This window comes from Martelella alba (assembly GCF_006516955.1).
GTDB classification, from domain to species: Bacteria; Pseudomonadota; Alphaproteobacteria; order Rhizobiales; family Rhizobiaceae; genus Martelella; species Martelella alba.
In genome coordinates, this window is record NZ_VHLG01000003.1 from 455,337 (window position 1) to 513,007 (window position 57,671).

At 58.1% G+C, this 57,671-nt stretch carries 46 protein-coding genes, 1 tRNA gene and 1 pseudogene (2 of these 48 cut by a window edge); 32 read left to right on the forward strand and 16 right to left on the reverse strand.

Annotation, left to right across the window (positions count from 1 at the left end):
* Positions 1-118, reverse strand: the 5' end (the start) of a protein-coding gene (gene greA / locus FJU08_RS08470) for a transcription elongation factor GreA (RefSeq protein WP_141148536.1). Its footprint begins 359 nt before the window's first position; 118 of the gene's 477 nt are visible here — the first part of the coding sequence; it begins with the start codon at positions 116-118; the stop codon falls past the left edge of the window.
* A gap of 555 nt (positions 119-673) precedes the next feature.
* Here greA and FJU08_RS08475 point away from each other — a divergent pair.
* A complete protein-coding gene (locus FJU08_RS08475; RefSeq protein WP_141148537.1) occupies positions 674-1,894 on the forward strand; it encodes an aminopeptidase P family protein in 1,221 nt (406 codons plus the stop codon).
* A 20-nt stretch (positions 1,895-1,914) separates the two neighbouring features.
* Here the strand turns inward: FJU08_RS08475 and FJU08_RS08480 are convergent, their stop codons facing one another.
* Positions 1,915-2,355: an SRPBCC domain-containing protein gene (locus FJU08_RS08480; RefSeq protein WP_141148538.1), complete on the reverse strand. Its 441-nt coding sequence runs from the start codon at positions 2,353-2,355 to the stop codon at positions 1,915-1,917.
* A gap of 90 nt (positions 2,356-2,445) precedes the next feature.
* Entirely contained in the window at positions 2,446-5,928 is a 3,483-nt protein-coding gene (gene carB, locus FJU08_RS08485; RefSeq protein WP_141148539.1) for a carbamoyl-phosphate synthase large subunit, read from the reverse strand.
* 347 nt (positions 5,929-6,275) lie between these two features.
* Between carB and FJU08_RS23195 the strand changes: the two genes are divergently transcribed.
* The 4 genes from FJU08_RS23195 to FJU08_RS08500 all read left to right on the forward strand — a co-directional run bounded on the left by FJU08_RS23195 (position 6,276) and on the right by FJU08_RS08500 (position 9,311).
* Positions 6,276-6,398: a hypothetical protein gene (locus FJU08_RS23195; protein WP_268932127.1), complete on the forward strand. Its 123-nt coding sequence runs from the start codon at positions 6,276-6,278 to the stop codon at positions 6,396-6,398.
* A gap of 113 nt (positions 6,399-6,511) precedes the next feature.
* Complete coding sequence (locus tag FJU08_RS08490; RefSeq protein WP_141148540.1) at positions 6,512-7,189, forward strand: glutathione S-transferase; 678 nt, start codon at positions 6,512-6,514, stop codon at positions 7,187-7,189.
* 85 nt (positions 7,190-7,274) lie between these two features.
* Positions 7,275-8,669 carry an MATE family efflux transporter gene (locus FJU08_RS08495; RefSeq protein ID WP_141148541.1) on the forward strand — a complete coding sequence of 465 codons (1,395 nt, stop codon included), beginning with the start codon at positions 7,275-7,277 and terminating at the stop codon, positions 8,667-8,669.
* 45 nt (positions 8,670-8,714) lie between these two features.
* Positions 8,715-9,311 carry a VC0807 family protein gene (locus tag FJU08_RS08500; protein ID WP_141148542.1) on the forward strand — a complete coding sequence of 199 codons (597 nt, stop codon included), beginning with the start codon at positions 8,715-8,717 and terminating at the stop codon, positions 9,309-9,311.
* A 49-nt stretch (positions 9,312-9,360) separates the two neighbouring features.
* Here FJU08_RS08500 and carA read toward each other — a convergent pair whose 3' ends face one another.
* The gene (carA, locus tag FJU08_RS08505) at positions 9,361-10,569 is read right to left on the reverse strand and encodes a glutamine-hydrolyzing carbamoyl-phosphate synthase small subunit (RefSeq protein WP_141148625.1); all 1,209 of its coding nucleotides are present in this window, start codon (positions 10,567-10,569) and stop codon (positions 9,361-9,363) included.
* A 323-nt stretch (positions 10,570-10,892) separates the two neighbouring features.
* Here carA and FJU08_RS08510 point away from each other — a divergent pair, with 323 nt between their 5' ends.
* The 4 genes from FJU08_RS08510 to FJU08_RS08525 all read left to right on the forward strand — a co-directional run bounded on the left by FJU08_RS08510 (position 10,893) and on the right by FJU08_RS08525 (position 18,813).
* Positions 10,893-11,345 (forward strand): GatB/YqeY domain-containing protein, encoded by a 453-nt coding sequence (locus tag FJU08_RS08510; RefSeq protein ID WP_141148543.1) that lies wholly within the window; start codon positions 10,893-10,895, stop codon positions 11,343-11,345.
* 116 nt (positions 11,346-11,461) lie between these two features.
* A complete protein-coding gene (dnaG, locus tag FJU08_RS08515; RefSeq protein ID WP_141148544.1) occupies positions 11,462-13,432 on the forward strand; it encodes a DNA primase in 1,971 nt (656 codons plus the stop codon).
* A 441-nt stretch (positions 13,433-13,873) separates the two neighbouring features.
* Entirely contained in the window at positions 13,874-15,919 is a 2,046-nt protein-coding gene (gene rpoD / locus FJU08_RS08520; RefSeq protein ID WP_141148545.1) for an RNA polymerase sigma factor RpoD, read from the forward strand.
* A 233-nt stretch (positions 15,920-16,152) separates the two neighbouring features.
* Positions 16,153-18,813: a P-loop NTPase fold protein gene (locus FJU08_RS08525; protein WP_141148546.1), complete on the forward strand. Its 2,661-nt coding sequence runs from the start codon at positions 16,153-16,155 to the stop codon at positions 18,811-18,813.
* Here the strand turns inward: FJU08_RS08525 and purN are convergent.
* The 4 genes from purN to FJU08_RS08545 form a co-directional block, all read right to left on the reverse strand.
* Positions 18,805-19,461 carry a phosphoribosylglycinamide formyltransferase gene (gene purN, locus FJU08_RS08530; protein ID WP_141148547.1) on the reverse strand — a complete coding sequence of 219 codons (657 nt, stop codon included), beginning with the start codon at positions 19,459-19,461 and terminating at the stop codon, positions 18,805-18,807. The genes FJU08_RS08525 and purN overlap by 9 nt on opposite strands.
* Positions 19,458-20,531, reverse strand: a complete 1,074-nt coding sequence (gene purM, locus FJU08_RS08535) for a phosphoribosylformylglycinamidine cyclo-ligase (protein ID WP_141148548.1) — start codon at positions 20,529-20,531, stop codon at positions 19,458-19,460. The genes purN and purM overlap by 4 nt, the downstream gene beginning before the upstream one ends.
* Before the next feature lie 116 nt (positions 20,532-20,647).
* Positions 20,648-21,103: a hypothetical protein gene (locus tag FJU08_RS08540; RefSeq protein WP_141148549.1), complete on the reverse strand. Its 456-nt coding sequence runs from the start codon at positions 21,101-21,103 to the stop codon at positions 20,648-20,650.
* Between the two features lie 23 nt (positions 21,104-21,126).
* Positions 21,127-21,582: a MarR family winged helix-turn-helix transcriptional regulator gene (locus tag FJU08_RS08545; RefSeq protein ID WP_141148550.1), complete on the reverse strand. Its 456-nt coding sequence runs from the start codon at positions 21,580-21,582 to the stop codon at positions 21,127-21,129.
* A gap of 252 nt (positions 21,583-21,834) precedes the next feature.
* Here FJU08_RS08545 and FJU08_RS08550 point away from each other — a divergent pair, with 252 nt between their 5' ends.
* The 4 genes from FJU08_RS08550 to ppx all read left to right on the forward strand — a co-directional run bounded on the left by FJU08_RS08550 (position 21,835) and on the right by ppx (position 27,523).
* Positions 21,835-22,980: an AI-2E family transporter gene (locus tag FJU08_RS08550; RefSeq protein WP_141148551.1), complete on the forward strand. Its 1,146-nt coding sequence runs from the start codon at positions 21,835-21,837 to the stop codon at positions 22,978-22,980.
* Between the two features lies 1 nt (position 22,981).
* Positions 22,982-23,671 carry a DnaA regulatory inactivator HdaA gene (gene hdaA / locus FJU08_RS08555; RefSeq protein ID WP_141148552.1) on the forward strand — a complete coding sequence of 230 codons (690 nt, stop codon included), beginning with the start codon at positions 22,982-22,984 and terminating at the stop codon, positions 23,669-23,671.
* 134 nt (positions 23,672-23,805) lie between these two features.
* Positions 23,806-25,989, forward strand: a complete 2,184-nt coding sequence (locus tag FJU08_RS08560; RefSeq protein ID WP_141148553.1) for an RNA degradosome polyphosphate kinase — start codon at positions 23,806-23,808, stop codon at positions 25,987-25,989.
* Between the two features lie 13 nt (positions 25,990-26,002).
* Positions 26,003-27,523 carry an exopolyphosphatase gene (gene ppx, locus FJU08_RS08565; RefSeq protein ID WP_141148554.1) on the forward strand — a complete coding sequence of 507 codons (1,521 nt, stop codon included), beginning with the start codon at positions 26,003-26,005 and terminating at the stop codon, positions 27,521-27,523.
* Positions 27,524-27,808: 285 nt separating this feature from the next.
* On the opposite strand, the gene FJU08_RS08570 is transcribed toward ppx, so the two are convergent.
* The 4 genes from FJU08_RS08570 to FJU08_RS08585 form a co-directional block, all read right to left on the reverse strand.
* On the reverse strand, positions 27,809-28,798 hold the full coding sequence (locus FJU08_RS08570) for a lactate/malate family dehydrogenase (RefSeq protein WP_141148626.1): 990 nt from the start codon (positions 28,796-28,798) through the stop codon (positions 27,809-27,811).
* 226 nt (positions 28,799-29,024) lie between these two features.
* The gene (locus tag FJU08_RS08575; protein ID WP_141148555.1) at positions 29,025-29,918 is read right to left on the reverse strand and encodes an NAD-dependent epimerase/dehydratase family protein; all 894 of its coding nucleotides are present in this window, start codon (positions 29,916-29,918) and stop codon (positions 29,025-29,027) included.
* Entirely contained in the window at positions 29,915-30,775 is an 861-nt protein-coding gene (locus tag FJU08_RS08580) for a glycosyltransferase (protein WP_141148556.1), read from the reverse strand. The genes FJU08_RS08575 and FJU08_RS08580 overlap by 4 nt, the downstream gene beginning before the upstream one ends.
* A gap of 4 nt (positions 30,776-30,779) precedes the next feature.
* Positions 30,780-32,000, reverse strand: a complete 1,221-nt coding sequence (locus FJU08_RS08585; RefSeq protein ID WP_141148557.1) for an NAD-dependent epimerase/dehydratase family protein — start codon at positions 31,998-32,000, stop codon at positions 30,780-30,782.
* Positions 32,001-32,338: 338 nt separating this feature from the next.
* Between FJU08_RS08585 and ybgC the strand changes: the two genes are divergently transcribed.
* From ybgC to glmM, 10 genes are all read left to right on the forward strand, one after another.
* Complete coding sequence (ybgC, locus tag FJU08_RS08590) at positions 32,339-32,812, forward strand: tol-pal system-associated acyl-CoA thioesterase (RefSeq protein ID WP_141148558.1); 474 nt, start codon at positions 32,339-32,341, stop codon at positions 32,810-32,812.
* 309 nt (positions 32,813-33,121) lie between these two features.
* Positions 33,122-33,841: a protein TolQ gene (gene tolQ / locus FJU08_RS08595; RefSeq protein WP_141148559.1), complete on the forward strand. Its 720-nt coding sequence runs from the start codon at positions 33,122-33,124 to the stop codon at positions 33,839-33,841.
* 27 nt (positions 33,842-33,868) lie between these two features.
* Positions 33,869-34,321 carry a protein TolR gene (tolR, locus tag FJU08_RS08600; RefSeq protein WP_141148560.1) on the forward strand — a complete coding sequence of 151 codons (453 nt, stop codon included), beginning with the start codon at positions 33,869-33,871 and terminating at the stop codon, positions 34,319-34,321.
* A gap of 8 nt (positions 34,322-34,329) precedes the next feature.
* Complete coding sequence (locus FJU08_RS22725; protein WP_181409787.1) at positions 34,330-35,484, forward strand: hypothetical protein; 1,155 nt, start codon at positions 34,330-34,332, stop codon at positions 35,482-35,484.
* Positions 35,485-35,567: 83 nt separating this feature from the next.
* Complete coding sequence (gene tolB / locus FJU08_RS08610; protein WP_141148561.1) at positions 35,568-36,875, forward strand: Tol-Pal system beta propeller repeat protein TolB; 1,308 nt, start codon at positions 35,568-35,570, stop codon at positions 36,873-36,875.
* 365 nt (positions 36,876-37,240) lie between these two features.
* Positions 37,241-37,777: a peptidoglycan-associated lipoprotein Pal gene (gene pal / locus FJU08_RS08615; RefSeq protein ID WP_141148562.1), complete on the forward strand. Its 537-nt coding sequence runs from the start codon at positions 37,241-37,243 to the stop codon at positions 37,775-37,777.
* A 184-nt stretch (positions 37,778-37,961) separates the two neighbouring features.
* Entirely contained in the window at positions 37,962-38,831 is an 870-nt protein-coding gene (gene ybgF, locus FJU08_RS08620; RefSeq protein ID WP_141148563.1) for a tol-pal system protein YbgF, read from the forward strand.
* An 11-nt stretch (positions 38,832-38,842) separates the two neighbouring features.
* Positions 38,843-40,210: a tRNA lysidine(34) synthetase TilS gene (tilS, locus tag FJU08_RS08625; RefSeq protein ID WP_181409788.1), complete on the forward strand. Its 1,368-nt coding sequence runs from the start codon at positions 38,843-38,845 to the stop codon at positions 40,208-40,210.
* Positions 40,211-40,305: 95 nt separating this feature from the next.
* Complete coding sequence (ftsH, locus tag FJU08_RS08630; RefSeq protein WP_141148565.1) at positions 40,306-42,261, forward strand: ATP-dependent zinc metalloprotease FtsH; 1,956 nt, start codon at positions 40,306-40,308, stop codon at positions 42,259-42,261.
* Between the two features lie 276 nt (positions 42,262-42,537).
* A complete protein-coding gene (gene glmM / locus FJU08_RS08635; protein ID WP_141148566.1) occupies positions 42,538-43,896 on the forward strand; it encodes a phosphoglucosamine mutase in 1,359 nt (452 codons plus the stop codon).
* A gap of 68 nt (positions 43,897-43,964) precedes the next feature.
* Here glmM and FJU08_RS08640 read toward each other — a convergent pair whose 3' ends face one another.
* Positions 43,965-44,891: a LysR family transcriptional regulator gene (locus tag FJU08_RS08640; protein WP_141148567.1), complete on the reverse strand. Its 927-nt coding sequence runs from the start codon at positions 44,889-44,891 to the stop codon at positions 43,965-43,967.
* Between the two features lie 260 nt (positions 44,892-45,151).
* Here FJU08_RS08640 and FJU08_RS08645 point away from each other — a divergent pair, with 260 nt between their 5' ends.
* From FJU08_RS08645 to FJU08_RS08665, 5 genes and pseudogenes are all read left to right on the forward strand, one after another.
* Positions 45,152-46,444, forward strand: coding sequence for an ABC transporter substrate-binding protein (locus FJU08_RS08645; protein ID WP_141148568.1), 1,293 nt, complete (start codon positions 45,152-45,154; stop codon positions 46,442-46,444).
* Positions 46,445-46,536: 92 nt separating this feature from the next.
* A pseudogene (locus FJU08_RS08650) lies at positions 46,537-47,400 on the forward strand (carbohydrate ABC transporter permease); the annotation flags it as partial.
* On the forward strand, positions 47,393-48,268 hold the full coding sequence (locus FJU08_RS08655; RefSeq protein WP_141148570.1) for a carbohydrate ABC transporter permease: 876 nt from the start codon (positions 47,393-47,395) through the stop codon (positions 48,266-48,268). The pseudogene FJU08_RS08650 and the gene FJU08_RS08655, both read left to right, overlap by 8 nt.
* Positions 48,269-48,334: 66 nt before the next feature.
* Entirely contained in the window at positions 48,335-49,414 is a 1,080-nt protein-coding gene (locus FJU08_RS08660) for an ABC transporter ATP-binding protein (RefSeq protein ID WP_141148571.1), read from the forward strand.
* Between the two features lie 53 nt (positions 49,415-49,467).
* Positions 49,468-50,778, forward strand: a complete 1,311-nt coding sequence (locus FJU08_RS08665; protein ID WP_141148572.1) for a Gfo/Idh/MocA family protein — start codon at positions 49,468-49,470, stop codon at positions 50,776-50,778.
* Between the two features lie 281 nt (positions 50,779-51,059).
* Here the strand turns inward: FJU08_RS08665 and FJU08_RS08670 are convergent, their stop codons facing one another.
* Entirely contained in the window at positions 51,060-51,638 is a 579-nt protein-coding gene (locus FJU08_RS08670; RefSeq protein ID WP_407943692.1) for a transglycosylase SLT domain-containing protein, read from the reverse strand.
* Between the two features lie 269 nt (positions 51,639-51,907).
* Between FJU08_RS08670 and FJU08_RS08675 the strand changes: the two genes are divergently transcribed.
* Positions 51,908-52,306 (forward strand): TIGR02300 family protein, encoded by a 399-nt coding sequence (locus tag FJU08_RS08675; RefSeq protein ID WP_141148574.1) that lies wholly within the window; start codon positions 51,908-51,910, stop codon positions 52,304-52,306.
* Between the two features lie 59 nt (positions 52,307-52,365).
* On the opposite strand, the gene FJU08_RS08680 is transcribed toward FJU08_RS08675, so the two are convergent.
* Together FJU08_RS08680 and FJU08_RS08685 are read right to left on the reverse strand one after the other, a co-directional pair.
* The gene (locus tag FJU08_RS08680; RefSeq protein ID WP_141148575.1) at positions 52,366-53,013 is read right to left on the reverse strand and encodes a chloramphenicol phosphotransferase CPT family protein; all 648 of its coding nucleotides are present in this window, start codon (positions 53,011-53,013) and stop codon (positions 52,366-52,368) included.
* On the reverse strand, positions 53,010-53,654 hold the full coding sequence (locus FJU08_RS08685) for an aspartate/glutamate racemase family protein (protein WP_141148576.1): 645 nt from the start codon (positions 53,652-53,654) through the stop codon (positions 53,010-53,012). Before FJU08_RS08685 ends, FJU08_RS08680 begins: the two co-directional genes overlap by 4 nt.
* Before the next feature lie 276 nt (positions 53,655-53,930).
* On the opposite strand from FJU08_RS08685, the gene FJU08_RS08690 reads away from it, so the two are divergent.
* From FJU08_RS08690 to FJU08_RS08700, 3 genes are all read left to right on the forward strand, one after another.
* Positions 53,931-54,006: transfer RNA gene (locus FJU08_RS08690), tRNA-Ala, on the forward strand.
* A gap of 521 nt (positions 54,007-54,527) precedes the next feature.
* A complete protein-coding gene (locus tag FJU08_RS08695; protein WP_141148577.1) occupies positions 54,528-56,921 on the forward strand; it encodes a hypothetical protein in 2,394 nt (797 codons plus the stop codon).
* A 116-nt stretch (positions 56,922-57,037) separates the two neighbouring features.
* Positions 57,038-57,671, forward strand: partial view of a hypothetical protein gene (locus FJU08_RS08700; RefSeq protein WP_141148578.1) — the 5' portion only. 422 nt of this gene lie beyond the right edge of the window; the window shows 634 of its 1,056 coding nt (coding positions 1-634); the start codon lies at positions 57,038-57,040; the stop codon falls past the right edge of the window.

Sequence of the window (57,671 nt, forward strand, 5' to 3'; positions counted from 1 at the left end):
GCGCGCGCGCTTCCGCAATTGCCTGAATGATGCGGGGACGTTCTTCCTGCTGGCGCCAGCGCAGTTCCTCGACCAGCTTTCCGGCGCCGCCCCTCGTCATCGGTACTTTTTCGACCATTTCAAATTCCTTTGGCCTATTGTCCTCACGGCGGCGGGCAGGCTGTACTCCCACGCCTGGCAACGCCGCGCGTTTTCAGTTTAAACTTTCCTCGGCCGCGAGACAGGGATGAAAGACAGCGCTTTCCTCGCCTTTGCAGCACACAAAAAGAAACAGGTTCCAGAGCAAGAGCCCGGAACCAGTCTCAAATCACTGCGGAATCTATAACAGAAGCCGGGATGCCATTTCCAGACAATTCGTGGCGCGGCTTCGCGAATGCAAACAATACCCGTTAAAAGGCCAGGTTTTACGGGCTTTTACGTCGTATTGATGATGATGCCGGCACCATGTTCCGGAACAGTCCTGGAAAAACGCGGTAAAGCGGTTTGAAAATCAAAAGGGCGTTCTTTACGAAAGCGATGTCTCCTGTTTATCATCACATCGCTGCCGGAGCATCGATGGCGTCGTTTGCAAGAACCGGCCGCGCTCATCTCATGATGATGATGTGTCCTGCACGCCCGGACGTTAAACCGGGCTGATGGATGGATCCCGCCCGGTCTGGACGAGGATTGCTCCATGACAGAAATGCCCGAACGCCCGCGTTATTTTTCGCTCAAGAACGGCGACAAGGTGGCTTTGCCCTTCTCGAAGGGTGAGTATGAACGGAGGCTCGCACGTCTGCGTGCCATCATGGCGCGGCATGATCTTGATGCCGTGTTTCTGACCTCCATGCATAACATCGCCTATTATTCCGGCTTTCTTTATTGCAGTTTCGGCCGTTCCTTCGGCTGTGTCGTCACCATGGAGACCTCAACCACGGTCTCAGCCAATATCGATGCCGGCCAGCCCTGGCGGCGCAGCCATGGCGACAACATCATTTATACCGACTGGCGCCGCGATAATTTCTGGGGTGCCGTAAAGTCCCTTGCCGGCTCGGCCCGCCGGATCGGGATTGAGGGCGACCATCTGACCCTTTCAGCAAAGGCGGCGCTGGAAGATGCGTTTGGCGCGGTCGCGCTTGTCGATATCGCCCCTGACACCATGCGCGCGCGGATGATCAAATCTGATGAAGAGATTGCGCTCATCCGTGCAGGCGCCCGCATCGCTGATATTGGCGGGGCGGCGATCCGTAAGGCGATTTGTGAAGGCACGCGCGAAATCGATGTTGCAATCGCCGGGCGCGATGCCATGGAGCTGGCGATTGCCGAAGCCTTTCCCGGCGCTGAATATCGCGACAGCTGGGTCTGGTTTCAGTCAGGGTTGAATACCGATGGCGCCCATAACCCGGTCACCGCGCGGCAATTGCTGAAGGGCGATATTCTCAGCCTCAACTGTTTTCCGATGATCTCCGGCTATTATACCGCGCTTGAGCGCACGCTGTTTCTCGGCGAGCCGGACGCCCGCTCGCGGCATATATGGGAGGTGAATGTCGCGACCCATGAGCTTGGATTTGCGCTCATTCGTCCGGGGGTGAGCTGTGCGGTAATTACGGCGGAACTCAACCGCTTTCTTGCCGGGGAGGGCATGCTGCAATACCGCTCCTTCGGCTATGGCCATTCCTTCGGCATGCTCAGTCATTATTATGGCCGTGAAGCAGGGCTGGAACTGCGCGAGGATATCGAGACCGTGCTTGAACCGGGCATGGTTATCTCGATGGAGCCGATGCTGTGGATCCCCGAAGGCGAGGATGGGGCCGGAGGCTATCGAGAGCATGATATTCTGGTTGTCGGCCCGGATGGTGCCGAGAATATCACCGGTTTCCCCTATGGCCCTGAACACAATATCATCGCGGCATAGGGCAAGGCGGTGGCGTGGCCTCAGTCTGCCACCGTCTTGAGCAGGGATGCGAGGCGATCGAAGTTCTGCTCATTGGCAGCGCGGAACAGATGACTGATCGCCTCGGTTTCTTCGGTCCTGTCGAACAGCATGCGCCATGAGAGGCGCGCGCCGGCATCTTCATCGGCAAAACGCATTTCCAGGGTGAAGGCGTGGACCGGTTCATGATGGACTGCGCGGATAAACTGCCCGGCGACGACATCGGTGAAGGACCAGCGATTGTCGAAATCCGTGCCGTTCGAGGCTGTCATGGTAATCAGCCAGCTGCCGCCGGGACGAAGTTCAAAATCGGTGATGCTGTTGGAAAAGCCGTGCGGTCCCCACCAGCGCTCCAGCATGTCGGGATCGGCAAAGGCTTCATAAAGCGTTTCGCGGGAAACGGGGAAGACCCGTTCATTGAGGATTTCGATCTTGTCAGTCATGCTGCCGGTATCCTGAATTTACACGGATAAAAAAGGCGGGCTCTCGCCCGCCTTCATAGCACGATATCGCGCATATATAAGCCTCACAGATCAGGCGTAGCTCTGCAATGGTGCGACTTCCAGCTGGCCCTTCTTCAGGGCCCGGATCGCCTGCGCGGCGGCGAGCGCGCCGGACATGGTGGTGTAATAGGGCACCTTCTGCGTCAAGGCGGCGCGGCGCAGCGATTTCGAATCGGAGATTGTCTTGTCGTTACTGGTCGTGTTGATGACCAGCTGGACCTGACGGTTGCGGATCGCATCCTCGATATGCGGACGGCCCTCGCGAACCTTGTTGATCTTGATGGCGTCGATGCCATTTTCTTCAAGGAAATCGCGGGTGCCGCCGGTTGCCATGACCTTGAAGCCTTCTTCAACCAGAAGCTTGATCGCCGGCAGAACGCGGGCCTTGTCCTCCTGCTTCACCGAAACGAAGACACAGCCCTGACGCGGCAGGTCGACGCCTGCGCCGAGCTGGGCCTTGGCAAAGGCAATGGCGAAATCGCGGTCCAGGCCGATCACCTCACCGGTGGAGCGCATTTCCGGCCCAAGCAATGTGTCGACGCCGGGGAAGCGGGCGAAGGGGAAGACGGCTTCCTTGACGGCAATGTGATCGAGCGCGCGCGGATGCGGCTTCTCGCCATATTCGCCGATCGCCGCGTCGAGCCCTTCACCGGCCATGACGCGCGCGGCAATCTTGGCAATCGGCGCACCGATGGTCTTGGCGACGAAGGGAACGGTCCGCGACGCGCGCGGATTGACCTCAAGGATGAAAATCGTGCCGTCCTTGATGGCATATTGCACATTCATCAAGCCCTTGACGTTCAGCGCCAGCGCCAGTTCGCGGGTCTGCACTTCCAGCTCATCGAGAATGGTGGCGGAAAGCGTATGCGGCGGCAACGAGCAGGCACTGTCACCGGAGTGGATACCGGCTTCTTCGATATGTTCCATGATGCCGGCAATGAAGACGTTCTTGCCATCGCAAAGGCAATCGACGTCCACTTCTGTGGCATTGGTCAGGTAGCTGTCGAACAGGAGCGGGTTCTTGCCCAGCATCGTGTTGATCTGACCGGTCTTGTCGTTCGGATAGCGCTGCTTGATGTCTTCGGTCACCAGTTCCGGCACGGTTTCCAGAAGATAGGTCGAAAGTCCGGCGTCGTCATGGACGATCTGCATGGCGCGGCCACCAAGAACGTAAGACGGGCGCACGACCAGCGGGAAGCCGATCTCACCGGCGACGAGGCGCGCCTGCTCGACCGAATAGGCAATGCCATTTTCCGGCTGGTTCAGTTCCAGCTTGACCAGCAGTTTCTGGAACCGGTCGCGGTCTTCGGCGAGGTCGATCATGTCCGGCGCAGTGCCAAGGATCGGAATACCGTTCTTCTCCAGCGCTTCGGCAAGCTTCAGTGGTGTCTGGCCGCCAAACTGGACAATCACCCCGACCACTTCGCCGTCTTCCTGCTCGGCGCGCATGATCTCGATCACGTCTTCGGCCGTCAGCGGCTCGAAATAGAGGCGGTCGGATGTGTCGTAGTCGGTGGAAACCGTTTCCGGATTGCAGTTGACCATGATGGCTTCAAAGCCCGCATCCTTCAGCGCGAAGGCGGCATGGCAGCAGCAATAGTCGAACTCGATACCCTGGCCGATCCGGTTCGGGCCGCCGCCGAGAATGACGACCTTTTTGCGATTGGAGATCTGGGCTTCTGACCGGGTGGCGCCGGCAAAGGGCAGTTCATAGGTCGAATACATGTATGCCGTCGGCGAGGCGAATTCGGCCGCGCAGGTGTCGATACGCTTGAAAACCGGGCGCACGCCGAGACGGTTGCGCAGCTGGGCCACTTCCTTCGGCCGGCCATGGGTGAGGCTGGCAAGCCGTTGGTCGGAAAAGCCCATCGATTTCAGCATGCGCATATTGTCGGCATCTTCCGGAAGGCCGTGCTTGCGGAGCTTTTCTTCCATATCGACGATGCCCTTGATCTGGGCCAGAAACCACGGGTCGATCTTGGAATGTTCGTGGACTTCTTCTTCGGAGAAGCCGAGGCGGAAGGCTTGGGCAACCATGCGCAGGCGCTCCGGCGTCGCCGTGCCGATGGCCGCGCGTACGGCGTTGAAGGGCTCGCCGGTGTCATAGCCGGGGATTTCGATCTCATCGAGACCGGTCAGACCGGTCTCCAGACCGCGCAGTGCCTTCTGCAGCGATTCCTGGAAGGTGCGGCCGATGGCCATGACTTCGCCGACCGACTTCATCGCCGTCGTCAGCGTATGTTCGGCGCCGGGGAATTTCTCAAAGGCAAAGCGCGGGATCTTGGTGACGACATAGTCGATCGACGGTTCGAAAGAGGCCGGTGTGGCGCCGCCTGTAATGTCGTTTTCCAGCTCGTCCAGCGTATAGCCGACGGCGAGCTTGGCCGCGACCTTGGCGATCGGGAAACCGGTTGCCTTGGAGGCGAGTGCGGAGGAGCGCGAAACGCGCGGGTTCATTTCGATAACGACCAGACGTCCGTCCTTCGGGTTAACGGCGAACTGAACATTCGAGCCGCCGGTTTCAACGCCGATCTCACGCAGCACCGCAAGCGAGGCGTTGCGCATCATCTGGTATTCCTTGTCGGTCAAGGTCAGCGCCGGTGCAACGGTGATCGAATCGCCCGTATGGACACCCATCGGATCGATATTCTCGATCGAGCAAATGATGATGCAGTTGTCCGCCTTGTCGCGAACAACTTCCATTTCATATTCCTTCCAGCCGAGGACTGATTCTTCGATCAGCACTTCGGTGGTGGGGGATGCATCGAGGCCGGAACCGACAATCTCGAAGAATTCCGAGCGGTTATAGGCAATGCCGCCACCCGTGCCGCCAAGCGTGAAGGAGGGGCGGATAATCGCCGGCAGGCCGATCACGTCAAGCGCCTGGGCGGCAATCGCCATGGCATGCGCCATATAGCGCTGCTTGCGGTCGGTATTGCCGAGGTTCCACTTGTTTTCCAGCGCATCCAGCGCCGTGTCGAGAGCATCGCCGGACAGTGTGGTGCGCAGCTCTGCGCGTTCGGCCTCGTGTTCCTGGCGATCCTTGTCCTTGATCTCGGTGGCATTGGCGAGCATCGAACGCGGCGTTTCCAGCCCGATCTTGGCCATGGCCTCGCGGAACAGTGCGCGGTCCTCTGCCTTGTCGATGGCATCCGGCTTGGCGCCGATCATTTCGACATTGTAGCGCTCGAGAACGCCCATGCGGCGCAGCGATAGTGCGGTGTTGAGCGCGGTCTGGCCGCCCATGGTCGGCAGCAGCGCGTCAGGCCGTTCCTTGGCGATGATCTTGGCGACGACTTCCGGTGTGATCGGCTCGACATAGGTCGCATCCGCAAGGCCGGGATCGGTCATGATCGTCGCCGGGTTGGAATTGACGAGGATCACACGATAGCCCTCGGCGCGCAGCGCCTTGCAGGCCTGTGCACCGGAATAGTCAAACTCACAGGCCTGGCCGATGACAATCGGCCCCGCGCCGATAATGAGGATGGACTTGATATCTTGGCGCTTTGGCATGGGTGCTTCCGTTTGTTCTCGTTCCTGCATCAAAAACCGGCACGGAAAACCGGCCGGCTTGAGCGTCGTCGCAAATTTCTAGGCTAGGAGGGCCTTATAGGCAAAACATTACCCGAACGGAACCCCGAAAATGGCCGAAATTGGGGATTGGGCAGGCAAATGCCGAACCGAAGCCTGTCCGACCGGGACTGAAACCGGGCAAATTTTCGTGAAAGTCGGATCTGACAAGCTTCGTGGCAAAGGGATGTGCAGAGTTGATCTGGGCGAAAAGAATCACATTTGCCAAATCACAAATGAACCAAATCACCGCCAGCAACGTTTACAGAGCAAACAAGAGGAGTAACAACATGATGGAATATCTGCCTCTCATCGCTTTTCAGTCGCTGTTTGCCGCGGCCGGCCTCGGCGTGCTCTACCGCATCGTCGCTACGAAAAATACTGAAGCGGGGCGCGCACGCCACCTGCGCTGATCCGGCCTGTGCTTTCGGATGGCAGGTCGTTCCGGCCTGCCATTCTGCTTGACTTGACGCGAAGGCATCATGATCCCATCTCAGGCTTACCTGCCCATTGAAGGTTTCGCGTCATGATCCTTGTTCATTATCTCGAAGATTCCCGCGCCCACCGCATTCTGTGGCTCCTGGAGGAACTTGGTGTCGATTACGACATCCGTGTCTATCGCCGGGCTGAAGACATGCGTGCGCCGGACGAGCTAAAGCAGGTGCATCCGCTCGGCAAATCACCGGTTATCGAGGACGGTGACCGGGTTATCGCCGAAAGCGGCGCGATCATTGAATATCTTCTCGATACCTATGGCCAGGCTTCCGGTCTCCGGCCTGAGCCGGGGAGTGAAGCTTTGCAGCGCTATCGCTACTGGCTGCATTATTCGGAAGGCTCGGCCATGCCGCTCTTGGTCATGAAATTGGTCTTTTCCAGGCTGCCTGAGCGGGTTCCCTTCCTTTTGCGTCCGGTTGTCCGGGCGGTGTCGCGTGGCGTTATGGGAGCCTTGACGGATCCGCAACTGAAGGAACATGGCGGGTTCTGGGAAGAGACGCTTGCCCGCAGTGGCTGGTTTGCCGGTGATCAGTTTTCGGCGGCTGATATTATGATGAGTTTCCCCGTCGAAGTTGGCATGGAGCGCGTCCCTTTCGATCAGCGCCCGCAGGCCGTTCTTGGCTGGCTGGCCGAAATCCATGCGCGGCCCGGCTATCGCCATGCGATCCAGCGTGGCGGTGCCTATCGCTATGGAGCAAAGGCAGAGTAGCTTTCGCAAAAGAAAAAGGATATGGGAGGGAGCCGCTCGGGCCCCGATATTGCCTGGCCCCTGCGTGTCAGTTTCAGGTGCTCTCATGTCTGTCACAATGCCTCCTGCGCAAGCAGCCGGTCATTCGTGGTCTCGCCATTTTCGCGAAACGCTTTCCCTTGGTATTCCGCTTATCGGCGCGCAGCTTGCCCAGCAGGGAATCAACACCACCGATATCGTTATACTGGGCCAGTTGAGCGCCGTGGATCTGGCCGCTGCCGTCATCGCGACCCAGTATTTCTTCACGCTGTTCATTTTCGGCTGCGGTCTGGCGATTGCGGTGATGCCGATGGTGGCCCAGGCCTATGGGCGCGGCGATGAAGTGGCGGTGAGGCGTTCGCTGCGCATGGGCATGTGGGCATCGCTCGCCTTCGGACTGATGGTGCTGCCGCTGTTTTGGTATTCAGAGCCGATCCTTTTGGCCATCGGCCAGGAGCCGGATGTTGCAGCAAGGGCGGCGATCTATTGCCGCATCGTCGCCTTTGCGATGTTTCCAGCGCTGCTGTTCAATGTGCTCAGAAGCCTTGTCAGCGCCACGGGCCGTGCCGGGATCGTGCTTTGGGCGACGATCCTGATGCTGCTGTTGAATGCGGCACTCGCCTATATCGTCGTGCTTGGCCATTTCGGCCTGCCGCGTTTCGGTATTGCCGGTGCGGCGGTGGTTGCCTTCACGGTGCAGCTTGCCGGTTTTCTGTTCCTGGCCATCTATATCGAGCGGGACGCAGAAATGCGGCGCTATCAGCTTTTCGTTCGTTTCTGGCGGCCCGACTGGGGAGCCCTGCGCGAAGTTGTGGCGCTCGGTCTGCCGATCGGTGTTGCCGTTCTGGCGGAAGTGTCGATGTTCACCGTTGCCTCGCTGATGATGGGCCGTTTCGGTGCGATTCCGCTTGCCGCCCACGGCATTGCCATGCAGCTTGCCGCGATCACCTTCATGGTGCCGCTCGGCCTGTCTCAGGCGGGAACCGTTCGGGTCGGGGTGTTTCACGGGCAGGGGGATTTCGCCAATCTGAAGCGGGCCGCCATCGCCGTTGTCGTGCTTGGCCTTTGCTTCGCCATGATTGGCACCATGGCCTTCGCCTTTCTGCCCGCACAGCTCGCCAGCCTGTTCATCGATACCAAATTGCCCGAAGCGGCCGCCGTCATCGCCTATGCCGTGCCGCTGATCATCATTTCCGGCATGACACAGCTGGTCGATGGCACGCAGACGATGATGAGCGGTTTGTTGCGTGGGTTGAAGGATACGCGCATCCCGATGGTTCTGGTGCTGATTTCCTATTGGGGCATTGGTCTCGGCTTCGCCTTTGTTCTGGCATTTCCGTTTGATCTCAAAGGGATAGGAATCTGGATCGGCTTCATGTTCGGCCTCGCATCAGCGGCAGCGATGCTGGCCGCGCGCCTTTTGGTTCTGCTGCGGCGCGAGCGTAACGCGCTTCTTGCCTGAGGTCCGTGTCACGGCTAGTCTCGCCGCTCTGACGGGAGGATAACGATGCGTAACGACATCATCTTCGGGGCTTTGCTACCCTATCTGACCTTTGTGCTCGGCCAGCATTTCGGATTGTCGATCGTGCATGCGCTGGCGCTCGGATCTCTGTTTCCGATTGCGACGATCATGGTTTCCTATTTCGTCAGCCGTCGGATCGCCGCTGTCAGTATCATCACACTTTCGGCAACGCTGGCGTCGCTGGCGGGTAGCCTCTGGTTCAATAGCGCCTATCTGGCGCTGTTGAAGAATTCGCTGATTACCGGTCTGATCGGGCTTGTCTTTCTCGGTTCGCTGTTTGCGCCGAGGCCGCTGATTTTCTTTCTCGCCGCCGAGGGAAACCGGGAAAAGCAGGAAAAATATGAGGGTTTCTGGCAGACCCGTCCCGGCTTTCGTCGCACCATGCGGGAAATGACGGGCATATGGGCAGCAGCCCTTCTTGGCGAGGCCATCCTGCGGGCGGTTTTGATCCCGCTTCTGCCGATCAATATTTTTCTGGTTGTCAGTGAGGTGATGTGGATTGCCGTTTTTGCCGGCATGATGACCTGGAGCATCCGCTACGGCAAACGCCGGTCGAAACAGCTGGAAGATCAATCTTCATGAAAAAGGGCGCCAAAGCGGCGCCCTTCCTCTATCACGGATCTGTCAGGCTTCAGGCGCGCTCGGTCAGAAGAGCCTCGCCCTTCTGCTCGCGTACCATGTTGATGAAGCGGCGGAAGAGGTAGTGGCTGTCCTGCGGGCCGGGTGAGGCCTCGGGGTGATGCTGGACCGAGAAGACCGGCTTGCCGACAAGGCGAAGGCCGCAGTTCGAACCGTCAAACAGCGAGACGTGGGTTTCTTCCACGCCATTCGGCAGGGAAGCCTTGTCCACGGCAAAGCCGTGGTTCATCGACACGATCTCGACCTTGTTGGTGGTGAAATCCTTGACCGGATGGTTGGCGCCATGATGGCCCTGATGCATCTTCACCGTGGTGCCGCCGAGCGCCAGTGCCAGCATCTGGTGACCGAGGCAGATACCGAAGACCGGCAGGCCGCTGTCGATCAGCGCGCGGATGACCGGAACGGCGTATTCGCCCGTCGCTGCCGGGTCACCCGGGCCGTTGGACAGGAAAATGCCATCGGGGTTCAGCGCCAGGATGTCTTCGGCCGAGGTCTTGGCGGGAACCACCGTGACCTTGCAGTCGAGGCCGGAGAAGAGACGCAGGATGTTGCGCTTGACGCCGTAATCGATGCAGACGATGTGATAGGCAGCAGCCGTATCTTCAAGGCTGCCATAACCTTCATTCCAGACCCAGGGCTTTTCACGCCACTGTGAGGACTGGCCTGAGGTTGCCTCGATGGCGAGATCCAGACCTTCCAGGCCGCTCCAGGCTTTTGCTTCCGCCTTCAGTGCTTCGATGTCGAAATTGCCGGAAGGGTCGTGAGCGATAACGGCGTTCGGGGCGCCATGTTCGCGGATCCAGGCCGTCAGCGCCCGCGTATCGATGCCCGAAAGGCCGATAATGCCACGTGCCTTCAGCCACTGGTCGAGATTTTCGCTGGCGCGGTAGTTGGATGGATCGGTGATATCGGCCTTGAAGATCGTGCCGACCGCGCCGCGTCGTGCGGCCGGTGTCAGGTCTTCAATATCCTCGGCATTGGTGCCGACATTGCCGATATGGGGAAAGGTGAAGGTAACGATCTGTCCGAGATAGGAGGGGTCGGTGAGGATTTCCTCATAGCCGGTGAGGGCGGTATTGAAGCAGACTTCCGCCTGCACCCGGCCCGCAGCGCCCATTCCCTTGCCAAAGATAACCGTTCCGTCTGCGAGAACCAGTACGGCGGTTGGCTTGTTGATCGTCCATGCGGATTGGCTAGTCATCATCGTCCTTTGCGCTTCCAGCTTATCCTTGCCGCTTGTTCTTCGCGGTGCGGATCGCCACATATTGGCCGCATGATCAGGGGCGTCCGGCTGCTTTTGCAGCGGCGCGTGGCAAACACGACCAATTCTGATGCGGTTGCCGGAAAATAGTCAAACCCGGCTTGCGGGTCAATTGCCGAGGGTGCACAGTGCACCGATAGACAAAAAAACTTCGCTGACGAAAACATTTGATTTGATCGTGGACGCTGAATTCGCTACACGCCCCCGCTGTTCACGAGGAAATGCCGCTGCAATCAACCCCCCGGCTTTCCCAGGAGATATGTATGTTGCGCGACAAGCTCGCTTCCGCTCTGAAAGATGCCACGAAATCCCAAAAACCGGTGTGCCTGTCGACCCTGCGTCTGGTCCAGGCGGCCATCAAGGATCGGGATATCGCCCATCGCAGCTGCGGCAAGGATCCCGTCACCGACGAGGATATCACGGGTATTTTGGTCAAGATGGTCAAACAGCGCGAGGAATCGGCACGTCTTTACGATGAGGCCGGCCGGGCTGATCTGGCCGCGCAGGAGCGCGAAGAGATCTGTGTTATCAAGAGTTTTCTCCCCGCCCAGCTGTCGGAGGAGAAGGTGCGTGAGCTTTGCGCCTCCGTGGTTGAGGAAACCGGCGCCCAGGGGCTTCGCGATATGGGCAAGTGCATCAAGGCCCTGAAGGACCGCTATTCCGGGCAGATGGATTTTTCCAAGGCTTCCGGTGTTGTCAAGGAAATGCTGAAATAGCATTTCCGTTTCCGGCGGTTGTTTTCGCCGGTGATGGTACTTTTCCGGTATTATCGTTATGGTGATGGCTGCCCGTCTGGTGAAATGCAATCCGGATGGCGGGCCAAGAGGTATCAATGCGTTTTCCGCCTTCCTTTCTTGACGAGATCCGCGATCGCGTTCCGATCTCGAACGTGATCGGAACGCGCGTGTCATGGGACCGCAAAAAGACCAATGCCGCGCGCGGTGATTACTGGGCCTGTTGCCCGTTCCATGGCGAAAAGACCCCGAGCTTTCACTGTGAGGATCGCAAGGGGCGCTACCATTGCTTTGGCTGTGGCGTGACGGGCGATCACTTTCGCTTTCTGACCGAGCTGGACGGCATGAGCTTTCCCGAAGCCGTTCAGGCTGTCGCCGATCTTGCCGGCGTGCCGATGCCGGCCCCCGATCCGCAGGCAGAACGGCGCGAGCGCGAACGCCGCAGCCTTGTCGAGGTGATGGAGCTGGCGACAGCATTTTTTCAGGACCAGCTGCAATCTGCAAGCGGCAGCAGGGCACGGGCCTACCTGCGGGAACGCGGGCTTTCGGCGCGTACCATCGACACATTCCGTCTTGGCTTTGCCCCCGATAGCCGCAACGCGCTGAAGGAATATCTGGCCGGAAAGGGCGTGGAAAAGGAACAGATCGAGGCCTGCGGTCTGGTGGTGCATGGCGCCGATATTCCGGTTTCCTATGACCGGTTCCGTGACCGGATCATGTTTCCCATCCTGTCGTCGCGCGAACAGGTGATCGCCTTTGGCGGCCGCGCCATGCGGGCTGATGCGATGGCGAAATATCTCAATTCCAACGATACCGAACTGTTTCACAAGGGCAATGTCCTGTTCAACTTCGCTCGCGCCCGCAAGTCGCTTTCCGGCGCCGATGGCGCCAAGACGGTGATCGCTGTTGAAGGCTATATGGATGTGATTGCGCTCGCCCAGGCCGGTATCGGCAATGTCGTTGCGCCGCTTGGTACGGCGCTGACCGAGGCACAGCTCGCTCTGCTCTGGCGCATGACACCGGAGCCAGTGCTCTGTTTCGATGGCGATGGCGCTGGCATTCGTGCCGCCGAGCGTGCTGCCGGTCTGGCGCTGCCGCTGATCAAACCCGGCCATTCCTTGCGTTTTGCGCTGCTGCCGGACGGGCGTGACCCGGATGACCTGATCCGCGATGGCGGACGACAGGCCTTTGAGGCCGTCATGGGGCAGGCCCGGCCGCTCGCCGACATGGTGTTTGAACGCGAAGTGGGCTCTGCCCGCAGCGATACGCCGGAAAGCCGCGCCGCCATCGAGGCGCGGGTAAATCAGCTGGTTCAGTCGATCGCCGATGAGAATGTACGCCGCCACTACCAGCAGGATTTCCGCAACCGGCTTTATGCTCGGTTTCGCGGCAATGGCGGCGGCGGGCAGCGCCGCGAGGATCGCGGCCGGCAGGGCGGGCGCAGCCGGGCAGGCGGCGCATCCTTTGCTGGGTCAGGGTCCTTTGCCGCATCCGACCGTCTTGCCCGCTCATCGCTTGCCAGCGCGCAGTTTCTGGCCAAGCCTTCGTTCCGTGAGTGCCAGATCGCGCTTTGCCTTCTGACCCATCCCGCTCTTGCGCGTGAGGAGTTTGACAATATCGCCACCCTGACCTTCGAAAGTGCGGATATGCGTGCTTTCTGGGCTGCCTTCATCGCCAATGTCGCACGTCCCGGCATGGATTATCAAAGGCTGGACGAGCATTTGCGCGGTGCAGGCTTTGCCATGATGCTGGATCATTTCCAGGTTCTGGTGCGCCAGAATGTGCCCTGGATTGCCAGTCCCGATGCGGCTCTCGATGATGTGCGCGAGGTCTTTCATCAGGCTTTGTCGTTTCATAATCGTTCGCGCTCGCTGGAGCGTCAGCGGCTGGAACTGGAGCGTGAAATTGCCGAGGCGATCGAGGAAAGCGATATCGAACGCCACGACCGGCTGTTTGATGCACTGCGTGCCGTGCTGAATGAAATTTCCCGGATCGAGAATCAGGAAGCCGATATTGATGGCTTCGGTGTCATGTCCGGCCGAAACGGCCAGGTGGGTGAGGCATCGTGATTCGTTTCCTGCATGTCACAGAGCGTAAAAATTGCCGATGCCTGTCAGGATTGCAGCAAAGAGGGGCTTGTATTTGCCGGGTGCGATCCTAAATGAGTGTCTTGCGAGAAGCGCTCTATCTAAGGATGGAACCTGCTGCGCGGTCTGTTGCGTTGTGAATAGAGCGGATTTTTCGAATAAATCACGCGTGAAATGGATTGAACGCTTGACTGACAGTGAATTTCTGGGAATCACCATTTCAGATGGCAAAGCGCAGCGAAATTTCACGATAGGTACTATGTGCACCCGGGGCCAAGGCTCCGCAAGGGTGCATTTTGTCCTGTTTCAGGGTTTGCGGATGAAATGACTGGCCGGATGCCGTTGTCTCCTTGGAGACTTTGTTAAGCATTCGCCATTAAGCCGCTTCAGGCCAGCGGCAGAAACGTCAGGGAAGCAAAGTACATGGCAACAAAAGTCAAGGAAAATGAAGAAGCCGAAACGGAGCGCGAAGGCGGTCATGACGGACCTCTTCTGGACCTTTCCGATGACGCTGTAAAGAAAATGATCAAGACCGCGAAAAAACGCGGTTATGTGACCATGGACGAGCTGAATGCTGTTCTGCCGTCCGAAGAGGTGACGTCGGAGCAGATCGAAGACACGATGGCCATGCTTTCGGACATGGGCATCAATGTTATCGAGGACGAAGACGAAGTCGATCACGACAACGACACTTCTTCTGACGACAGCGAGAGCGAAAGCGACAGCACGGAACTGGCAACCAGCACCGGTACCGCCGTCGCCGCGACGAAGAAGAAGGAACCAACGGATCGCACCGACGATCCGGTGCGCATGTATTTGCGCGAAATGGGTTCGGTCGAGCTTCTGTCGCGCGAGGGCGAAATCGCGATTGCCAAGCGGATCGAATCCGGCCGCGAGACGATGATCGCCGGCCTGTGCGAAAGCCCGCTGACCTTCCAGGCGCTGATCATCTGGCGCGATGAGCTCAATGAGGGCACGACGCTCTTACGTGAGATCATCGATCTGGAAACCACCTATTCCGGTCCCGAGGCCAAGGCTGCACCGCAGTTCCAGAGCCCGGAAAAGATCGAGGCTGACCGCAAGGCTGCCGAAGAAAAGGAAGAAAAGGCACGTCGCAGGAAGCCTGCCGACGATGTGACCGATGTCGGCGGCGAAGGCATGCCGGCGGAGGAAGAGGAAGAAGACGAGGACGAATCCAACCTGTCGCTGGCAGCCATGGAAGCCGAACTGCGTCCGCAGGTCATGGAAACGCTCGATCTGATCGCCGACACCTATATCAAGCTGCGCAAGCTGCAGGATCAGCAGGTGGAAGCCCGTCTTGCGGCGACCGGCACGCTGACCAATGCGCAGGAGCGCCGCTACAAGGAGCTGAAGGAAGGGCTGATCACGGCGGTCAAGTCGCTGTCGCTCAACCAGAACCGTATCGACCTTCTGGTCGAGCAGCTCTACGACATCAACAAGCGCCTTGTTGAAAATGAAGGCAAGCTTCTGCGCATGGCGCTGAACCGCGGTGTCAAGCGCGATGACTTCCTGGAGCATTATCAGGGTGCCGAGCTTGATCCGAACTGGATGAAGTCGATCGCCAATCTTTCCGGCAAGGGCTGGAAGGATTTTGCCCGTGAAGACGGCTCGCTGATCAGGGATCTGCGCATCGAAATCCAGAGCCTTGCAACGGAAACCGGCATTTCGATCGCCGAATTCCGCCGCATCGTTCACATGGTCAAGAAGGGTGAGCGCGAGGCGCGCATCGCCAAGAAGGAGATGGTGGAAGCCAATCTTCGTCTGGTGATCTCGATTGCGAAGAAATACACCAATCGCGGCCTGCAGTTCCTCGACCTCATTCAGGAAGGCAATATCGGCCTGATGAAGGCGGTCGACAAGTTCGAATATCGCCGCGGCTACAAGTTCTCCACCTATGCGACCTGGTGGATCCGGCAGGCGATCACCCGTTCGATCGCCGACCAGGCCCGCACGATCCGTATTCCGGTGCACATGATCGAGACGATCAACAAGATCGTCCGCACATCGCGCCAGATGCTGCATGAGATCGGCCGCGAGCCGACGCCGGAAGAGCTTTCCGAAAAGCTCAACATGCCGCTGGAAAAAGTGCGCAAGGTGCTGAAAATCGCCAAGGAGCCGATCTCGCTCGAAACCCCTGTGGGTGATGAGGAGGATTCACATCTCGGCGATTTCATCGAGGACAAGAACGCGCTGCTGCCGATTGATGCGGCCATTCAGGCGAACCTGCGTGAGACCACGACCCGTGTTCTCGCCTCACTGACCCCGCGTGAAGAACGCGTGCTGCGCATGCGTTTCGGTATCGGCATGAACACTGACCACACGCTTGAAGAGGTCGGTCAGCAGTTCTCGGTCACCCGCGAACGTATCCGCCAGATCGAGGCCAAGGCGCTTCGCAAGCTGAAGCACCCGAGCCGCTCGCGCAAGCTCAGGAGCTTCCTGGATAGCTGATCCAGTAGAACGCTGATTTCGAATGAAGAAAACCCGGTCTTACGGCCGGGTTTTCGTTTTTATCTCAGAACATCTATCGATACTGGGCGTTATCCTCGGGCTTGATCCGAGCTTCCAGACGTAAATTGCCGGTAACGCTTTTGCTGGCTTTCAAGTGGCAAATAAGGCGCTGAAACAATTGTCTTTAACCCTGCTATGCGTAAGACTACCCACAAAAGCTATAGGGGCAGGCAATGGCAAATGCTGGGGCATCGGGTTCTCGTGGAGATGGCAGACCGGCGTTGCCGGAATTTGGTGACGATGATCAAATCAATCAAAGACGTCTCGGAGAGTATTTGCAGAATTGCACGCGAGATGAAGTTTCTCTTGTCTCCTGGCGATCAACCTTGCGAGTCTTTCCTATTCTCTCGCTAGGAAGATACCCGGAGCCCCATAGTGACGGGCAGGATTCGGTGCGTTCCGGTCTTTTGGTGTTATTTAGATGGAACTTTCTGTCTTGGGTTGGGCATTCATATCCAGATCAGAATATAGCTATTTCCACAAATGCTGGCTCGAATTTCGAAGGTTCCACCTTCGCGAATTTCACTTTCGCGGAGGCTGACGATTCCACTCCCGGCGGAGCGTCTCAAGCCGTAGCCCATCACGTATCTACTGCGAGGAGCTTTTTCTCGGGTTTTGATAAATCCTTCGGACCTGCGTTTGGTAGTTCCCGGTCTATCGCCATCGCTAAGGCAATTTGGGCACGCGTGCTGGCAGACCTAGAGCTGCTCCAATCCCGAACCACCACCGCTTTGCTTGCGGCGCCGCTTTGGCATGACGAAAAACCCGTATTTTTCGCGTCTGTCGAGGCGCAGCTTAACGACCGATGCCGAGAGCTTGGATCTGACTGGACGCTTGTTTATGCATTCTATATTGCCATGCGAGATGGAGTTGACCCCTTCGGGCTGCATGGCGATGACTTGGAGAATTTTGTCGTTTCGCTTGCAAGCGAAAATGATGCTTTCTGGGATCGCACCGAAAGCCGAGGCGGTCCGGATGCTGTGGTGGCTGATATTGCCGCGCGTTTGCAGTCTGCGCAGGCAGGTATGGGGTCTGCGCATTATCTGAATGCAGATGGGATTGATGCCTCTGTCGATGATCTTGACCGTGCCAGCCTGGCATTCGCGCTGGCCGGGCGGCTCAACCTGATCTGGGATGCTTTGAATCCTGTTGAGGGCGGCAAGGAACAAAGTCTTCAGCCCGGATTTGTGGTTCATCTTGACGCGCCATGGGGTGGCGGCAAGACCACATTCGCGGGCTTCCTTGAATACATTCTCAATCCTTTCAAGCATTATGTATGGCCCGGTTGGCTTGAGAGAATACTCCTCCCACTGGATGGAAGTATCTGGCCAGCCAAGTTCCGGCGACCATGGCATATCGTTCATTTCAATGCCTGGCGACATCAGCATGTGAAGCCGCAATGGTGGACCTTTTCCGAGGCCATTCGCAAGCAATGCACCGAAGCGGATTATCGGGAGGTATGCAACAACAAGTGCAGGCTGGACATGCCCGTCGCGCCGTATGAGTATCGTGACGCTCCTGTTCCTTTTCTTCAGTATTGTTGGCGTTGGATTCGACAAAAATACTGGGAAATTTTTACGCCGGATGTGCTGAGCCAAGCGATCGCAGCAGTTCTTTTTCTCAGTGTAGCTGCAGGGCTGTATTTATTCGGTTTTCTGGGTGATGAAAAATGCAGATTCAACCTTTCTGTCAATGCAACGGTGTTTGCTTTTTTCGCGTTTTTGGGTGGTGCATCTGGCGTCTGGGCAATCTTCAAAACGGTCACCCGTAGCTTGTTTCCCGGTACGCCTGCAGCAGCCAAGGCTTATGCGCTTGGTGCAGGTGACCCACTGGACCGGTTTCGGACTCACTTTGCGAAAACGATCAAAGGATTTCGTCGCCCAGTTCTGGTTATCGTTGACGATCTGGACCGCTGTGATCCGGAATATGTTGTTTCGCTGCTTCATGGCATGCAGACAATCCTCACCAGCCCCCGCGTGATCTATCTGTTGCTTGGTGATAAGGACTGGATCGAGCAGGCCTTCACCCAGGTTTACAAGAAGCTTGGAGACATTGAAGTCGGTTGCGAGCACACGTTAGGTGCGCGCTTCGTGGAAAAAGGGATTCAGTTATCGCTTGTCTTGCCGGATTTCGGAGAGAAGGAGAAAGTGAGCTATGTTCGCAGATTGCTCGGTGTGAGTGCCCAAGTTGATCCCGAAGATAGGTCAGAGAAAGATCTGAGCCTGACCGATGAGCTGAATGGGGTTCTGAATGAGAGATCTCTCATACTGCGTGAGCAGAAAGCGAAAGAATTCGCCAATAACCGTGGGATCAGCTCCCAGCAAAAGCGTGAGCTTAACCGTCAGCTCTCGATCAAGGCTGCCTATGATGAACAGAGCGAGCAATTAACCCGTCATGAGCTTGAAGGGCTGGTTCCGTTGTTGCCTCCCAATCCACGACAAATCAAGCGGATTATCAACACTGTCTCTCTGATGACCGAAGTGGGGCGATTGGGCCGCGCGTCCATTTCGTTGGGTTCCCGCGACTGGAAAATTCTGGCGCGCTGGGTGGTCCTGTCGGTCGAATGGCCGCGTTCGTGGTTTACGCTCAGTAAGCATCCAGAACTGGCGGATCATCTCGCAACGAACGATATTGATGCGCTTGAGGGTATCAGCGCACGCGACAAGGCAATCGTGAAAACTCTTCAGAACTCGGACTTTGTGCGACGAATTCTGGTTCCTGAAAACAGCACGTCCGAGTGGTCCCCCGAGCCAATCCTCTCTGAACATGTCAGATGGCTGCGCGAGCTGATGCCACCGACCAGCGGCGCGGAATTGGATGTCGATTCAAAATGAGACGATCTTCTGCGTCTCATTCAGTCCGAAGCCCTTTCCAAACACCGCCCTCTCACCCTCCATCCGGACCTTGCCCTCGGCGAAGCGCTTCAGTGCTGCCGGGTAGAGCTGGTGCTCGACGGTGAGGATGCGGGCGGCGAGCGTTTCGGCGTCGTCGCCGGGGAGGATCGGCACGGCGGCCTGGCCGATGACCGGGCCTTCATCCATGCCTTCGGTGACGAAATGCACTGTGCAGCCAGCAATCCGCATGCCGGCATCGATGGCGCGTTGATGCGTGTGGAGGCCCGGGAAAAGCGGCAGAAGTGACGGGTGGATATTGATGATCCGTCCTTCATAGGCGCGGATGAAATCGCCGGAGAGAATGCGCATAAAGCCGGCAAGGCAGATGATGTCCGGATTGAGGGCTGCCAGTGCTGTCAGCATGGCGGCTTCGTGGGCGGCCTTGCTGTCGAACTGCTTTCGCGGGAAGGCGAAGGTTTCAAGGCCAAGCGCTGCTGCTTTTTGCAGGCCTCCTGCGTCGGGCTTGTCGGCAATGACAGCGACGATTTCGGCCGGAAAATCCGGCGACTGACAGGCTTCGGCAAGCTTCACCATATTGGAGCCGCTTCCGGAAATAAAAACGACAACCCGTTTTTTCGACCCGCTCATAGGTTGATCATGCCCTTATAGACCGTTCCGGCTATATCGCCGCTGCGTGGCACGATCTGACCAAGCCTGAAGGCGGTTTCACCTTCATCGGTCAGAACCGCAAGCACGACATCAAGCTTGTCTGCGGGGCAGACGCCAATCATGCCGACGCCGCAATTGAAGGTGCGCAGCATTTCCGCAGGCGCCACGCCGCCAGTGCGCGCCAGCCATGAGAAGACGGCTGGAACCGGAATGGACGCAAGGTCAATCTCGGCGGAAAGATGGGCAGGCAGGACGCGCGGAATATTTTCCGGGAACCCACCACCGGTGATATGGGCCAGTGCCTTGATGCCGCCGGTCTGGCGGATGGCCGCCAAAAGCGGCTTCACATAGATTTTGGTCGGCTCCAGCAGGGCTTCGCCGAAGGTCTTGCCCGGCGCGAACGGGGCGGGGGCCAGCCAGCCGATATTGGCCAGTTCGGCAATGCGGCGCACCAGCGAAAAACCGTTGGAGTGAACACCGGATGAGGCCAGCCCAAAGATCACATCGCCCACCGCGAGGTCTTCTGACGGCAGCAGGGTGCCGCGTTCGGCAGCCCCTACGGCAAAGCCGGCAAGGTCATAATCGCCCTTGGCATACATGCCCGGCATTTCGGCGGTTTCGCCGCCGATCAGTGCGCAACCGGCCTGGCGGCAACCTTCGGCAATGCCTTCAACAATGGCAGCGCCCTGATCGGGATCGAGTGCGCCGGTTGCGAAATAATCGAGGAAGAACAGTGGTTCAGCGCCTTGCACCACCAGGTCGTTGACGCACATGGCGACGAGATCGACACCGACCGTATCATGCTTGCCGGCTTCGATCGCGACCTTGAGCTTGGTGCCGACACCGTCATTGGCGGCAACGAGAACCGGATCGGAAAAACCGGCGGCCTTGAGGTCGAACAGGCCGCCAAAACCGCCGATCTCGCTGTCGGAGCCAGGGCGGCGGGTCGATTTGACCGCGGGCTTGATCTTTTCCACCATCAGGCTTCCGGCATCGATATCAACACCGGCATCACGATAGGTCAGTCCGTTCTTTCTCGTATCGGTCATGGGCGCATCCCTCATGAAAATATCAGAAGTGGGCATTGCATGGCGCGCAAGGTGTTGCAAGAGCGCGACCGCATTCGCAGGGCGATATTGACAGTTTGAAAGGCGCTTTTGCGGCTTCAGCGGGCAAAATCAGCGGATTGGCCTCTTTTTGCCGCCAGTCGCAGTCCGGCGCGCATATTGGCTGTCAGAAGAGTAAGCTGTATCAGCCCGGCCGCAATCTCAAGGAACTGGACGGTTACAAAGGCCAGGTCGAACTGCTGCGCTTCGGCTTTGTGGTCAAGATAGATTGCAGCCGGCAGGAGGATCAACACGCCATTGGCGGCGATCAGGCGCATGCGGATCAGCTTGGCCCGGATTGCCGGTCCCTTCATCCTTCGCGCCAGCGACAGTCCGGACGTGCCTGTGATGATCAAGAGCGGTATCAGCAGGGCAATGCCGAACAGGATGGCACGCTTGACGCCCGGCACGGCGGTCTGGCCGATCAACAGTTCGCTCGTCAGCGTTGCTGTCAGAAACATGGCGACGAGCAGCATCGCGCCGCCGCCTGCAAGGCGGTGAGCAATTTTGGGCATGATATGGTCCTCCCGGTCTCGGTCTATTGCGCTGGAAGGGGTGTCTTTTGAAGCGTTTCACCGAGCTTTTTAAGGGTTGTCAGTGTCGTTTGAAGGTCTTCGCCGGCAATGGTTTCGACCAGCGCATCGGCCCAGATGGTTTCAAGCGCCATCACCCGGGCATAGGTCGTGGCCCCCAGCTCTGTCAGAATGTAAAAGGGTGAACGCATATTGCGCGGATTGGCGCGGGCCTCGATCATCTTCTCTTCCACGAGAAGATTGATCTGTCGCTGCACCCCTTGACGGGTCATGCCCATCATGTCGCCGATCTGCGGCGCAGTCGGCCTTTCCGTTGAAAGCGCGATGGCGCCGAGGATCTGCCAGCGTGTGCTGGTCAGGCCGAGTGGCTCGCTGAGGCGGTTGCCCTTGTCGATCAGCGCACCGTTGAGATGAAAGATGGCCAGCATGATGGCGGTCGCTGTGTCTGACTTTTCAACCATCTCGTTGCTTCCATGTTTGGTAAAATATTGTCTTGTTGGAAACTTATTACCAATATTCTGACTTTGTCAACAGATGCTCTTTGACGCGCTCCCCGCGGAAGGCCCTTGGCCGCAGCGCGAAAGCTCTGTTTGTGCACACTGTCCACAGCCTTGCCGTTGTCTCGCCGTATTCCTTTGTCGCAGCCGATAAGGAGTGTTGGAAGGGGCCGGGTTTGCCGGTATAAGCCAGACAGGTTGATCGGGGAGTTTTCCATGTCGGAACGCATGACGGGCGCAGGCCTGAAAAGACAGATTTATTTCTGGCTGCTATTTGCCGTTGGTGTCGCCATTTTCCTGTTTGTGTTCCGCAGCATTTTGCTGCCCTTCGTCGCTGGCATGGCGCTTGCCTATTTCCTTGATCCCCTGGCGGACCGGCTGGAGCGGATGGGGCTTGGACGCGCCACGGCGACCAGTCTGATCATGCTCTTGTTTATTGTGCTGTTCATCGCCGTCTTGCTGGTGGTCATTCCACTGCTTGTCAGCCAGGCGGCAGAGGTGGCGCAGAAGCTGCCGCAATATGTCGCCCAGCTTGAGCACTTTGTGCAGACTTCGCGGCTGCATAATCTTGTTGACTGGGGCAATAGCCAGATTTCCGAGTTGAGCCAGAATATCGGCAAGGTGCTCTCAAGCGGCGTTTCCTTTGCCGGCACGCTGTTTGGCGGCATCTGGAGTTCGTCGATGGCGGTCATCAATGTGGTGTCCTTCGTCGTTCTGACGCCGGTTATCGCCTTTTATCTTCTGCTCGACTGGGACCGGATGATTGCCAAGCTCGATCGCTGGACGCCGCGTGCCTATGTCAAGGATGTGCGGTATCTGACAACGGAGATCAACAAGGTCATTTCCGGTTTTGTCCGCGGGCAGGGCTCGCTCTGCATCATTCTTGGTGTGTATTATGCCGGTGCGCTGTCGCTTGCGGGGCTCAATTTCGGGGCTCTGATCGGCCTTTTCGCTGGCTTTGTCAGCTTTATTCCCTATCTCGGTTCGTCATCGGGCTTTGTTTTGTCGATGGGCGTGGCGCTGGTGCAGTTCTGGCCGGAATATGGCCGTATCGCCATCGTGCTCGGCATCTATCTTTTCGGTCAGTTTCTTGAAGGCAATGTGCTGCAACCGAAGCTGGTCGGGTCGAGTGTGCGGCTGCATCCGGTCTGGCTGATGTTCGCCCTGTTTGCTTTCGGCGTCCTGTTCGGCTTTGTCGGTCTTCTGGTTGCTGTTCCCGTATCGGCGGCTGTTGGCGTTCTGGTGCGCTTTGCCATTGACCGGTATCTCGAAAGCGATCTTTACTGGGGTGACAAGGAACAGAGAATTGCCGCCACGGATCTGGCCGATGGCCAGGAGGGAAAGGCTAAGGGCAAGCCCTGAAATGGAAAAGCGCAGTCTGCAATTGCCACTTGATCTTGGTGCTCACGAAATGTCGGGGCGCGATGATCTTCTGGTGTCGCCGTCGTTGGCGCCTGCGGTGGAAATCATCGATCATTGGCCGGACTGGCCGGGACCGGTTGTTGTGCTTGTCGGCCCACCAGGATCCGGCAAATCGCACATTGCCAATATCTGGCGTCTTTTGAGTGGCGCAACCGATGCCGGTGCCGCGGTCGTCTCCGGTCGGGTGCTGACGCCGGCCAAGGCTTTTCTGGTTGAAGATGCCGACCGGATCGGCATTGACGAAACGGCGCTGTTCCATCTCATCAATACGGTGCGCCAGCATAAAAGCCATCTGCTTTTGACCGCGCGCGGCATGCCATCATCATGGAGGGTGAAGCTGCCGGATCTGCGCTCGCGTCTTGCTGGCGCCACGATCGTGGAAATCGGCGCCCCGGATGATGTGCTGTTATGGCAGGTCGTGTTTAAACTGTTCGCCGATCGCCAGATTGAGGTGGATGACCGGGTTGTCGCCTACATTATCGCGCGCATGGAGCGCTCGCTGGAGGCGGCACGGCTTATCGTTGAGGCAATCGACCGGCATGCTCTGGCAAAGGGCAGGCGGATTACGCGGGCTCTGGCGGCTGAGGTGATGGAAACGCTTGACCTCGACCACGACCGCAAGGAGCCTTGAACGCGGCGCAAGTGCACGCATTCAGTGTCCAGCGGCTGCTTTGGACGTGAGAGTGGCATTCTGTCATCGTTCCGTCGCCAAGTTCGGGTAGTCGGTTGCAAGAGTTGAATGTTTGGAGAGGTTGACTTTAGCTTATGGAAAACACGGCTTCGATGATGTCTGGCGATGGTTTTACCGGTGGTGGCGAGGATTTGCGCACAAGTCCGCAGCGCTTCGTCAATCGCGAATTTTCCTGGCTGCAGTTTAACCGCCGTGTGCTCGAGGAAACCCTCAATCCGGCGCATCCGCTGCTGGAGCGGGTCCGCTTCCTCTCCATTTCGGCGGCCAATCTCGATGAATTCTTCATGGTCCGTGTGGCCGGGCTGGAAGGTCAGGTGCGGCAGGGCGTGACGATGATCTCCGCCGATGGCAAGACGCCCGCAGAACAGCTTTCCGATATTCTGCGCGAAGTCGATAATCTGCAGATGGAGCAGCAGGCGGCCCTTGCCGTTCTGCAGCAATACCTGACCAATGAAGGCATCCAGATCGTTCGCCCGGGCGCCCTTTCCGAAGAGGACCGGATCTCGCTGACGAGTGAATTCGAACAGGGGATCTTTCCGGTTCTGACGCCGCTGTCGATTGATCCGGCCCATCCTTTCCCCTTCATTCCCAATCTCGGATTCTCCATGGGGCTGCAGCTGGTCAGCCGTGTCGGCCGCAACCCGATGAATGCGCTTCTGCGCATGCCGCCGGCACTGAACCGCTTCGTCCGCCTGCCGGATATCGACGGTGTCATCCGCTTCATCACCATGGAAGATCTGATCGGCATGTTCATTCACCGGCTCTATCCGGGCTATGAGGTGCAGGGTTACGGCACGTTCCGCATCATCCGCGACAGTGATATTGAAATCGAGGAAGAAGCCGAAGATCTGGTGCGCTATTTCGAGACGGCGCTGAAGCAGCGTCGCCGCGGCTCGGTGATCCGCGTCGAGACGGATTCGGAGATGCCGGCTTCGCTGCGCCGTTTCGTGGTGGAGGAACTTGGTGTTGGTGAAGATCGTGTTGCGGTTCTACCCGGGCTTCTGGCGCTCAACACCTTGTCGGAAATCACCAAGGTGCCGCGGCTGGATCTCCTGTTCAAGCCGTTCAACCCGCGCTTTCCCGAGCGGGTGCGTGAGCATGTCGGCGACAGTTTCGCCGCCATCCGCGAAAAGGACTTTGTGGTTCACCACCCTTATGAATCTTTCGACGTTGTGGTGCAGTTCCTGATCCAGGCTGCGCGTGACCCGAATGTTCTGGCGATCAAGCAGACGCTTTACCGCACCTCCAATGACAGCCCGATCGTGCGGGCGCTGATTGATGCGGCAGAAGCTGGCAAGTCAGTGACGGCGCTGGTGGAACTGAAGGCGCGCTTCGATGAAGAGGCCAATATCCGCTGGGCGCGCGATCTGGAACGCGCCGGCGTGCAGGTGGTCTTCGGCTTCGTTGAACTGAAAACCCATGCCAAGCTTTCCATGGTGGTCCGGCGCGAAGACGGCAATCTGAGGACCTATTGCCATCTGGGCACCGGCAACTATCACCCGATCACGGCGAAGATCTATACGGACCTGTCCTATTTCACCTGCAATCCGAAGATTGCCCATGACGTGGCGGAAGTGTTCAACTTCATCACCGGTTATGGTGAGCTGGAAGAGAATATGAACCTCGCCGTCTCGCCCTATACGCTGCGGCCGCGCATCCTCCAGCATATCGAGGAGGAGATTGAGCATGTGAAGAACGGTCTGCCCGGCGCGATCTGGATGAAGATGAATTCGCTGGTCGATCCGAAGATCATCGATGCACTTTACCGCGCCAGCGGCGAAGGCGTCGAGATTGACCTGGTGGTGCGCGGCATCTGCTGCCTCAGGCCGCAGGTTCCGGGTTTGTCGGAGAATATCCGCGTCAAGTCGATTGTCGGCCGCTTCCTTGAGCACAGCCGTATTTACTGCTTTGGCAATGGCCACGGTCTGCCGTCGGAAAATGCCCGAGTCTATCTCGGTTCGGCCGATCTGATGCCGCGCAATCTCGACCGGCGGGTCGAAGTGATTGTTCCGTTGACCAATCCGACTGTGCATGAACAGGTGCTCTCACAGATCATGCTGGGCAATGTGATTGACAACCAACAGAGCTACGAGATACTCCCGGATGGTACTTCCCGCCGGATCGAACCGCGTGAGGGCGAGGAGCCGTTCAACGCGCAGGAGTATTTCATGACCAATCCCAGCCTTTCCGGCCGTGGTGAGGCGTTGAAATCAAGTGCGCCAAAGCTGATCGCCGGACGTATGTCCGGCCCACAATAGTAGCCGGGTCTCAATGGTGGAATCTGAAGCACAGGGACGGCTTCCGGGCATTTCCCCTGTCTCCGTGGTCGATATCGGATCAAACTCTGTTCGTATCGTCATTTATGAGGGATTGTCGCGCTCGCCGACAATCCTGTTCAACGAAAAGGTCCTGTGCGGGCTTGGACGTGGCATTGCCGTCTCCGGCAAGATGGATGAGGACGGGGTGGAGCGGGCGCTGAAAGCGCTGAAACGCTTCGCGGCACTTTCCCGTCAGGCCGGTGCGGTGAAAATGTATGTGCTGGCCACCGCTGCTGCCCGCGAGGCGTCGAACGGGCCGGGTTTTATTTCGGCCGCAGAAGCAATCCTTGGTGAGGAAATTCGCGTTCTCACAGGCCGCGAGGAAGCGCTTTATTCCGCCTATGGCATTATCTCCGGCTTTTTCGAACCGGACGGGATTGCTGGCGATCTCGGTGGTGGTTCGCTGGAGCTCGTCGACATTTCCGGCAATGCCTCAGGGCAGGGGATCACGCTGCCGCTCGGTGGCATCAGGCTTTCAGAACTGTCAGAAGGTTCACTAGTCAAGGCGCGTGCCTTTGCCCGTAAGCAGGTCAAGAAGGTTGAATTTCTTGAGACCGGCAAGGGCCGCATCTTTTATGCTGTCGGTGGTACCTGGCGTAATATTGCCCGCCTGCATATGGAAATGACCGGCTATCCGTTGACCATGATGCAGGGCTATGAACTGCCGACGGAAACTGTTCTTGCCTTTCTTGACCGGATTGGTGAGGACGAGGACCAGAAGGATCCGGCCTGGTCTGTCATCTCCAAGAACCGCCGTCAGCTTTTGCCTTTCGGTGCCATCGCCATGCGCGAAGTGCTGAATATCATGCAGCCGAAAAGCGTCTGTTTTTCCTCGCAGGGCGTGCGCGAAGGCTGGCTCTATTCGCTTCTGAATGTCGAAGAGAAACGGCAGGATCCGCTGATCGTGGCCGCGCAGCAGCTGGCGATCCTCAGAGCACGCTCGCCGCGTCACGCCAGCGAGATTGCCGAATGGACCGGCCGCATGGTGCGGCGCTTCGGCATTGAGGAGACCGTGGAGGAAATGCGTTACCGCGAGGCGGCCTGTCTGCTGGCAGATATTAGCTGGCGGGCCCATCCTGATTTTCGCGGTCCCCAGTCGCTGAATGTGATCGCCCATTCCTCGCTGGTGGGTATCACCCATCCTGGCCGCGTGTTCATCGCCCTGGCCAACTACTACCGTTTTGAAGGGTTGCGTGACGATCACATGACCGATGGTCTTGTGGCGATCACGACACCGACCTTTCTCGAACGGGCCAAGCTTCTGGGCGGGCTCCTGCGGGTGGCCTATCTCTTCTCCGCCTCCATGCCCGGTATCGTCGGCGATCTGGATTTCGTGCCGAGCCAGAACCCGGATCTCGATCTGGAACTGGTGGTGCCGGAAAGATACGCCGATTTCGTCGGCGAACGTGTCGAGGGCCGGTTGCAGCAGCTGGCCAAGCTGACCAATAAACGGCTGGCCGTTGCCAGCGCCTGACGGTTGTTTTCGGACCTGAAAAAAGCCCGGGTGTCGCACCCGGGCTGAGCTTGCTGACAAAGTCTAAGCCCCTCTCTAACGTCATGCCTGTGCTTGTCACAGGCATCCAGCCGACGCGCGTCCGCGCGGCGAAAGACTCCGCTTATTCAAATCCTTAAGAGTATGGATCCCCGTGACAAGCACGGGGATGACGACGGAGGCAATGGCTATTCTACCCCAAACAGACAAGCTGAATGGCTTTGTCAGCAGGCTGAGCCCGGGAGTTACACCCGGGCTTTTCGCGTATCAGCGGCGCTTGTGCAGGCCGGTATCGGCATCGCGCATGGCGGACTGGATGAAGGAGATCGAAGCGTTGAGCTTTTCCGTTTCCCACGCATTGAGCGTGACCGGCAGCTGGCGCAGTATACCCTCGCGACCGATCATGCAGGGCATGCTGAGCGCGACATCGCCATCATGGCCATACTGGCCGGACAGTGTCGTTGAGGCAGGATAGATACTGCGCTCGTCGAGAAGGACCGCACGCGCCATGGTGATTGCCGATTGCGCCACGCCCGCATTGGTCCAGCCCTTGCCGTTCAGAACATCATAGGCTGCCGAAATAATCTTTGCCTTGACCACATCCGGATCGGAAATATCCGCAGCGGGTTCAAGATAGTCATTGAGCTGGGCGAAAGGAATACCGGCGACATTGACATGGCTCAGAACCGGGAAGGCGGTGCTGCCATGTTCTCCCATCATGAAGCCGGTCACCGATTTCGGGTCGATCTGATAGGTCTCGGCGATGAGTTTGCGCAGCCGCGCTGAATCCAGCATCGTGCCGGTGCCGAAAACGCGGCCCTTGGGGTAGCCGAATTCGTTCTCGGCGATATAGACCATGGTATCGAGCGGATTGGTGATCAGAATGACGATTGCATCGCGGGTATATTGCGTGATGCCGGCCATGACCTCGCGAATGACGGCGCAATTGGTTTTGGTCAGCGTGGTGCGGTCCGGTTCGCCCTTGGGATCGTTCGGATCCGGCATAACGCTTGGGCCTGCTGCAACGATGATGACATCGGCATCTGCGCATTGTTCATAACCGCCGGAGGTGACCGTGACATTGGTCATATAGGTGAGTGCGGTGGCCTGGGCCTGATCGAGCGCCTCGCCAAAGGCTACATTCTTCAAAATGTCGATCACGCCGATCTCGGCAAACAGGCCGATTTTCATGGCATCGGCCAGGACATAGGAACCGACATGTCCAACACCGACGACGACGAGCTTGTTCTTGTGCATCATTTTCTCTTCGTATTTTACGCAGCTGAGCCCGGCGGACCACGCACCACCGCGCGTCGGGCTTTCAGCCTTTGCCGTCTTCAGTCAGGCGGCTTGCTGTTCGGGAACTGACGGGTGAGCGAATGCCATCCGGGCCTGACGATCAGGTCGGGGGGAACCTAGCACAGTGCGGGCGCGACAACATTGACTATTCAGGAATTTTGCGCGTTTGCCGGCGGGCGGGCTTTCAGAGTGCGTATCGCGAAACCAGCTTTTCCAGCGTTTCGTAAAACAGGCCATAGCCGCCGCTACGCCAGCCAAGTGCATTGAGCCGCGTTGTCGTCATCAGGCTGACCGTGTCATGGGCAGCGCGCGCGGGCAGGGGATGCGGGCAGGCTGTCGCTGCCTTGAGTGGCGCCAGAATGGCATGGGTATCGGTGACGATATCGGTGGCATTGAAGCTCAAGCCGGAGACCTTGTGCGCTGGTGCCTGCGACAAAAGCAGGGCGGCGCTGGCGAGATCGGCGCCATGAACCTCGCTTGCCGCGCGCGGCGTGATCATCTCACCGGCGAGATAACGGGCAAAGAGATCATCCCATTTATTGGGGCTGAGATGACCATAGACACCGGTTGCCCTGAGGCTTGCGGTGACGAATTGCGGGGTGGAAAGCGCGGCGAGCGCCTGCTCCGCCTGATATTTGATCTGGCCATACAGGCTGGTCGGTGCCGGTATGAGACTGTCATTGAGTTCCGTGCCGGGCGCAAAGCCGTCATAGACGGCGCGGCTTGATAAAAACAGGCAGCGCTGAACACCTGCGGCGCGGGCAGTCTCGAACAGCGCGACACTGCCATCGAGATTGGCGCGGATAAAGCCGGCCGGGTCGTCGCCCTCACCGCCGCGATAGCGGCCCGGTTCATGCAGAAAAGCGGCATGGATGAAGATATCCACGCCGTCGAAGATACCTGATTGATCGCGGTCTGGATCAAGGGTGAGCGGGCGATAAGCGGCAGCGGCGGCGAACGTCTCCGGCGGTGGCGGTGTTCTGCCGGCCACGCTGACAAGGTGGCCGCCAGCGCGAAAGGCTTCCACCATATAACGGCCGACAAGGCCGGTACCGCCGGAGATGAGGATATGCGTCATGGCGTCGTCGGATTTTTCAGGCTGGCAATTTCGGGGATATCCTCGCCGTCGAAATAGGCCCACCACAGATCGATCAGCGGCTTGAGCTGCTCGGCACGGGGATGGTCGTCTTCCCAGGGCTTTTCATACTGATAATGTAGCACGCCGATCTCGTCCCAGCACCACAGCTCCGGCAGGTTGAACCAGACATATTGCAGCATGTTCATGAAGACCGGCAGGCCGTGCCAGTCAGGAAAGAATTCCTGCAGGAAGGTCTGGTCGGTGCGCCGCCAGAAGGCATCCGGCGCATCAAGGGCTTCCAGCATGGCGTTGAAGGTTTCAAGATCCGGCCGGGCGACGAAGACGCCGGAATTCAGCCGGTGGAAATCGGCGATCGTCTCATAGACATTCGGGGCGGCGGAGAATTCCGGGTAGAAGAACAGCTTGTCGATATTCTTCAGCACCAGCGCATCGGCATCAATGAAGATGCAGGCGTGATATTCAATGAGCTGCCAGAGCCTCAGCTTGCAGAAATTGTCGAGCGGCGTGTGGAAATCCGGTTTGCGACCCTTGGTGAAGGGGGCGTTGTCATGGACCTTTTTGCGGGCGTGGCGCTCATTGAAGCCATCGGAAAGCGGCAGGTGATCGACGGCGATCATCCGGCAACCGATGATTTCCAGCTGCTCCAGTGCGGCATCCGGCGTGCCGCCGGTATAAAGCACGACGATATCGGCGGGCGTTCCCGAAAGCTGGATCGAGCGGGCAAGCGCCAGTGCGCCCATGGCATAATCGCTGTTGGTAACCAGCGTGACATAGGCAAAGGCATATCCGGCATCCGCACTGCGGCGGATGCCATTTTCACTATCGGCTTTGATCATGGTGTCAGGAAACAGATTTCAGCGACTTGCCTTCGGGATCGTGATTGATCGTCTTGGCAATGTCCTTGGTCCATGCCGAGATGGCCGGAACGCGTTTGCGATCGACGCGATAGGCGAATTTCTTGGCGACATCGACGATTTCGCCCAGAAGCCCTTCCTTCAGCGTGATCGGGTTGAGGCCAAGCCCGATGAACTTGTCGTTCTTGACGATCAGGTCGTTTTCTGCGGCCTCCTTGCGTGGGTTTGGCAGCCAGGCGATTTCAACGCCGGTCATCTCCGAGATCATCTTGGCCAGATCGCGCACGCGGTGGGTTTCTGTCATCTGGTTGAAGATCTCGACGCGGGAATTGCGGGCCGGCGGGTTTTTGAGCGCCAGTTCGATACAGCGGACCGAATCCTGAATATGGATGAAGGCGCGAGTCTGGCCGCCGACGCCATGCACCGTCAGCGGATAGCCGATCGCGGCCTGGATCAGGAAGCGGTTCAAAACCGTGCCGTAATCGCCATCATAGTCGAAGCGGTTGATCAGCTGCGGATGGCGCTTGGTCTGTTCGGTATGCGTGCCCCAGACAATACCCTGATGCAGATCAGTAATCCTCAGCCCGTCATTCTTGGCATAGAAAGCAAAGAGCAGCTGATCGAGGCACTTGGTCATGTGGTAGATCGAGCCGGGATTGGAGGGGTAGAGGATTTCCTGGCCGACCATATCGCCGTTGGAGGCCTCGAACTGGACGGGCAGATAGCCTTCCGGGATCGCCGCACCAACGGTGGAATAGCCATAGACGCCCATGGTGCCGAGATGGATCAGATGCGAATCAAGCCCGAGTTCCACCAGCGCATTCAGAAGGTTATGTGTGGCGTTGACGTTGTTGTTGACCGTGTAATTCTTGTGGCGGTCGGTTTTCATCGAATAGGGCGCGGCGCGCTGTTCGGCAAAATGGATGATGGCATCCGGGCGCTCTTCGGCGAGCCACTGCTTGAGGATCTCGTAATCCCCGGCCAGATCAATCAGGTGGAAATGAATGCGGCGGCCGGTTTCGGCATGCCAGATACGGGTACGTTCCTGGATCGAATCCATCGGCGTCAGCGACTGAACACCGAGCTCGGTATCGATCCAGCGTCGCGACAGATTGTCGAGAATATGGATCTCATGGCCAGCATCCGACAGATGAAGCGATGTCGGCCAGCCGATGAAGCCGTCGCCGCCCATAACCGCAATTTTCATGGATTAACTCCCGTCCGATTCAAACACAGATATGCCTAAGGTCTGCATTAGTATGACACGATTGCAATGATTTTGTTACGGGCTATCGGAAGAGGACGCGATACACGGCGTGTGCAGTGCACCGCGAGGATGGTGCCGAAGGGGGCTCAGTTTCATTCGGTGAGGGTCGCCCACGTGCCCGGCAGGCCGCGCCGTCAATGCCAGTTCCGTGAACCGCGTCGAGGGGAGGTTTCGACATGGTCTGAAAGCGGGATGTGGTTCATTGCCTTGCAATTGCCTATGCTGTCTGGCATCGCCGGTTTCGAGCCAGCGGCGGTGAAGACAGGATGAGAATGAGCATGACCGAAGACATCATAGATAATGAACTTTCCGCAGCATTCGGCGGACGTCTCGAGAACGGGCTTCATCGCCTTGTGCAGCGGGTTTACTATGAGGATACCGATTTTTCCGGCGTGGTTTATCACGCGCGTTACCTGCAATTTCTGGAACGCGGCCGGACGGAGTTTCTGCGTTGTCTCGGCGTTGGTCAGGCAAAACTCAGGGAGATCGATGAAGAGGGACTGGCCTTTGCCGTGCACCACATGGACATCACCTTCAAATGGCCCGCGCGAATGGACGACATTGTCGAGATCCGAACGACCACGCGAAAGACGACCGGTGCGCGCATGGTGCTCGATCAGGAGATCCGGGCCAATGGTGTGACGCTCATTCTGGCGACCGTCACCGTTGTGGCTGTCAACGCGAAGGGCAGGGCACGCCGTCTGCCGGATGACCTCGCCGCGACCATGGCGCGCGGTGCAGGTCTTGATTAAACCTGAGTATTGTGTGAAGGATTTTTTGCTTCGAGTCCGGGGCGAAAAAGGCCCTTATTGCTCCAAAATCCGGACATAATCCTGTCTCGGCGGTGCAACAAAGTAATGATCCCTTAACCATAATGTAGTTTTATGGTGAATACGGGATTTGCCGGCCTTGTGCCTCCCTTTCACCACGATTCCGGTGAAAGAAGGTCTGAGAAACTGGGCAATCCGGTACATGCCGGATTTCCGGCCCGGACTTGCAGGCGACCTTAAACTGTACCCACGCCCGGGTGAACGGGCTTCTTATCAAGGACTTGGATTTAAATGGAACAGCTTGGGTTGGACGCGACGACGGCGAATATCGGCCTTTTGGCGCTCTTCTGGCAGGCGGGGCTGATCGTAAAGATCGTGATGCTGGGATTGATCGCAGCGTCGATCTGGACATGGGCGATCGTGATCGAGAAATTCATCGCCTATAACAAGGAAAAGCGCGCCTATAACCAGTTTGAAGATTCATTCTGGTCAGGAAATTCGCTGGAAAAGCTTTATGGCAGTCTGGCGGAGCGCAAGACCAGTGGCATGGCGGCGATCTTTGTTTCGGCCATGCGCGAATGGAAGAAATCCTTTGAGCGCGGTGCACGCGCGCCGGTCGGTCTGCAGATGCGTGTTGAAAAGGCGATGGATGTTGCCATTCAGCGTGAAAGTGAAGCGCTCGAAGCACGGCTTGGCTTTCTCGCCAGCGTCGGTTCGGCCGCGCCTTTCATCGGCCTGTTCGGCACGGTTGTCGGCATCATGACCTCATTTCAGGCGATTGCCGGTTCTAAATCGACCAATCTTGCCGTCGTTGCACCGGGTATTGCCGAGGCGCTGCTGGCAACGGCGATCGGCCTTGTCGCCGCTATTCCGGCGGTTATTGCCTATAACAAATTCTCAAGTGATGCCGGCAAGCTGACGGCGCGGATGGAAGGTTTCGCGGATGAATTTGCCGCGATCCTCTCCCGCCAGATCGATGAGAAACTGCAGCCGCGCCAGGCCGCTGAGTGACGACCAAGCGATAGAAAGGCTTTAACTATGGCAATGTCCGTAGGAGCGGGTGGAGCAGGCGGCGGTCGCCGCGGCCGCCGTCGCGGTCGCAAGCGGCCGATGAGCGAGATCAATGTGACGCCGCTCGTCGACGTCATGCTCGTTTTGCTGATCATTTTCATGGTCGCTGCACCGATGATGACGGTGGGTGTGCCGATTGACCTGCCTGAAACCCAGGCTCAGGCGCTGAATTCGGATACGCAGCCGATCACCGTATCGGTCAATTCCGACGGCAAGGTCTATCTTCAGGAAACCGAAATCCCGATTGATGAAGTGGTGGCCAAGCTCGAGGCCATTTCCAAGACAGGGTACAATGAGCGTATCTATGTGCGCGGCGACGCCAATGCCGATTATGGTACCGTCATGAAGGTGATGGCGCGGATCTCGGCTGCCGGTTTCAAGAATATCGGCCTCGTCACGCTGCAGGAAAAGGACAGCTGAGCGTCGCCATGAAGCGCAGTGTCGCCATTTCGTTTATATTGCACTGTCTTGTGATCGGGATGGCCGTGCTCGCGCTCGGCTCTCCCGATGCATTCGAAGTGGCAGACGTCAATGCCCTGCCGGTGGAGCTTATCCCCGTTCAGGAGATTACCCAGATTCAGCAGGGTGACGACAAGGCTGATCTCGCCGATATCGCCGCACCCGTGCCGACCAAACGGCCGGACCCGGTCGAGGATGCGCAGAATGTCGGCGACAATACCGTTGATCTGAGCACGCAGAAAAATGCCCAGGCGGCAACGCATGAGCAGAAGGCTGCCGCCCCGCCTAAGCCTTCCGAGGCACCGGCGCCCGAGCCGCAGCCGACGCCTGAGCCAGAGCCTGCACCGGCGCCAGCCCCGACGCCGGAGCCCGCACCTGCACCAAAGCCAGCACCTGCACCGGCGCCGAAACCTGCCCCTGAACCTCAGCCCGAGCCCAAACCGGAACCGGCGCCTCAGGCGGTGGAGACGCCTGATCCTGCACCCGCTCCGGCGGAGCAGACGCCAGACGATCTGGTTTTCCCTGATCAGGCGCCATTGCCGCAGAAGCGCCCTGATACGCAGGTCGCGGAAGCAAAACCAAAGACCGAGCCGCCGAAAACCGAGCCCGTGAAAACCCCGGATCAGGCTGAAAAGCCAACGCCGAAGCCGACGGAAAAGCCGAAGGCCGAGAAGAGCGAAACGGCGACCGACAATACCGAGAATTTCGACGTCGATCAGATCGCGGCCCTGCTGAACCGTGATGCAGCCCAGGGCGGCGGCGCCAAGCGATCCGAGACGCCGGCAGCGCTTGGTGGCCAGAAGACGACAACCGGTGCTCAGTTGACCCAGAGCGAGCTTGATGCGCTGCGCGGCCAGATCCAGCGCAACTGGTCAATCCTGGCCGGTCTTGACGGTGCTGATGGCGTGCGGATCCGCATCCAGATGAGCCTGGACCAGAATGGTGCGATCATCGGCGAGCCGCAGGTCACGGCGACCGGTGGTTCCGATACGGCCCGTCAGATCCTTGCCAGCGGTGCCCGGCGTGCGGTGATGAAGGCTTCACCCTTCACCCAACTTCCGCCTGAAAAATATGAAGCTTGGAAAGAAGTCGTTGTGAATTTCGACCCAAGTCAGATGCTATGATTTTCACCGCCGGTGTCAGCGGGGGAGGGACCCGCTGCCCCTGAATGCGATCACCGGTCAAAAGCTGAAAGGCCCGTCCGATTATGCTAAAACGCTGCCTACTTCTCATCTCGCTTGCCTATGCCGGGTTGAGCATGATGTTTGTCGCACCCGCCAATGCTTTGGTCGAAATCGATATTTCTCAAGGCAATGTCGCTCCGCTTCCGATCGCGATCACCGATTTTGCCTCCGATGACGGCATCGGCGCGCAGATCTCCGATGTGGTGAGCGCGGATCTGAAGCGGTCGGGGCTCTTCGCTCCGATCGACAAGGCGGCCTTTATTCAGAATATGACCGGTCCTGACGAGACGCCCCGTTTCCAGGACTGGCAGTTGATCAATGCCTCGGCGCTTGTCGTCGGCCGGATATCGAAGGAACCGGATGGCCGTTTGCGTGCCGAGTTCCGCCTGTGGGATACCTATGCCGGCCAGCAGATTGTCGGCCAGCAGTTCTTCACCAAGCCGGATAACTGGCGACGTGTGGCGCATATCATCGCGGACCAGATCTACAAGGCGCTGACCGGTGAGGACGGCTATTTCGACAGCCGGGTTGTCTTCGTCTCCGAAAGCGGCCCGAAGAATGATCGCAAGCGCCAGCTGGCAATCATGGATCAGGACGGCGCCAATGTGGAGATGCTGACCAGCGGCGACTATATGGTGCTGACGCCGCGCTTCTCGCCGAACCGGCAGGAGCTCACCTATATGTCCTACGAGAACGACCAGCCGCGCGTCTATCTTCTGCAGCTGGATTCCGGTCAGCGCGAAGTTGTCGGCAATTTCCCCGGCATGACCTTTGCGCCGCGCTTCTCACCGGATGGCCAGCGGATCATCATGAGCCTGCAGCAGGATGGCAATGCCAATATCTACACGATGGATCTCAGAACGCGTGCAACGACGCGGCTGACCAGCACGGCGGCAATCGATACCTCACCATCCTACTCACCCAATGGCCAGCAGATCGTGTTCGAGAGTGACCGCGGCGGCCGCCAGCAGCTTTATGTCATGAACGCGGATGGTTCGAATCAGCACCGCATTTCCTTTGGCGACGGCTCCTATTCGACACCTGTCTGGTCACCGCGCGCCGATCTGATCGCCTTCACTAAACAGTCGGGCAACACCTTTTCCATCGGCGTCATGAAGCCGGATGGCAGCGGCGAGCGTATCCTGACCTCAGGCTTCCACAATGAAGGCCCGACCTGGTCACCAAATGGCCGCGTGCTGATGTTCTTCCGGCAAAATGCCGGAGAGGGCGGCCCGCATCTCTATACGATCGACCTGAGTGGCTATAATGAGCAGGAAGTTCCAACCCCGCAATTCGCATCGGATCCGGCCTGGTCACCGGTGCTTGACTGATGCTGATGCCGGGCGCGCTGTCTTGTGGAAAGCCTGCGCGCAGGCGTGACTGGTGTTGAATAGAGGCGGCCTGAACCTGAGAGATGCATGCTGTTAACCATCTTTCTTGAGCAGGCGTTAACGCCAGAATGCGATAGAGGGAACGGAAAATTTACTGTCTTTCTTTCGCAGAAACGGACTATGCGTTAACCCCGGGCAAATCAGTGCCGGCGGGTTGACGCGGACTGAAACGGTTTTGGAAGGGCGTGCGGAGTTCTTTCCTTCTGATCCGGGAGATGGTGATGATACGTTCCGGCCTTACCGGCTGGCGGCGGTGTCGATCCGAATTTGGAACGAGGATCCTATTCGTTAAGGAGTGCGGCGATATGAGCCGAGCAATCATCGGGGCTTCCAGCCCGCATATGAAATTCTTCAAGCCGACGGTCATGGCTATCTGTGCTGTCGTCGCACTGGGGCTTGCCGGCTGCGCCTCCAAGGACCAGAACCTGCCCGGCAATGGCGCAAATGGCGCTTACGGCACGGCCGGGTCGGCGACGCCCGGCTCTTCGCAGGACTTCGATCTGAATGTCGGTGACACGATCTATTTCGAAACCGATTCGACCTCGATCACGCCCGTTGCCGCAGAAACGCTGAACAAGCAGGCGCAGTGGCTGCAGCGTTACCCGCAATATGGCATTCGCGTCGAAGGTCATGCCGACGAGCGCGGCACCCGCGAATATAACCTCGCACTTGGTGCGCGCCGTGCAACCGCGACCAAGAACTATCTGATTTCGCGCGGTATTCCGGCCAATCGCATCAGCACGATTTCCTACGGCAAGGAACGCCCCGTCGCGACCTGCGACAATATCAGCTGCTGGTCGCAGAACCGCCGTACCGTTACGGATCTTCTCGGCGGCAACTGATCTCGTTGCGTTACAGAAATGGCGCCGGCTGTGATGGCCGGCGCTTTTTTGTCTTCTGGCGGCCGCAAAACGCACTCAGAGGTTAAAAATAATTTGAATCGTTCCTATAAAGGCCAGAATGTCTTCCTAGCTATAGGCTAGGGATATTCGGATATATGTTTTATTGATTGGGACGAAGGACGACATGAGGAAGACACTTCTCGCCCTGCTTGCCTGTTCGGTTCTGGCGATTTCGCAGCAACAGGTCATGGCGCAGGGCTTTTCACTGTTTCCGAACCGGCATGCAAGCGAGACGGCCGCAACACAGCCAGTGACCAAGGTGCAGGCAACCGATCCAAGCATGCAGATCGATGAACTCCAGCAGCAGGTGCGTGATCTTACCGGGCAGGTGGAAGATCTGAGTTACCAGATGCTGCAGATGGAAGAAAAGATCCGCAAGATGCAGGAAGATATCGAGTTCCGTTTGCAGGACCTCGAAAATGGCGGTGGCGGATCGTCAGCCCCGGCAGGCGGCAAGACTGGTGCTGCCGAACCGGCAACGCCGCCGAGCCAGGACAGTGCTGCGGCCGCAACCCCCAGCCTGACATTTCCCGATAACACCGGCACAGGCACTGGCTCGGGCAACGGAGATGCGGCTCAGGCGCAGTTGCCGGCTGCAGCCGAAAGTGATTCCAGCGATGCCCAGTTTTACAAGGTCGCGTATGATCTGATCCTTTCGGGAGACTATCCCCAGGCAGAACAGGCCTTTGGCGAATTCGTTCTCAGCTATCCCAACAGTGCACTTCTGCCGGATGCGAGCTTCTGGCTTGGCGAGGCAATGCTGGCGCAGCAGAAATATAATGATGCCGCCAAGACCTTCCTGAATGCCTACAAGGCCTATGGCTCTTCCGACAAGGCGCCGGAAATGCTGCTGAAACTCGGTGAATCGCTGGCGGGCCTCGACAACAAGGAGACAGCCTGCGCCACCTTCAAGCAGGTTCCTTCCCGCTATCCCGATGCCGCACCAGCCGTTTTGAGCAAGGCTGCAGCCGATATGAAGAAGCTTGGCTGCTGATTGCGATGGACATGAGTGAAACCATTGGCCCGCGTGATCCTGATGCGGTGGCCGATGCGTTCATCGCAAGCCTCAGGCCTGCGGCCTCATCATCGGTGACCACTCTGTTGGTCGGCGTTTCGGGCGGCAGTGACTCCGTCGGCCTGATGATTGCCCTGAAATCTGCGATAGGGCGCCTGAAGCGTGATGATATCAGGCTCGTTGCGGCCACAGTTGATCACCGGTTGCGCGCCGAATCTGCCGATGAGGCAAAGGCCGTCAGCGAAATTTGCCGGCAGATGCAGATCGAACATGAAACCCTTGTCTGGAACGATGCTGCCTCTGGTGCGAGCGTCTCGGACAGGGCGCGCAATGCGCGCTATCAGCTGTTGCAGGATCTGGCCTCGCGGATAAAGGCGCAGGCAATCATCGTTGCCCATACATTCAACGATCAGGCTGAAACCGTTGCCATGCGCCAGATGCGCGCGCGTGAAGGCGAGGGGCTCGCCGGTATGGCGCCTGCCGTGCTGGTCGGTGGCCGGCACTGGTTGTTGCGGCCGTTTCTATCGGTTTCGCGTCAGGACATTCGCGACGGACTGATAGCGCGCGGTCAGGCCTGGATCGATGATCCGACCAATGATGATTGCCATTATGAGCGGGTGCGTATGCGCCAGAGGCTTGATGAGGCCGCGCGGACGAAACTGGTGGCGGTGGCCCGGCGACAGGCAAAGGAACGCCAGGATGTGGCCGAACGCGCTGCCCGGTTGATCGAACAGGCTGTGACGGTTCATGGGGCCGTGCTGGCCGAGGTTGATCTTTCGGTTCTGGGAACCGCCGATGCGGGTGTTGGCAGCCTTGTGCTGAGAAGCCTCGTTGCGGTTTGCGGCGGCCGGAGCTTTGCTGCGGGCCGTGATGTTCGTGAGCGGCTGATGGACGTGGCGATGTCTGCCGGTGATGGCAGGATGACGGCGGGGCGCTGTGTGATCACCAAAAAGCGCGACCGGCTCTTTATTGTCAGGGAAAACCGCAATCTTCCCGTGCTGACACTCGATGCCGGCGAAAGCGGTTGCTGGGATGCGCGTTTCATCATCACGAATCGCACGGCGTCGCCGGTGCGGATTGCCGCAGGGCAAATTACCCCGGAAGAGGGGGATGGCTGCGGATTGCCGGCTTCTGTTGCGGGGCAGTTGCGATGCGCGACCCCCAACCTATCCATCGGTGGTGGTATGGCGGAAGGGCAGGGATGCCGTGATATTGTGGTGGAGCCCTATCTCGCTCCTTACGAAAAATTTCTTCCGCTCTTTGATCTTGCGCTCGCCAATGCTATCGCGACCTTGTTTCGTCGCACGTCATTTGCGGAGGCCGCAATGGTTGAACATACCGTGGAAATTGCCTCTTGAAACAATGGTTGTCTTGGCAATAGCTGATGGCGACCCTATGTTAGGCCTAATTCCACGGCGGATATGACGCCGAACTTATGATTTCGGGGATTTTGATGAACCCAAACTTACGTAACATCGCGCTCTGGGCGATTATCGCGCTGCTGCTTATCGCGCTGTTCAGCATGTTTCAGTCGACGCCATCACATAATGCGTCGAGCCAGATAGCCTATTCCCAATTTGTCAGCGATGTGGATTCCGGCCAGGTTCACGATGTGACGATTACCGGCAACACGATCACGGGGACCTATTCGCAAAAGGCGGGGCAAACCTTCCAGTCCTATGCGCCGGTGATCGATGACACGCTTTTGAACAAGCTGGAAGCCAATAACGTCATCGTGGTGGCACGTCCTGTCAGCGATGGTTCGGGCGGGTTCCTGAGCTATGTCGGCACACTTCTGCCCATGCTGCTGATCCTCGGTGTCTGGCTTTTCTTCATGCGTCAGATGCAGGGCGGTTCGCGCGGGGCGATGGGTTTCGGCAAGTCGAAGGCCAAGCTTCTGACGGAAGCCCATGGCCGGGTGACCTTTGAGGATGTCGCCGGTGTCGATGAGGCCAAGCAGGATCTTGAGGAAATCGTTGAGTTCCTCCGTGATCCGCAGAAGTTTCAGCGCCTTGGCGGACGCATTCCGCGCGGCGTTCTGCTGGTCGGCCCGCCTGGTACCGGCAAGACGCTTCTTGCCCGCTCGGTAGCAGGCGAGGCCAATGTGCCCTTCTTCACCATTTCCGGTTCGGACTTTGTCGAAATGTTCGTCGGTGTCGGCGCATCGCGTGTGCGTGACATGTTCGAACAGGCCAAGAAGAACGCACCCTGCATCATCTTCATTGACGAAATCGATGCGGTTGGCCGTCATCGCGGAGCCGGTCTCGGCGGCGGCAATGACGAGCGCGAGCAGACGCTGAACCAGCTTCTGGTCGAGATGGATGGTTTCGAGGCCAATGAGGGCGTGATCCTGATAGCTGCCACCAACCGTCCCGATGTTCTTGATCCCGCCCTTCTGCGTCCCGGCCGTTTTGACCGTCAGGTCGTTGTGCCGAACCCGGATATTGTCGGCCGTGAACGCATCCTCAAGGTTCATGCCCGCAATGTTCCGCTGGCACCGAATGTCGATCTCAAGGTGCTGGCCCGCGGCACGCCCGGATTTTCCGGTGCTGATTTGATGAACCTCGTCAATGAGGCGGCCCTGATGGCGGCTCGGCGCAACAAGCGTCTGGTGACGATGCAGGAATTCGAGGACGCCAAGGACAAGATCATGATGGGCGCAGAGCGCCGTTCCTCGGCCATGACCGAAGCGGAAAAGAAGCTCACCGCCTATCACGAGGCCGGTCACGCCATCGTGGCGATGAAGGTGGCGGTTGCCGATCCAGTCCACAAGGCGACGATCATTCCGCGCGGCCGTGCGCTTGGCATGGTCATGCAGCTGCCGGAAGGCGACCGCTACTCGATGAGCTACAAGTGGATGGTCTCGCGTCTTGCCATCATGATGGGTGGCCGCGTTGCCGAGGAAATCACCTTCGGCAAGGAAAATATCACCTCCGGCGCGTCGTCCGATATCGAGCAGGCCACCAAGCTTGCCCGCGCCATGGTGACGCAGTGGGGCTTTTCCGATGAGCTTGGTCATGTCGCCTATGGCGAAAACCAGCAGGAACTGTTCCTCGGCCATTCGGTATCGCAGTCGAAGAATGTTTCGGAAGCCACCGCCCAGAAGATCGACAGCGAAGTCCGCCGTCTGATCGATACGGCCTATCGTGAGGCGACCGATATTCTGAAGGACAATCACGAGGGTTTTGTTCAGCTGGCGGAAGGCCTGCTGGAATATGAGACGCTCTCCGGCGACGAGATCAAGGCGCTTCTTCAGGGTCAAAAGCCCTCGCGCGATATGGGCGACGATACGCCGCCGTCACGCGGATCCGCCGTTCCGACCATGGGCGGGCAGAAGAAGGAAAGCGACAAGCCTGCCGGTGACGGTGATGCTGACAGCAAGGGCGGTTTTGAACCCCAGCCTCACTGACCTGTTTGTCTGTGTTGACAAGAGTTTGGAAAACGCCGGCCTTGTGCCGGCGTTTTTGCTGACTGGGTTCAATAGTCCTGCTTCCGCCATAATCGGCGGGTCAATGCTTCTGGTAACGTGATGTTAGCGACGTTGACGTTAATTTAAGTGTCGCTAAGCGATAAATCTGTCAGAAAATGACGAGTTACGATGTGAAGGCGCGTTGCGCGAGACCTGCTACATCACAGATATAAGATGATGGAGCTTACGGGCTCCCTGCAGTGAAACGGAAGAACAATGGCACGCAAATATTTCGGAACAGACGGTATTCGCGGACAGTCCAACAGCTTCCCGATGACCCCTGACATTGCCATGCGGGTCGGGATTGCCGTTGGTACGGTTCTGCGTCGTGGTGATCACACCCATCGGGTTGTCATCGGCAAGGATACGCGCCTTTCGGGCTATATGCTGGAAAATGCCTTGGTGGCGGGCTTCACCGCAGCCGGGCTCAACGTCTATCTGCTCGGCCCGATCCCGACACCGGCCGTTGCCATGCTGACGCGCTCTCTGCGCGCCGACGTGGGCGTGATGATCTCGGCATCACATAATCCTTTTGCCGATAACGGCATCAAGCTTTTCGGCCCCGACGGTTACAAAATGTCGGATGAGCTGGAAGCCCGGATTGAAGCTTTGCTCGATCGCGACGATTTTTATCCGCAGCTGGCCAGTTCCAATAAAATTGGCCGTGCCCAGCGCGTCGACGGCGATATCTATCGCTATATCGAATTTGTGAAGCGCACGCTGCCGCGTGATGTGACGCTGCATGGGTTGCGTGTTGTCATCGACTGCGCCAACGGCGCCGCCTATAAGGCCGCACCGACGGCGCTGTGGGAACTAGGCGCCGATGTGGTGACCATCGGCACGGAGCCGAACGGTCTCAACATCAACAAGGAATGCGGCTCGACCTATCCCAAGACCTTGCAGCAGAAGGTGCATGAAGTGCGCGCCGATATCGGTATCGCGCTTGATGGCGATGCCGACCGGGTGATCATTGTCGATGAGAAGGGTAATATCATCGATGGTGACCAGCTGATGGCGGTGATTGCCTCGATCTTCCACGAAGATGGATTATTGCAGGGCGGTGGCGTTGTTGCGACTGTCATGTCCAATCTCGGCTTTGAGCGCTATCTGAAAAAACAGAAGCTTGATTTGGTGCGCACCAAGGTCGGCGATCGCTATGTGGTCGAGCATATGCGCAACCACGGCTACAATGTTGGTGGTGAACAGTCCGGCCATATTGTCCTGTCGGATTTCGGCACGACGGGCGACGGTCTCGTGGCCGCGCTGCAGATCCTTGCTGCCGTCAAGCGCTACGGCAAGCCGGTGAGTGAAGTGTGCAACCGCTTCGAGCCTGTGCCGCAGCTCCTGCGCAATGTTCGCATCAGTGCTGGCACCAACCCGCTTGGTGAAGCGCTTGTGCAGGAAGCGATCCGTGATGCCGAGGCCGAGCTTGGCGAGAAGGGCCGTGTGCTGATCCGTCCCTCGGGTACCGAGCCGCTGATCCGCGTGATGGCTGAAGGTGATGATCGCGGCCAGGTCGAGCGGATTGTATCCAGTCTGATCGATGTGATTGGCAGTGTACGCGACGCGGCCTGAGGCTGGCGGATCAAAACGGACAATTTGAAAGGCGCGTCTGCAATCCGGACGCGCCTTTTCCATGCGCTTCATTCAGCCGCAATCGGCGGTCCGGTTCGTTCCACTGTCGTGCGGATCAGCTCGATGAATTTTGCGACATTGGGATCAGACCGCCGTTCGGGCAACACATAGATGCCGAGCAGCCATTGCGGCACCATTTCGCCGTCAAGCGGTTCGACCCTGCCGAGCCCCTGGTCGAGAAAGCTATCGGCAAGCAGGGCGCTGTGGATCAGCACGGTATCGGTGTTGCGGATGAAGTCCGTGCAGGCACGCATCGAGTTCGAGGTAAAGGACAGGCCTTCGCGATTGGGCTGCGGGCCTTCGAAGCCGGCATCAACCAAAAGCCGCTTCAGTCGCGCCTCCGGCGGAAAGGCCATCGCCGTCGGCCAGGCAAAGATTTCCGACAGCCGACGCGGCGCTTCAAGCAAAGGATGTCCCGGCCGGGTGAAATAGCCGTCACGCGCCGAACAGAGCGGTATGAAATCAATATCCACCTCGCGCGCCAGATTGGCGATCTGGTGGCCGACAAACAGCGAGATATCACCGGCCCACAGCTGATCCATGCAGCGCATCGCATCGCCGATCGAAACATTGATCGGCGCATTGGGGTGCTGGCGGAAATGCTCAAGGACAAAGTCCTTCAGAAACAGCGTCCAGGACGAATAGCCGGTGCCGATGGAAATGCCATGATCGATCTCGGCCTGCTGGCGTTCGATGGTCTCCAGCGCATTGTCGTAGAGGCGGCGCATCAGAGCGGCATTCTTGTAGAGTGTTTCACCAAAACGCGTCAGACGGACCCCGCGGGACGAGCGCTCGAACAATTTGGCGCCAACCGTCCGCTCCAGCTTCTTCATGGCGTAGGTCAATGCTGGTTGAGAGACAAGTAATCGTTCGGATGCAGCTACGAATGACCCCATTTCTGTCACCGCGAGAAATTGCTCCAGCGCCTTGTCCATTTCATCTCCTCCGTGCCGTTATCAAGCCGGTCGATTTCTCAATGCCAATATTGATATAAAATACACTTATAGAAGTCGACATTTTTTGTATTTGTTTTCGAGTTTTGGCCTCGCTAGGTTTTCCACATCAACCGGTCCGCATCATGTGGCGATGCCCTGCAGGGAGGTTTGCAGGTGAGCCCGGTTGGGCTGCTGCGCTGGTGAGTGGCGTAGCTATTGAGTGACATTTCAACCGTTGAATTGCGAATGGGAGGAGAATCATGAGCAATTTGGTAATGAACAGGCGTCGTTTTCTCGGTGCGAGTGCAGGTCTTGCATCCATGCCGCTCTGGGCACCGGGTTTGGGGCTTGCCGCTGACGCTGCCAATATCCGCATGGTGTGGTGGGGCTCGGAGGAGCGTGCGCGGCGCACCACGGATGCGGTGAAGGCGTTTGAGGCAGCCAATGCCGGTATCAGCGTCGAAACCGAATCCATGGGCTGGGACGATTACTGGACCCGCCTTGCGACCCAGGTTGCCGGTGGCAATGCGCCCGATTTCATGCAGATGGATTATCGGTACGTCTCGGAATATGCCCGGCGCGGCGCAATCCTGCCGCTGGATGACTATCTCGGTTCGGTGCTGAAGATTGAGGACTTCGGCAAGGTCAATCTGGATTCCTGTTCCGTCGACGGTAAGCTTTACGGCGGCAATGTCGGTGTCAATTCCTTCGGCACCATTCTGGACCCGCAGCTGTGGCAGGATGCCGGTGTTGAGCCGCCGACCTATGGCACGAGCTGGGATGAATTTACCGAGAAGTGCAAGGCCTACAGCGCCGCCACCAAGGCCAAGGCCAAATATGCAACGGCTGACGCCAGCGGCAGTGAGAACCTGTTCGAGGGCTGGTTGCGCGAAAACGGCAAGGCGCTTTACACCGGCGATGGCGAAATCGGTTATGATGCCGATGATGCGGCGAAGTGGTTCACCTACTGGGCGGATATGCGCAAGGCCAAGGCCTGCGTTCCGGCTGATATTCAGGGGCTCTACAAGAATTCGATCGAAACATCGCCGTTGACGCTCGGCTATTCGGCCTCCGACTTTGCCTTCTCGAACCAGTTTGTCGGCTTTCAGAAGCTGAACCAGCCGACGCTTGAGATCACGGCGCAGCCGGTGACCCCGGATGGCAAGCCTGCGCATTATCTGAAACCGTCGCAGATGTTCTCGATCTACACCAAGTCCAAGGTTCCCGAACAGACGGCGATGCTGATCAATTTTCTGATTGCCGATCCGGCAGGCGCGCTGATCCTCGGTGTTGAGCGCGGCGTACCGGCGTCGCCTGCTATTCGTGAGGCTTTGATGCCGACACTGGACGCGCCAAGCGCCAAAGCGGTTCAGTTCATTTCTGATCTTTCGCCCTATGTCGGTGATCTGCCGCCCGCTCCACCGCAGGGTGCCGGCGAAATGAATGCAGTCCTTATCCGCATCAGCCAGGAGGTCGCATTCGAGGCCTCGTCGCCGGAAGATGCCGGCAAGGCGCTGGTCGCCGAAGCACAATCCGTGCTGAAGAGGGGGTGAGGCATATGGCGATCAGCGAGCAATCGCGCGCCACGGTCCTTGAGGGCGGGGGAAATCCCCCCGCCCGTTCCATCGCAGGCGTCTTCAGAAAAAACGCATCGGGCTATTTCTTCCTTGCCCCCTGGCTGATCGGTTTTTTCTGTCTGACGATCGGACCGGCACTGGTGTCGCTCTATCTGTCCTTCACGGATTTCGATCTCTTGCAGAGCCCGCATTGGGTCGGCATGGCAAATTATGTCCGCATGGCCACGGCAGATCCGAAATTTACCGCGGCCATGCATGTCACCTTCATCTATGTCATTTTATCGGTGCCGCTGAAGCTTGCTTTCGCGCTGGCGGTTGCCATGGCGCTCAACCGCGGCCTGAAGGGGCTGACGGTCTATCGGGCAATCTTCTATCTGCCCTCGTTGCTCGGCGCCTCGGTCGCCATTGCTGTTCTGTGGCGGCAGCTTTTTGCCGCTGATGGTATGGTCAACAGCGTGCTTGCCATCTTCGGCATCGAGGGGCCCAGCTGGATCTCCAATCCGCATTATGCGCTCTACACGTTGGTGATCCTGTCGGTGTGGCAGTTCGGCTCGCCGATGATCATCTTTCTGGCCGGTCTCAGGCAGATCCCGACGGATATGTATGAAGCGGCAAGTCTCGATGGCGCATCGGCCTTCCGGCAGTTTTACCGCATTACCCTGCCGCTTCTGTCGCCGGTGGTTTTCTTCAACTTCGTCATCCAGACGATCGAGGCCTTCAAGGCGTTCACGCCAGCCTTCATCGTCTCCGGGGGAAGCGGCGGGCCGATCAATTCGACGCTTTTCTACACGCTTTATCTCTATCAGGAGGCTTTCGGCTATTTCCGCATGGGCTATGCCTCGGCGCTGGCCTGGGTGCTGGTGGTCATCATCGCGATCTTCACCGCCTTTTCCTTCCTGACGACAAAATACTGGGTGCACTACGATGAGTGATGAAGCCCGCATTCTTCCCGGTCAGCAAAGCGATCATCCCTATCTCCGCTCGACACTTCTTCATGCCGTGCTGATGGCGGTGTCTTTCGTGATGCTCTATCCGATCCTGTGGATGCTCGCCGGGTCACTGAGGCCTGCCTCGGAACTGTTCGGTGGCAATACCTCGCTGATCCCCTCACAGGTGACGCTCTCGGCCTATCCGGATGGCTGGTTCGGCCTGCAGGTGAATTTCGGCCGGTTTTTCTTCAATTCGCTGGCGATTGCCACTCTTGCCACGCTTGGCAATGTGTTCGCGGCATCGCTGGCCGCCTTCGCCTTTGCCCGGCTCAACTTTTTCGGGCGCAGTTTCTGGTTCGCGCTGATGCTCGGCACGTTGATGCTGCCCTATCACGTGACGCTGATCCCGCAATATGTGCTGTTCTTGAACCTCGGCTGGGTGAATACCTGGCTGCCGCTGATCCTGCCGAAATATTTCGCGGTCGATGCCTTCTTCATCTTCCTGATGGTGCAGTTCTTCCGCGGTATTCCGAAGGAACTGGACGAGGCGGCGCAGATGGATGGCTGTTCGCCCTGGCGGATCTACCGCAAGGTGATACTGCCGCTGTCGATGCCGGTTCTGGCAACAGCGGCGATCTTCTCCTTCATCTGGACCTGGGAGGATTTCTTCGGTCCGTTGATCTACATCTCCGACATGAAGAAATACACCGTGCAGCTTGGCCTCAGATCCTTTGTGGATTCCAGCGGCACATCGAGCTGGAACGAGCTTTTCGCCATGTCGATCCTGTCCCTGATCCCGATCTTCCTGATCTTCCTGTTCTTCCAGCGGTTGCTGATTGAAGGCATCGCCACCACCGGAATGAAGAGATGAGGATCACGCGGTCATCGCCAGACCCTGATGGGCAGCAGTGATGCCGCGACGAGAAAGAGAGTAACTATGTCAACGAGCATTCAACTCAGCAAGGTGACGAAGCGGTTCGGGTCGCTTGATGTGATCCGCGGCATCGATCTTGATATTCGCCCCGGTGAATTCACCGTCTTCGTTGGCCCTTCCGGTTGCGGGAAGTCGACGCTTTTGCGGATGATCGCAGGCCTTGAGACCATTTCCGGCGGCGATCTTCTGATCGCCGGAACAAGGATGAATGATGTCATGGCCTCGAAACGCGGCATCGCCATGGTGTTCCAGTCCTATGCACTCTATCCGCATATGACGGTCTACAAGAACCTCGCTTTCGGTCTGGAGACCGCCGGTCTCAAGCGTGACGAGATCGACCGCCGGGTCAAGGAAGCCGCCGAAACCCTTCGCATCAGCGAATATCTCTCCCGCCGGCCCAAGGCACTGTCCGGCGGCCAGCGCCAGCGTGTGGCGATCGGCCGGTCGATCGTGCGCGATCCGAATATTTTTCTGTTCGACGAGCCCTTGTCCAATCTCGACGCCGAGCTTCGGGTGCAGATGCGCGTCGAGATTGCCAAGCTGCATGAGCGGCTGGGTAATACCATGATTTACGTGACCCATGATCAGGTTGAGGCCATGACCATGGCGGACCGGATCGTGGTCTTGAAGAGCGGGCAGGTGATGCAGGTCGGCACGCCGCTCGAGCTCTACAATACGCCTGCCAACCAGTTCGTTGCCGGCTTTATCGGCTCGCCGAAGATGAACTTCCTTGAAGGCAGGCTTGGCAGCAATGGCACGCTTTCCGTTGCCGGAACAACGGTCAGGCTAAGCGGGGCAGCGGCAGGACTTTCGGTGAGCGGCGAGACGGTCACGTTCGGCATCCGGCCGGAACATATCGTTCTCGGCGAAAGTGCCGGTGAAGCGCTCGGCGAGGCTCGGGTCGAGCTGGTCGAGCATCTTGGCGGCACGACGGCACTTCATGCAACGACGTCAACGGGTGAGAGCCTGACCGTTGTTGCACCTGGTCAGTCAAGGATCGCCCATGGCGATCTGGTTCCCATCGGTTTCGATGCGGAAAACGGCCATGTCTTTTCGAAGGACGGGGCAGCGCTCCGTCATTGAAACGCAGTTAATTCCCCGGCCATGTGAGGCCGGGCCATCAAAAGGGCAAGACAATGAAATACGCAATCGTTGGTACGGGATCGCGGCACAAGATGTTTCGTGGCGCCGTTGCCGATACCTATGCTGACAAGAACGACCTCGTGGGCCTGTGCGACATCAACGAGAAGCGACTGGCGCTCTCGGCTCTGGCCGTCGACAAGGGAGGCAACGGCATTGCAACCTATCGCGCTGAACAATTCGGCGAGATGATCGACGAGCAGAAGCCGAATACCGTCATCGTCACCGTGCCGGATTATCTCCATCACGACTACATCATCGATGCCATGCGGCGCGGTTGCGATGTGATGACCGAAAAGCCGATGACCATCGATCTGTCCAAGCTGAAGGCCATTCTCGATGTGCAGAAGGAGACTGGCCGCAAGGTGACCGTCACCTTCAACTATCGCTACACACCGGCCCGCACGCAGATCAAGGACATATTGATGTCGGGTGCGATTGGTGATGTGACGGCGGTTTCCTTCCGCTGGTATCTCGACCGCGTTCACGGCGCCGACTATTTCCGTCGCTGGCATCGCTACAAAAATCAGTCCGGCGGTCTGCTGGTGCACAAGTCGACGCATCATTTCGATCTCGTCAACTGGTGGCTCGGTTCGTCGCCGACAAATGTCACCGCCCATGGCAGCCGGGCCTTCTATCAGCCGGAGATGGCCAAACAGATGGGGCTCAGCGAACGCGGTCCGCGCTGCTACGGCTGTCCCGTGGCGGAAAAATGCGATCTGAGGCTGGATCTGACGGCCGATGATGCCCTGCGCGAGCTCTATCTGGAAGCCGAGGATGATGATGGCTATCTGCGCGATCGCTGCGTCTTTGACGAAGATATCACCATCGAGGACACGATGCAGGTTCACGCCACCTATGCCAATGGGGCGATGCTGAACTACACGCTTTGCGCCTACAGCCCCTGGGAGGGGCTTGAGGTGAAGTTCTACGGCACCAAGGGCGAACTGTCGCATCGCCATGTCGAGGTGCATGGCGTTTTCGGCGGCGAACGGGCCAAGGCGGAAGGTTCCGAAGCCATGACCACGACGCTTTATGTCGCCGGCAAGCCCGCGGAAGATATTCCGGTGTGGGAAGGGGCAGGGGCCCATGGCGGCGCTGATCCGGTCATGCTTGGCTATCTGTTCGATCCGGAGATGGGGCATGACCGCTATGGGCGCGGATCGACCCATATTGACGGCGCCTGGTCGATCCTCACCGGCATTGCTGCCAATGCCTCGATCGAACGCAACGAAACCGTGCATATCGACAGTTTCCTGTCCGAGCACGGTATCGTCCTGCCGAAGAAGGAATGGAAATTCGGCTGATTTGAAAAAGGCCGGCGGAGCGATCCGCCGGCCTTCTGACTGCTGACAAACCGCATCCCTTTTCGCTGACGTCATGCCAGTGCTTGGTCCACAGGCATCCAGACGCACGGCGAAAGGCTCTTATAATCAATGCTATGAAGAGCATGGATCCCCGTGACGAGCACGGGGATGACGAAGGAGGGCGCGGCTATTCCGCCCCGAACAGGCATTCTGAACGACTATTGTCAACAGTCTGAGGGCCGGTGGAGCGATCCGCCGGCCCTGATCAAACTGCTCTGAAGCTAGTTCAGGCAGCGGCGCAGCTGCAATTCGTAGGCACGGGCCATTTTCTGGGCGCGGGCAGCGCCATTAAGCGCAACCGGGCGGTTTTTGTAGGCGCCGCGGGCATAGCCCGTCTGGCCGCTGTGATAGGCGAGGTAAAGGTCGTAGGCATCATTGAGCGGAATGCCGTTCCTGACATGGCTCTGATAGTGATACCAGGCAATGAATGTGATCGAATCGCCGAAATCGGTGCGGCTTGCACCGCGGTTTCCGGTCTGACGCTTGTAGTCATCCCAGGTGCCGTCAAGCGCCTGGGAAAAACCGAGCGCGCTGGAGGGGCGGGGACCGGGAAAAATACCGAAATACCATTTGCGCGGCGGGCGGGCATTGGAATCGTAGGACGATTCCACATAGACCGTCGCCATGAGAACCGAGACGGGCACGCCATACTGGTTGGATGCACGCTTGACGTCGCGTGACCAGTTCTCGAAAATTCCGTTCTTCTGCGCCAAAACGGCGCAGCTGTTTTCGGTATTGCTGATCGTAGTCGAGCAGCTCGACAGAACAGCAAGGCTGAGCAGGGCAAAAATGGCCGACAGAACCGATCTCTTCATGCTTGCTGCTAATAGGTAACAGACCTTAAAAAACCGTTGGGAAACACGGTTAATGCCACATCCGGCGATCCGGCACTTGATCTTGGCGCCCGCTCGTGCTGAAGCTTGCGCCAGGCTTGCCTGAAGCGGGGAAAGTTTGGCTTTGACATACGTCCCCCCGCACTATAAGGGGACCGCCTGATAACCAGAGCTGTAAATTTCGGCTCGACGGCTTGAATGCCGGTCTTCATCCGGAGAATCACGAGGGTATTGACGTGGCCAAAGCGGAACTTGGAACCAAGAGAACCTGCCCCGATACGGGCAAGAAATTCTATGACCTGAACAAGGACCCGATCGTGTCGCCCTATTCGGGCAATTCGTGGCCGCGGTCCTTCTTTGACGACACGGCCATCAGCAAGGTCCTTGAGAAGGAAGAGGAAGAAAGCGACGTCCAGGAAGTCGACACCGAAAACGGTGATGTCGAACTGGTTTCGCTTGAGGCATCGGACGACGACAGCCCCTCTGACAACATGCCGGACATTGATGGCGACGAAGATGATGATGTCGATATCGGCGATGACGACGACGACACCTTCCTCGAAGAAGACGATGATGACGATGATGACGATGTTTCGGGTATTATCGGCGTATCGGATGACGACGAGGAAAACTGATCGCGCATGGGCGTGAACAGATCAGGCGTTTTTGAAAACCCGCGCATCGGCGCGGGTTTTTACATTCGGGTGGCGTGACGTCTGGCAAGTGCGGGAAAGGCCGTGCCGAAGCCATGACAACGGTTCAGTTGCGCGGCCAGCAGTGCGGCGGCGGCTTTCGGCTGGTGGATTGCCGTATCAATCTCGATATCGTAAAGCCTGTGAGCGTGGACCGCATCCTGCCAGGCAAGCACCGGGGCAGGGATCTCTCCACTGTCATCAGAGACGAGATAACTGTTGCCTGCCATGGCGCTTTGCCGGCGTCGGCGCATGATCTCGGCAAGCGGGCAGAAAATGCCTGCGAACAGAACCGGCAGCCCCGTGAGCCGGTTTGCGCAATCGTTCAATATGCCGAGTGGCTGGCTGTAGCCATCGTGATGGCCGACATCGACAACCACGTTGAGACCCTGCCTGCTATGGGCGGCAATCGTCTCATAAAGGGCCGCATAGAGGGCAGGAAGCCGGGGTTCCAGTGCGGGCATCTCGCCGCCGGGGCGCAGGCCGATGCCGGGCAGGAGCCGTTTCGGCAGTGTCTGCATGTGGCTGTCGACACCGAGATTGATCCAGTCCCCGTCAAAACTGTCCTGTATGGCGCGGGCGATGCTGGTTTTGCCGGAACGTGGTGCCCCGTTCAAAATGACGATCCGGCCCTGCTTGTTCGGGGTCATCGCGCCTGCGCAGCCTTGACGGCTGCAAGCAGGCCCGCCGATGGGCTGGTGAAAGCCCTCGGGCCCGCTGCGGTGCGTTCAGCTGCCGCCGCCATGGTGGCCTGGGCAAGGGCCACATGGTCGGCGCCTTGCGCATAGGCCCTGTCTATCGCGGCGGCGATGTCGCCTAAATAGCCATCGAGATCGCCCGCCTTGCGCTTGTCCCAGGCGCCTTCGACGAGCAGAATTGCAAAGTCGCGGCCGGATGGTTCAGCGATATGGGCAAAGAGCGCGCGTGTTGGCTCCATCGTGGTCGGTGCGGCGCAGAGAACGACAAGGTTGCCACCGGCGGCAAGGGCTTCAACGGCCAGGGCCTCGTCGACGCGCAGGACAGGACTTGCGGCCTGCCTTGCCGCCGCGCTTGCCGGCCCAAGCGTCGAACAGGTCAGCAGGACGGCATCGGCAGAGCGTGACAGCGCTTCGAGCGCACGGGCCGCTTCGTCGCGGATCGGCGTGGTCAGCGCACCCTCTTCTTCGGCCCGCTGCAGAAGATCGGGACGCACCGTATGGCTCAGCGTCAGGCCATCGATGCCGAGCGCGGTTGCCGCCGCGTCAAAAACGGCGATATTGCTTTCAACGGTATGGAGGCAGGCGACATGCATTTTCTTCTCCGCTCGAATCGTCAGTGACAGGTGAACGCTATAGCAGCGCGATGACGGTTTCATGGCCCATCTTTTCGATCGTCCCGCAGAGTGGATAAACTTTCTTGCGAAGCAGAGTGCCTGCGTTTCGGCACTTTTTCCTCCGCCGATGAATTTTTTGCGACGCAAGCTATTTTTGGGGCTTGCATCCGTCCAGAAAGCAAAGTAACAAGCCGCCATCCGACGCGAACAAGCGCCGGGCGGGTCGAAAAGAAACCAGCTTTCGATCTGTTTCGTGGGGCTATAGCTCAGCTGGGAGAGCGCCTGCATGGCATGCAGGAGGTCAGCGGTTCGATCCCGCTTAGCTCCACCAAATTCCTTTCTCTCTGTAAAACATCATATAGTTTGAACCTTCCGGACGGGCTTTGACCGTTTTGGTCACGTCGCTTGAGCTTTTTCGCACCTAAAGCCCTGATGTGTTTTGGCTATCTGGCATTCGGCAAGAGGAGCGGCGCGTTCATCCGCCGTTCGAGACCGGCGCGATTTTGGCGCAAACAGCGCTCTGCAGAAGAAAAGATTGTGGTCAAAGCCCAAGGGAGGCTTCGTCCGTTACATGACTGCAATGCGCCCCCATTTCCGACGTTCAGCGCCCTTCGTACCAGCTCCCGAAAGCGGACGCTATGTTTGCGCTCTGCACTGTTCTCTGCCTCACCAGCCGTCGCGAAACCACATACAATATATGCTTTGGCCAAATCAAAACGCAGTTTCAACCTCGCGGAAACCTACATCTTCTATATTATTCCTTCAAATAGATTGACACAACCTCTCATTTCCCCAAATAATATTTTCATTCGATCAAACAAGTACAGTGAAAATTCGCCAGGAGGGCGGATTATGGAATATTTAAAACTATTTATAAAAATTTCTTCATGCATATTAATTTTCGGCTTATTTATTGCCTCTCAGGCAATAAGTGAAGTCGTGGATAAGCCGGAGATTTGGGCCCCTGAAATTCCCAAGGCGTTGGCGGGGCCTTATATTTCCGACCCGGCAGTAATGGTTCGGCTCGACCGACCCGCCAGTGGAGGAGATTGCAGCGATGCTGGCCCTTTGAACTTTCAGTGCCTCGTGTTTAGGGACCGCCGTGCTACGATGAGTGCTGACGATCTCTCGAACAACCCATTTATGCTTTCGGTCTTCGAGACTGTTCGTGACGTCGTCAGAAATGACCTCAAGGATCAGACCGCAGATCACCTATCGCCCAAATTCCTTGATTTTCCCGGAGCCAAGATCGAACTGGTCGGTGTGGTTAACCGCATGGACCGGCAGTTCAACAGGGATATCGTGCCGGAGCGCGGCACGCGCCTTGCTTGCGGTGAAATAAGTGCGATCTATCGCTTTGCCTATCAGGGCGAGCTGAACAGCGGACCCGTGGAAGATCGGCGCTATCAGTCTCGCCTTCCCGTCACACTCAATGTTGTGTTTCCTGCGCAACCTTGGTCCGGTTCGCCGGACTGCAGGACGGTTGCCGGCTTGTGGCGCAACTATGTCAATGCAGTCAAAGCCGGTGCGACACCTGCGGACCTCTCCGAGCAAATCGATCTGCTAGTTTCGTCGCTCCGCCCGGCGGATATAGACCGGATCGAATTGAATATGCAGGGTTCCCGCATTCCCGCGTCTGTCGACAAAACCGGCTTTGGTACGTTGGCGACCTACATTATCCGCGTGTTCCGGTGGCAGTCAGGCAACGACGGCAAGGGATATTGGGCGGTCAGCTATCTTTCGAACCAAATCGATCGTGCGCGGCTATTGGGAAACCCTAAGGGTGACGAGAATACTTGTCCAGACCGGCGCGGAAAAGCGATCTCTCGCTCGGCTCTCGCGAAATACCTGCTTGCCGATGCTGGCATAGCCGACGTCGATCTCGGGCTAGTTAATATCCCCGTCGAATTCCTCGCATGCAGGGCGGTTTCCATCTCTCCAGGCGGCGCCAGCCGGTCTGCCAACCAGCCGTTCTGGAACGATAGAAAACATCCCATTCTGAGCGATCAGGAAATCACGGCCGCACTGGCTAGATACAGCAAGCGTCACCCCGATACCCTCAACTTTGTCGGCAATTCCGACGAATTCCGGATGCGCCTGAACGAGGCATCCTGTTCCGGCTGCCACCAGAGCCGGTCGATCGCGGGCTTTCATTTTCCCGGCGCCGACAGGCCGGGAACCGCAAGCGTCAATGCCATCTACCTACCCGCTTCCGCGCATTTCTTTGGCGACCAGCCGCGCCGCGTCAAAATTATCGAGGCATTGGCATCGCTCATGGACGATAAGACAGTCGCCCGGCGCTTGGTGGCCACGAGCTATGCCATTCGTCCGCAAAACATCTACCGGGAGCTGAGGCCCTCAGGCAGAGACAATATCCAGCTGTTGGCCGGGTGGGGTGGCGCCTGCCTGATGGTGGCCCCGCCGGGCGGCCGGCGGCAATGGGGGTGCGATGGAAATCTGCGCTGCGAACCCGTTTTCGCATCCGTTAACCAGCCCGGTATCGGCATGTGCGTGGGATCACAGGCCGTTCCCATGGTCGGCGAAGTAATGCAGTTAGGCACCGTGAGCAGTTCGAGGTTCGGTTCGGACGAATACCATAGAACGCCGAAAAATACCGATCCCGAGGATACGACAATCTCGATCGATCATCTGCCTCCGCTTGCCACCAACGAATACATTAGCTCTCATCAGGAATATTATAAAGGAATCGGCGACCTTGACCGAAACCCGGGCGAGTCCGACGAAACCTATGCCCGACGTGTTCTCGAGCAGCAGACGGGCGGTTTTCCGGGCGGCGCCCTTCGGCTTGGGCAATGCCGGGACCTGCCCGAAGAAGCAACCTGCGGCCTGCTGGCCTCGACAGGCTTTTCCCGATGCATGAGCGACGCAGGCGGCGGCAAGCGCACGGTGGAAAGCTGTTTCCGGATCTACACAAGCTATTCCGGTGTACGCGCCTGTGACCCCGCCAGTCCGTGCCGTGACGACTACATCTGCATGAGCCCGCTGGGATACACCAAGGAAAATGCCAAGATACTGTTTGATCGTCGCGCCGCAGCACGCAAGGCCGAGCAGCTTTCATTTCAGGCGAGCGACAGCAGGCGCAACTACTTCGCATCGACCTTCTTTGGCCAAGACATGCCTGACGACGCATGGTTGAACCGAGAAGATCATCGCGGCGTCTGTATCCCGCCTTACTTCGTTTTCCAGTTCAAGGCGGACGGCCATGTCGTACCGCCTAATCCGTAGCCGTTGGCGGCGAAGAAAGAGACGTCGCCAAACCGTTCTGAAAATCGAATTCATATCAACCAGTCAACTCTGGCCGTTACTATGCCCTATGCGCGCCGATACAAGTGGAGAACAATATGAAAATCGCATCAAAGAGCATCTGTGTGGCCTCACTTGTCGCCGTCTCCCTGTCGTCAGGCGGCAGCATGGCGATAGGCTGCGATGACAAACCCTACAATGGGAAATTCGCCGATGGCTCGCTGATCATGACGACACGAATGAACGTCAATCCGGACGGAACGAGCGCATCCTACACGGTTGGCGACCACGGCTATACCTATATCGCTAACGGCGTAAACCTTCACCTCGACGGTAAGAAGATCGCCTGTTCCATAAAGGAAAAAAACCGGCTTTGTCGGAAAAGGTGGATCGAGGCGGAACGCGCAGATTTCCTGGCTGGCTCTCCCGAATTCTGTGTCTTTGCCCTAGAAGTGGAACCGATCATTCCCGGGACAAAGCTTGAGGAATGCGAGGAGAAAGATGCGGGCGGCCGCTACATCGTTGGAAACGGCAAGGGGCGCCCCAAGCTAGGGAAGCTGGTTCCTCACAGTATCAACGGAGACGTTCAGACCTATGTCTCGACAACGGCCCTGACGCACATCGTTGATGGCAAAGTCGTCTCGATCGACGCCGCAACAGTGCCTGGCCTTGTCGTGCCCAAGGGGAAATCGTCCTTGCTCGGATCGGTTGCCTGGGTTCGGTACGGTGACC

Excerpts from the sequence above, each read along its gene's own strand:
- FJU08_RS08575 (WP_141148555.1), bottom strand. The coding sequence starts at position 29,918 with ATGACGCATATCCTCATCTCCGGCGGTACCGGCCTTGTCGGCCGTTAT.
- FJU08_RS08475 (WP_141148537.1), top strand. The coding sequence starts at position 674 with ATGACAGAAATGCCCGAACGCCCGCGTTATTTTTCGCTCAAGAACGGC.
- tolQ (WP_141148559.1), top strand. The coding sequence starts at position 33,122 with ATGGAACAGCTTGGGTTGGACGCGACGACGGCGAATATCGGCCTTTTG.
- purM (WP_141148548.1), bottom strand. The coding sequence starts at position 20,531 with ATGACCGATACGAGAAAGAACGGACTGACCTATCGTGATGCCGGTGTT.
- rpoD (WP_141148545.1), top strand. The coding sequence starts at position 13,874 with ATGGCAACAAAAGTCAAGGAAAATGAAGAAGCCGAAACGGAGCGCGAA.
- FJU08_RS08695 (WP_141148577.1), top strand. The coding sequence starts at position 54,528 with ATGGAATATTTAAAACTATTTATAAAAATTTCTTCATGCATATTAATT.
- FJU08_RS08525 (WP_141148546.1), top strand. The coding sequence starts at position 16,153 with ATGGCAAATGCTGGGGCATCGGGTTCTCGTGGAGATGGCAGACCGGCG.
- pal (WP_141148562.1), top strand. The coding sequence starts at position 37,241 with ATGAGCCGAGCAATCATCGGGGCTTCCAGCCCGCATATGAAATTCTTC.
- FJU08_RS08655 (WP_141148570.1), top strand. The coding sequence starts at position 47,393 with ATGAGTGATGAAGCCCGCATTCTTCCCGGTCAGCAAAGCGATCATCCC.
- tilS (WP_181409788.1), top strand. The coding sequence starts at position 38,843 with ATGAGTGAAACCATTGGCCCGCGTGATCCTGATGCGGTGGCCGATGCG.
- FJU08_RS08585 (WP_141148557.1), bottom strand. The coding sequence starts at position 32,000 with ATGAAAATTGCGGTTATGGGCGGCGACGGCTTCATCGGCTGGCCGACA.
- FJU08_RS08510 (WP_141148543.1), top strand. The coding sequence starts at position 10,893 with ATGTTGCGCGACAAGCTCGCTTCCGCTCTGAAAGATGCCACGAAATCC.
- FJU08_RS22725 (WP_181409787.1), top strand. The coding sequence starts at position 34,330 with ATGAAGCGCAGTGTCGCCATTTCGTTTATATTGCACTGTCTTGTGATC.
- FJU08_RS08580 (WP_141148556.1), bottom strand. The coding sequence starts at position 30,775 with ATGATCAAAGCCGATAGTGAAAATGGCATCCGCCGCAGTGCGGATGCC.
- FJU08_RS08665 (WP_141148572.1), top strand. The coding sequence starts at position 49,468 with ATGAAATACGCAATCGTTGGTACGGGATCGCGGCACAAGATGTTTCGT.
- carA (WP_141148625.1), bottom strand. The coding sequence starts at position 10,569 with ATGACTAGCCAATCCGCATGGACGATCAACAAGCCAACCGCCGTACTG.
- FJU08_RS08660 (WP_141148571.1), top strand. The coding sequence starts at position 48,335 with ATGTCAACGAGCATTCAACTCAGCAAGGTGACGAAGCGGTTCGGGTCG.
- glmM (WP_141148566.1), top strand. The coding sequence starts at position 42,538 with ATGGCACGCAAATATTTCGGAACAGACGGTATTCGCGGACAGTCCAAC.
- carB (WP_141148539.1), bottom strand. The coding sequence starts at position 5,928 with ATGCCAAAGCGCCAAGATATCAAGTCCATCCTCATTATCGGCGCGGGG.
- tolR (WP_141148560.1), top strand. The coding sequence starts at position 33,869 with ATGGCAATGTCCGTAGGAGCGGGTGGAGCAGGCGGCGGTCGCCGCGGC.
- FJU08_RS08480 (WP_141148538.1), bottom strand. The coding sequence starts at position 2,355 with ATGACTGACAAGATCGAAATCCTCAATGAACGGGTCTTCCCCGTTTCC.
- FJU08_RS08500 (WP_141148542.1), top strand. The coding sequence starts at position 8,715 with ATGCGTAACGACATCATCTTCGGGGCTTTGCTACCCTATCTGACCTTT.
- FJU08_RS08550 (WP_141148551.1), top strand. The coding sequence starts at position 21,835 with ATGTCGGAACGCATGACGGGCGCAGGCCTGAAAAGACAGATTTATTTC.
- FJU08_RS08645 (WP_141148568.1), top strand. The coding sequence starts at position 45,152 with ATGAGCAATTTGGTAATGAACAGGCGTCGTTTTCTCGGTGCGAGTGCA.
- FJU08_RS08560 (WP_141148553.1), top strand. The coding sequence starts at position 23,806 with ATGGAAAACACGGCTTCGATGATGTCTGGCGATGGTTTTACCGGTGGT.
- FJU08_RS08640 (WP_141148567.1), bottom strand. The coding sequence starts at position 44,891 with ATGGACAAGGCGCTGGAGCAATTTCTCGCGGTGACAGAAATGGGGTCA.
- ppx (WP_141148554.1), top strand. The coding sequence starts at position 26,003 with ATGGTGGAATCTGAAGCACAGGGACGGCTTCCGGGCATTTCCCCTGTC.
- purN (WP_141148547.1), bottom strand. The coding sequence starts at position 19,461 with ATGAGCGGGTCGAAAAAACGGGTTGTCGTTTTTATTTCCGGAAGCGGC.
- dnaG (WP_141148544.1), top strand. The coding sequence starts at position 11,462 with ATGCGTTTTCCGCCTTCCTTTCTTGACGAGATCCGCGATCGCGTTCCG.
- ybgC (WP_141148558.1), top strand. The coding sequence starts at position 32,339 with ATGACCGAAGACATCATAGATAATGAACTTTCCGCAGCATTCGGCGGA.
- ybgF (WP_141148563.1), top strand. The coding sequence starts at position 37,962 with ATGAGGAAGACACTTCTCGCCCTGCTTGCCTGTTCGGTTCTGGCGATT.
- FJU08_RS08570 (WP_141148626.1), bottom strand. The coding sequence starts at position 28,798 with ATGCACAAGAACAAGCTCGTCGTCGTCGGTGTTGGACATGTCGGTTCC.
- hdaA (WP_141148552.1), top strand. The coding sequence starts at position 22,982 with ATGGAAAAGCGCAGTCTGCAATTGCCACTTGATCTTGGTGCTCACGAA.
- FJU08_RS08680 (WP_141148575.1), bottom strand. The coding sequence starts at position 53,013 with ATGACCCCGAACAAGCAGGGCCGGATCGTCATTTTGAACGGGGCACCA.
- ftsH (WP_141148565.1), top strand. The coding sequence starts at position 40,306 with ATGAACCCAAACTTACGTAACATCGCGCTCTGGGCGATTATCGCGCTG.
- FJU08_RS08545 (WP_141148550.1), bottom strand. The coding sequence starts at position 21,582 with ATGGTTGAAAAGTCAGACACAGCGACCGCCATCATGCTGGCCATCTTT.
- FJU08_RS08490 (WP_141148540.1), top strand. The coding sequence starts at position 6,512 with ATGATCCTTGTTCATTATCTCGAAGATTCCCGCGCCCACCGCATTCTG.
- FJU08_RS08495 (WP_141148541.1), top strand. The coding sequence starts at position 7,275 with ATGTCTGTCACAATGCCTCCTGCGCAAGCAGCCGGTCATTCGTGGTCT.
- FJU08_RS23195 (WP_268932127.1), top strand. The coding sequence starts at position 6,276 with ATGATGGAATATCTGCCTCTCATCGCTTTTCAGTCGCTGTTTGCCGCG.
- FJU08_RS08685 (WP_141148576.1), bottom strand. The coding sequence starts at position 53,654 with ATGCATGTCGCCTGCCTCCATACCGTTGAAAGCAATATCGCCGTTTTT.
- FJU08_RS08540 (WP_141148549.1), bottom strand. The coding sequence starts at position 21,103 with ATGCCCAAAATTGCTCACCGCCTTGCAGGCGGCGGCGCGATGCTGCTC.
- tolB (WP_141148561.1), top strand. The coding sequence starts at position 35,568 with ATGCTAAAACGCTGCCTACTTCTCATCTCGCTTGCCTATGCCGGGTTG.